Annotated in this window: 44 protein-coding genes and 10 pseudogenes (1 of these 54 running past the window's edge); 11 read left to right on the top strand and 43 right to left on the bottom strand. The window is 43.3% G+C overall.

The window, feature by feature from the left end; genetic code table 11:
- The 6 genes and pseudogenes from JCM14108_RS05590 to pth form a co-directional block, all read right to left on the bottom strand.
- Positions 1 to 66, bottom strand: partial view of an FtsB family cell division protein gene (locus JCM14108_RS05590; protein WP_035179070.1) — the 5' portion only. 342 nt of this gene lie to the left of the window's left edge; only the first 66 of its 408 coding nucleotides appear in the window; the start codon lies at positions 64 to 66; its stop codon lies beyond the left edge, outside the window.
- 95 nt (positions 67 to 161) lie between these two features.
- Positions 162 to 433: pseudogene (locus tag JCM14108_RS05585) on the bottom strand (RNA-binding S4 domain-containing protein).
- Positions 434 to 457: 24 nt separating this feature from the next.
- Positions 458 to 1,066: a polysaccharide biosynthesis C-terminal domain-containing protein gene (locus JCM14108_RS15155; protein WP_237745727.1), complete on the bottom strand. Its 609-nt coding sequence runs from the start codon at positions 1,064 to 1,066 to the stop codon at positions 458 to 460.
- Complete coding sequence (locus tag JCM14108_RS15150; protein ID WP_237745726.1) at positions 1,033 to 2,022, bottom strand: polysaccharide biosynthesis protein; 990 nt, start codon at positions 2,020 to 2,022, stop codon at positions 1,033 to 1,035. Before JCM14108_RS15150 ends, JCM14108_RS15155 begins: the two co-directional genes overlap by 34 nt.
- The gene (gene mfd / locus JCM14108_RS05575) at positions 2,012 to 5,545 is read right to left on the bottom strand and encodes a transcription-repair coupling factor (RefSeq protein ID WP_304607834.1); all 3,534 of its coding nucleotides are present in this window, start codon (positions 5,543 to 5,545) and stop codon (positions 2,012 to 2,014) included. Before mfd ends, JCM14108_RS15150 begins: the two co-directional genes overlap by 11 nt.
- Positions 5,546 to 5,561: 16 nt before the next feature.
- Positions 5,562 to 6,122: an aminoacyl-tRNA hydrolase gene (pth, locus tag JCM14108_RS05570; protein ID WP_035179068.1), complete on the bottom strand. Its 561-nt coding sequence runs from the start codon at positions 6,120 to 6,122 to the stop codon at positions 5,562 to 5,564.
- Positions 6,123 to 6,453: 331 nt separating this feature from the next.
- Between pth and JCM14108_RS05565 the strand changes: the two genes are divergently transcribed.
- Both JCM14108_RS05565 and cbpA read left to right on the top strand, forming a co-directional pair.
- Positions 6,454 to 7,410, top strand: a complete 957-nt coding sequence (locus tag JCM14108_RS05565; protein ID WP_035179065.1) for an L-lactate dehydrogenase — start codon at positions 6,454 to 6,456, stop codon at positions 7,408 to 7,410.
- 274 nt (positions 7,411 to 7,684) lie between these two features.
- The gene (gene cbpA / locus JCM14108_RS05560; RefSeq protein ID WP_035179063.1) at positions 7,685 to 8,329 is read left to right on the top strand and encodes a cyclic di-AMP binding protein CbpA; all 645 of its coding nucleotides are present in this window, start codon (positions 7,685 to 7,687) and stop codon (positions 8,327 to 8,329) included.
- A gap of 235 nt (positions 8,330 to 8,564) precedes the next feature.
- On the opposite strand, the gene JCM14108_RS05555 is transcribed toward cbpA, so the two are convergent.
- The 7 genes and pseudogenes from JCM14108_RS05555 to JCM14108_RS05525 all read right to left on the bottom strand — a co-directional run bounded on the left by JCM14108_RS05555 (position 8,565) and on the right by JCM14108_RS05525 (position 14,842).
- Complete coding sequence (locus JCM14108_RS05555) at positions 8,565 to 8,942, bottom strand: type II toxin-antitoxin system PemK/MazF family toxin (RefSeq protein WP_035179062.1); 378 nt, start codon at positions 8,940 to 8,942, stop codon at positions 8,565 to 8,567.
- Between the two features lie 166 nt (positions 8,943 to 9,108).
- A complete protein-coding gene (locus JCM14108_RS15145) occupies positions 9,109 to 9,246 on the bottom strand; it encodes a RepB family protein (protein WP_235807111.1) in 138 nt (45 codons plus the stop codon).
- Positions 9,247 to 9,318: 72 nt separating this feature from the next.
- On the bottom strand, positions 9,319 to 10,443 hold the full coding sequence (gene alr, locus JCM14108_RS05545) for an alanine racemase (protein WP_035179059.1): 1,125 nt from the start codon (positions 10,441 to 10,443) through the stop codon (positions 9,319 to 9,321).
- 11 nt (positions 10,444 to 10,454) lie between these two features.
- Positions 10,455 to 10,808 carry a holo-ACP synthase gene (gene acpS, locus JCM14108_RS05540; RefSeq protein ID WP_035179057.1) on the bottom strand — a complete coding sequence of 118 codons (354 nt, stop codon included), beginning with the start codon at positions 10,806 to 10,808 and terminating at the stop codon, positions 10,455 to 10,457.
- Positions 10,809 to 10,934: 126 nt separating this feature from the next.
- Positions 10,935 to 12,437: a degradosome RNA helicase CshA gene (cshA, locus tag JCM14108_RS05535; protein WP_035179056.1), complete on the bottom strand. Its 1,503-nt coding sequence runs from the start codon at positions 12,435 to 12,437 to the stop codon at positions 10,935 to 10,937.
- Positions 12,438 to 12,636: 199 nt separating this feature from the next.
- On the bottom strand, positions 12,637 to 14,019 hold the full coding sequence (locus JCM14108_RS05530) for a UDP-N-acetylmuramoyl-tripeptide--D-alanyl-D-alanine ligase (RefSeq protein WP_035179054.1): 1,383 nt from the start codon (positions 14,017 to 14,019) through the stop codon (positions 12,637 to 12,639).
- 56 nt (positions 14,020 to 14,075) lie between these two features.
- Positions 14,076 to 14,842, bottom strand: a pseudogene (locus tag JCM14108_RS05525) (hypothetical protein).
- A 147-nt stretch (positions 14,843 to 14,989) separates the two neighbouring features.
- Here JCM14108_RS05525 and JCM14108_RS05520 point away from each other — a divergent pair.
- A pseudogene (locus JCM14108_RS05520) lies at positions 14,990 to 15,456 on the top strand (low molecular weight protein-tyrosine-phosphatase).
- On the opposite strand, the gene JCM14108_RS05515 reads toward JCM14108_RS05520, so the two are convergent.
- Positions 15,453 to 16,178, bottom strand: coding sequence for a class A sortase (locus JCM14108_RS05515; RefSeq protein ID WP_035179053.1), 726 nt, complete (start codon positions 16,176 to 16,178; stop codon positions 15,453 to 15,455). The pseudogene JCM14108_RS05520 and the gene JCM14108_RS05515 overlap by 4 nt on opposite strands.
- A gap of 70 nt (positions 16,179 to 16,248) precedes the next feature.
- Here JCM14108_RS05515 and JCM14108_RS05510 point away from each other — a divergent pair, with 70 nt between their 5' ends.
- Positions 16,249 to 17,466 carry a multidrug efflux MFS transporter gene (locus JCM14108_RS05510; RefSeq protein ID WP_035179050.1) on the top strand — a complete coding sequence of 406 codons (1,218 nt, stop codon included), beginning with the start codon at positions 16,249 to 16,251 and terminating at the stop codon, positions 17,464 to 17,466.
- A gap of 116 nt (positions 17,467 to 17,582) precedes the next feature.
- Here JCM14108_RS05510 and JCM14108_RS05505 read toward each other — a convergent pair whose 3' ends face one another.
- From JCM14108_RS05505 to JCM14108_RS05485, 5 genes and pseudogenes are all read right to left on the bottom strand, one after another.
- Positions 17,583 to 17,834 carry a type B 50S ribosomal protein L31 gene (locus tag JCM14108_RS05505; protein ID WP_035179048.1) on the bottom strand — a complete coding sequence of 84 codons (252 nt, stop codon included), beginning with the start codon at positions 17,832 to 17,834 and terminating at the stop codon, positions 17,583 to 17,585.
- A gap of 103 nt (positions 17,835 to 17,937) precedes the next feature.
- Positions 17,938 to 19,222: pseudogene (gene murA / locus JCM14108_RS05500) on the bottom strand (UDP-N-acetylglucosamine 1-carboxyvinyltransferase).
- A gap of 266 nt (positions 19,223 to 19,488) precedes the next feature.
- Positions 19,489 to 21,108, bottom strand: coding sequence for a CTP synthase (gene pyrG / locus JCM14108_RS05495; RefSeq protein ID WP_035179046.1), 1,620 nt, complete (start codon positions 21,106 to 21,108; stop codon positions 19,489 to 19,491).
- A gap of 185 nt (positions 21,109 to 21,293) precedes the next feature.
- Positions 21,294 to 21,899: a DNA-directed RNA polymerase subunit delta gene (gene rpoE / locus JCM14108_RS05490; protein WP_035179043.1), complete on the bottom strand. Its 606-nt coding sequence runs from the start codon at positions 21,897 to 21,899 to the stop codon at positions 21,294 to 21,296.
- Between the two features lie 44 nt (positions 21,900 to 21,943).
- A complete protein-coding gene (locus JCM14108_RS05485) occupies positions 21,944 to 22,378 on the bottom strand; it encodes a YwiB family protein (protein ID WP_035179040.1) in 435 nt (144 codons plus the stop codon).
- A 172-nt stretch (positions 22,379 to 22,550) separates the two neighbouring features.
- Between JCM14108_RS05485 and JCM14108_RS15140 the strand changes: the two genes are divergently transcribed.
- The 4 genes and pseudogenes from JCM14108_RS15140 to yidA all read left to right on the top strand — a co-directional run bounded on the left by JCM14108_RS15140 (position 22,551) and on the right by yidA (position 25,559).
- Positions 22,551 to 23,051 (top strand): lipoate--protein ligase family protein, encoded by a 501-nt coding sequence (locus tag JCM14108_RS15140; RefSeq protein ID WP_237745724.1) that lies wholly within the window; start codon positions 22,551 to 22,553, stop codon positions 23,049 to 23,051.
- Entirely contained in the window at positions 23,051 to 23,377 is a 327-nt protein-coding gene (locus JCM14108_RS15135; protein WP_237745723.1) for a hypothetical protein, read from the top strand. Before JCM14108_RS15140 ends, JCM14108_RS15135 begins: the two co-directional genes overlap by 1 nt.
- Before the next feature lie 21 nt (positions 23,378 to 23,398).
- The gene (locus JCM14108_RS05475) at positions 23,399 to 24,733 is read left to right on the top strand and encodes an HD domain-containing protein (RefSeq protein WP_035179039.1); all 1,335 of its coding nucleotides are present in this window, start codon (positions 23,399 to 23,401) and stop codon (positions 24,731 to 24,733) included.
- Between the two features lie 20 nt (positions 24,734 to 24,753).
- Positions 24,754 to 25,559: pseudogene (gene yidA / locus JCM14108_RS05470) on the top strand (sugar-phosphatase).
- Positions 25,560 to 25,669: 110 nt separating this feature from the next.
- Here yidA and JCM14108_RS05465 read toward each other — a convergent pair.
- The 18 genes and pseudogenes from JCM14108_RS05465 to trpS all read right to left on the bottom strand — a co-directional run bounded on the left by JCM14108_RS05465 (position 25,670) and on the right by trpS (position 42,879).
- Positions 25,670 to 26,041 (bottom strand): DUF3899 domain-containing protein, encoded by a 372-nt coding sequence (locus JCM14108_RS05465; protein ID WP_035179037.1) that lies wholly within the window; start codon positions 26,039 to 26,041, stop codon positions 25,670 to 25,672.
- Positions 26,041 to 27,021 (bottom strand): ribose-phosphate diphosphokinase, encoded by a 981-nt coding sequence (locus tag JCM14108_RS05460; RefSeq protein WP_035179034.1) that lies wholly within the window; start codon positions 27,019 to 27,021, stop codon positions 26,041 to 26,043. The genes JCM14108_RS05465 and JCM14108_RS05460 overlap by 1 nt, the downstream gene beginning before the upstream one ends.
- Before the next feature lie 62 nt (positions 27,022 to 27,083).
- The gene (glmU, locus tag JCM14108_RS05455) at positions 27,084 to 28,460 is read right to left on the bottom strand and encodes a bifunctional UDP-N-acetylglucosamine diphosphorylase/glucosamine-1-phosphate N-acetyltransferase GlmU (protein WP_035179031.1); all 1,377 of its coding nucleotides are present in this window, start codon (positions 28,458 to 28,460) and stop codon (positions 27,084 to 27,086) included.
- Between the two features lie 26 nt (positions 28,461 to 28,486).
- Positions 28,487 to 29,305, bottom strand: coding sequence for a pur operon repressor (gene purR, locus JCM14108_RS05450; protein ID WP_081759858.1), 819 nt, complete (start codon positions 29,303 to 29,305; stop codon positions 28,487 to 28,489).
- Positions 29,306 to 29,413: 108 nt separating this feature from the next.
- Positions 29,414 to 30,215, bottom strand: a pseudogene (locus tag JCM14108_RS05445) (metal ABC transporter permease).
- A complete protein-coding gene (locus JCM14108_RS05440; RefSeq protein WP_035179030.1) occupies positions 30,208 to 30,891 on the bottom strand; it encodes a metal ABC transporter ATP-binding protein in 684 nt (227 codons plus the stop codon). Before JCM14108_RS05440 ends, JCM14108_RS05445 begins: the two are co-directional and overlap by 8 nt.
- Before the next feature lie 144 nt (positions 30,892 to 31,035).
- Positions 31,036 to 31,907 (bottom strand): annotated as a pseudogene (gene ispE / locus JCM14108_RS05435) (4-(cytidine 5'-diphospho)-2-C-methyl-D-erythritol kinase).
- Positions 31,908 to 32,127: 220 nt separating this feature from the next.
- A complete protein-coding gene (locus tag JCM14108_RS05430) occupies positions 32,128 to 32,376 on the bottom strand; it encodes a Veg family protein (protein WP_008210635.1) in 249 nt (82 codons plus the stop codon).
- 90 nt (positions 32,377 to 32,466) lie between these two features.
- Positions 32,467 to 33,357 (bottom strand): 16S rRNA (adenine(1518)-N(6)/adenine(1519)-N(6))-dimethyltransferase RsmA, encoded by an 891-nt coding sequence (gene rsmA / locus JCM14108_RS05425; RefSeq protein ID WP_035179029.1) that lies wholly within the window; start codon positions 33,355 to 33,357, stop codon positions 32,467 to 32,469.
- Positions 33,350 to 33,916, bottom strand: a complete 567-nt coding sequence (rnmV, locus tag JCM14108_RS05420; RefSeq protein ID WP_035179027.1) for a ribonuclease M5 — start codon at positions 33,914 to 33,916, stop codon at positions 33,350 to 33,352. The genes rsmA and rnmV overlap by 8 nt, the downstream gene beginning before the upstream one ends.
- The gene (locus tag JCM14108_RS05415; RefSeq protein ID WP_035179081.1) at positions 33,903 to 34,688 is read right to left on the bottom strand and encodes a TatD family hydrolase; all 786 of its coding nucleotides are present in this window, start codon (positions 34,686 to 34,688) and stop codon (positions 33,903 to 33,905) included. The genes rnmV and JCM14108_RS05415 overlap by 14 nt, the downstream gene beginning before the upstream one ends.
- Before the next feature lie 98 nt (positions 34,689 to 34,786).
- Positions 34,787 to 36,813: pseudogene (gene metG, locus JCM14108_RS05410) on the bottom strand (methionine--tRNA ligase).
- Positions 36,814 to 36,951: 138 nt separating this feature from the next.
- A complete protein-coding gene (locus JCM14108_RS05405; protein WP_035179025.1) occupies positions 36,952 to 37,800 on the bottom strand; it encodes a DUF72 domain-containing protein in 849 nt (282 codons plus the stop codon).
- 32 nt (positions 37,801 to 37,832) lie between these two features.
- Entirely contained in the window at positions 37,833 to 38,549 is a 717-nt protein-coding gene (locus JCM14108_RS05400) for an NAD-dependent protein deacylase (RefSeq protein WP_035179023.1), read from the bottom strand.
- 24 nt (positions 38,550 to 38,573) lie between these two features.
- Positions 38,574 to 39,545 (bottom strand): hypothetical protein, encoded by a 972-nt coding sequence (locus tag JCM14108_RS05395; RefSeq protein WP_035179021.1) that lies wholly within the window; start codon positions 39,543 to 39,545, stop codon positions 38,574 to 38,576.
- Positions 39,538 to 40,806: a hydroxymethylglutaryl-CoA reductase, degradative gene (locus JCM14108_RS05390; RefSeq protein WP_035179019.1), complete on the bottom strand. Its 1,269-nt coding sequence runs from the start codon at positions 40,804 to 40,806 to the stop codon at positions 39,538 to 39,540. Before JCM14108_RS05390 ends, JCM14108_RS05395 begins: the two co-directional genes overlap by 8 nt.
- A 109-nt stretch (positions 40,807 to 40,915) precedes the next feature.
- A complete protein-coding gene (locus JCM14108_RS05385; RefSeq protein ID WP_035179016.1) occupies positions 40,916 to 41,839 on the bottom strand; it encodes a Ppx/GppA family phosphatase in 924 nt (307 codons plus the stop codon).
- 23 nt (positions 41,840 to 41,862) lie between these two features.
- Entirely contained in the window at positions 41,863 to 42,879 is a 1,017-nt protein-coding gene (gene trpS, locus JCM14108_RS05380; protein ID WP_035179015.1) for a tryptophan--tRNA ligase, read from the bottom strand.
- A gap of 573 nt (positions 42,880 to 43,452) precedes the next feature.
- Here trpS and helD point away from each other — a divergent pair.
- Both helD and JCM14108_RS05370 read left to right on the top strand, forming a co-directional pair.
- Positions 43,453 to 45,771 (top strand): RNA polymerase recycling motor HelD, encoded by a 2,319-nt coding sequence (helD, locus tag JCM14108_RS05375; RefSeq protein WP_035179012.1) that lies wholly within the window; start codon positions 43,453 to 43,455, stop codon positions 45,769 to 45,771.
- Positions 45,772 to 46,029: 258 nt separating this feature from the next.
- A complete protein-coding gene (locus JCM14108_RS05370; RefSeq protein WP_035179010.1) occupies positions 46,030 to 47,007 on the top strand; it encodes a polyprenyl synthetase family protein in 978 nt (325 codons plus the stop codon).
- Between the two features lie 111 nt (positions 47,008 to 47,118).
- On the opposite strand, the pseudogene JCM14108_RS14810 reads toward JCM14108_RS05370, so the two are convergent.
- The 6 genes and pseudogenes from JCM14108_RS14810 to JCM14108_RS05340 all read right to left on the bottom strand — a co-directional run bounded on the left by JCM14108_RS14810 (position 47,119) and on the right by JCM14108_RS05340 (position 55,609).
- Positions 47,119 to 48,404: pseudogene (locus tag JCM14108_RS14810) on the bottom strand (NAD(P)H-dependent oxidoreductase).
- 15 nt (positions 48,405 to 48,419) lie between these two features.
- Positions 48,420 to 49,031 (bottom strand): NADPH-dependent FMN reductase, encoded by a 612-nt coding sequence (locus JCM14108_RS05360; RefSeq protein WP_035179008.1) that lies wholly within the window; start codon positions 49,029 to 49,031, stop codon positions 48,420 to 48,422.
- A 433-nt stretch (positions 49,032 to 49,464) separates the two neighbouring features.
- Positions 49,465 to 51,219, bottom strand: a complete 1,755-nt coding sequence (gene cydC, locus JCM14108_RS05355) for a thiol reductant ABC exporter subunit CydC (protein ID WP_035179005.1) — start codon at positions 51,217 to 51,219, stop codon at positions 49,465 to 49,467.
- On the bottom strand, positions 51,219 to 52,946 hold the full coding sequence (gene cydD / locus JCM14108_RS05350) for a thiol reductant ABC exporter subunit CydD (RefSeq protein WP_035179004.1): 1,728 nt from the start codon (positions 52,944 to 52,946) through the stop codon (positions 51,219 to 51,221). The genes cydC and cydD overlap by 1 nt, the downstream gene beginning before the upstream one ends.
- Before the next feature lie 190 nt (positions 52,947 to 53,136).
- A complete protein-coding gene (gene cydB / locus JCM14108_RS05345) occupies positions 53,137 to 54,150 on the bottom strand; it encodes a cytochrome d ubiquinol oxidase subunit II (protein ID WP_035179001.1) in 1,014 nt (337 codons plus the stop codon).
- Positions 54,143 to 55,609 (bottom strand): cytochrome ubiquinol oxidase subunit I, encoded by a 1,467-nt coding sequence (locus JCM14108_RS05340; RefSeq protein WP_035178999.1) that lies wholly within the window; start codon positions 55,607 to 55,609, stop codon positions 54,143 to 54,145. The genes cydB and JCM14108_RS05340 overlap by 8 nt, the downstream gene beginning before the upstream one ends.
- A gap of 357 nt (positions 55,610 to 55,966) precedes the next feature.
- Here JCM14108_RS05340 and JCM14108_RS05335 point away from each other — a divergent pair.
- Positions 55,967 to 57,606, top strand: a pseudogene (locus JCM14108_RS05335) (FAD-dependent oxidoreductase).
- The last annotated feature ends 65 nt before the right edge of the window (positions 57,607 to 57,671 follow it).

Below are 57,671 nucleotides of genomic sequence, written 5' to 3'. Positions count from 1 at the left end.
CTCAAGCTCACGCCGTCGGGTATAGTTGTTTTCTAATTTTCTGATTTTCTGCTGTTGTTGGGCCATGTTCAATCCCCCTGAATTAAAACACTTTCTAATGATAAATTATAACAATAAAAGCGCGTTTGTCCATACAATTCAAGGGTTCTTAATAATTTTATTTATTCGTTTCTGTAATCGTGTTCATAATCTTCAGAAACAATTTCATACATTTTCTGGGCGTCATCTTTTTTGGTAGTATCCAAAAGCGCTTTTACCAAGACTGTCAGCGTCTTATTGCCGAATTTAATAACAACTTTATCATTGGTACTAACGTCTGAAGAGGATTTGGCAACGCGACCATTAATCGTAATTCGACCTTGTCGGCAATTTCCTTGGCAACTGAACGCCGTTTGATAATTCTGGAAACTTTTAAAAATTTATCGATTCTCATTTTTTCACCCGTTACTTTCTTTAATTATTTCATTACTCTGAGTAATTTACTAATCAATGGTACCGCAAACCATTCCCGAAGTGTAAATACCCGCAATCGTTTACACCCATAGAGAAAGATTCCGGCACCAAGTGGCACGCCGATCATCACGATCAGCAGTGCCTGCAAGCGGCCATTTTCAACAATCAGCCAGTCCCCGATGATTGTGGCAGCCAATCCGACACCTGTCATCATCACCACTAGGACAACAACCAATTTTATTAATTGCCGCCCGTCTGTCAAACCGGCCAAAGACCGGCTGGCGGCCGTCCTCATTAACAGTACCATCACTGCAAGACTCATAAGTGTCGCAACACTGGCACCAATAATGCCCAAAGAAGCAACCAGCCATTTGTTGACAATAATCTTAACACCGAAGCCGCAAAGAATAGCGGCCATTGTTGGTCCGTATTGCCCGCGTGCCTGAAGAACCATATTATCCGTTAAAATCACGGTTGTTAGGACGATACTGAAACAATAAACGGCAATCGTCAGGTTTAAACCGGCCGTTGAAAAAAGCAGTTGATTAATTTGGGGCATTAAAACAAACAAGCCGGCACTCATTGCCAATGATAATGCCAGGTTGACCCGCATAGTGTCCGTGCCAAATGATCAAAAGTTGTTTCGTGAGATCTGGCATGGGCCAACGACAAGTTTGGCAGGACAGCGGTTGTCGAGGCAATTGTCACCACCATCCCCAATTGAACCAATGTCTGGGAACGGTCATAAATGCCCTTTATGTTTTGGGCTGTCGAAAATGATAGTCCAAAGTCCCGCAATCCTGAAACTACTGAAAACGAATCCACTAATTGCAGCAGCAGCATTACCGCAGAAACCAGGCAAAGGGTCCCACCTTCAAACAAAATTCTCGAAAGCAGCCGCGTGTATACCTGCCGATGACTGGACTTGGGCAAACGTGTCCGGCAAAGACTGACATAAAGAACCAGTAAGGCACACACCCCGGCAATCGGCGCGGAAAACATGGCCAACGTTCCGATTTGATAAGGATTCGCAAAGTGATGGACTGCCCAAGCAGCCGAAACCAGAATGAAAGTTACCCGAACAACCTGTTCAATGACCTGCGAATAAGCGGTTGGCCGCATATTCATCCTGCCTTGAAAATAGCCGCGCCAAGTTGCCAAAAAAGGTCCCAATAAAAACATCCAGCTAACTGCTTTAATTACCGGTGCCAAGCGCACATCGCTCATCGCGGCTGCAATCCAGGTTGCCCCAAACTGTAATCCCAAAAAGAAGGTCACCGACAGAATCGTTACTAATAATTGAATTCGATAAATTACGGCCATTTGATCCCGGGGGTCCTTAATATCAACAACCAGCTTGGAAATAAATAGGGGCAGACCGTTTAACGCAACCGTCATCCCGATACCATAAATCGGATAAATCTGCTGATACACATAAAAGCCAACGTTACCCACCATGTTTTGAAACGGCACCCGATAAACGGCGCTTAAAAACTTGGCGATAAATGCCGCGGCCGTTAGTAGAAACGTCCCCGCCAGAATCTGCTTTCGACGAGAATTACTTGTCATTTGAAGTTACCTTACGACTTTCGTGTTTTTTCCTGGTAAGCGCTAAAGCACGGTTAAACGCAATGATTTGGTCCAACCAGTCCTTCATATTGGGCTGAACGGTTAAAATCACCTGATATTTTTTGTCGGCATTGTTGATTGTGGCCCTAAACTTTGTTTGAGCGATGGCTGCCAGTAAATCTTTACTGCCGAAGGTATCACTGGCCTGCTTGGCAAAGGTTAACGTAACTCTCGGTCCATCCTGATGAATTTTTTCAACCATTGCCAAGTCCGAGTACATCTTCATCTCGGTAATCTTTAACAGGTTGGCAACCGGTTGGTTATAATCTCCAAACCGGTCAAGCAAATCGTCAGTTACCTCATCAAGTTGGTCCTTATTTCCTACTTGACGAATCCGCTTGTAAATCTCAATTTTTTGTTGATTATCCTGAATATAATCACTCGGCAGATAGGCTTCAAGATCAAGTTCAATCGTGGTATCCGTTTTAAAGGCCACGTTTTTGCCACGCTTCTTTGAGACAGCATCGGCCAGCATTTGGGTATATAAATCATAACCCACCGAATCAACAAAGCCGGACTGTTGTTTACCCAAAAGATTACCGGCGCCCCGAATCGAAAGGTCCCGCATCGCGATTTTAAAACCGGAACCCAGTTCCGTAAAATCACGAATCGCTTCCAAGCGTTTCTCACCTACTTCAGTCAGCACCTTATTTGGCTGATACATGAAATAAGCATAAGCTACCCGGCTGCTGCGGCCAATCCGCCCTCTCAGCTGATAAAGCTGTGAGAGACCCATATGGTCGGCATTTTCCACAAACAACGTGTTAACGTTTGGAATATCGACGCCGGTTTCAATAATTGTTGTTGTCACCAATACATCGTATTCACCGTTAACAAAGTCATATAGAATATCTTCCATTTGGTTTTCTGTCATCTGACCGTGAATATAAGCAATTCGGGCATCCGGCACCAAAGCACTTAATTGTTCAACCGTCTTTTCAATATCGGCAACCCGATTATGCAGATAAAAGACCTGCCCGCCACGAGCCATTTCCCGTTCAATTGCTTCCCGAATTGTCCCGGCATTTTGTTCAAGCACATAAGTCTGAATTGGATACCGGTTGGCAGGCGGTGTTTCGATTACCGATAAATCCCGAACTCCCATCATTGACATGTTCAGTGTTCTGGGAATCGGCGTGGCCGTCAACGTTAAAACGTCAACATCGGTCCGCATCTCTTTAATTCGTTCCTTGTGTTTAACGCCAAATCGCTGTTCTTCATCAATAATTAATAGTCCCAAATTATTAAATTTAACGTCTTTTGACAGTAACCGATGGGTGCCGACAACGATATCAACCGTCCCGTTCTTCAATCCAGCCAACGTTTCGCGGATTTGCGCGGCTGTTTGGAATCTGGAAAGTACGCGAACTTCAATTGGATAATCGTTAAAACGCTCCAGCATTGTTTCATAATGCTGCTGCGCCAAAATGGTTGTCGGAACCAAAAACGCAACCTGTTTGCCAACTTCCACCGCTTTAAACGCGGCCCGAAGCGCAACTTCCGTTTTCCCATAACCAACGTCACCAACCAACAAGCGGTCCATCGGTTTAGCCGTTTCCATATCATGTTTGATTTCGTCCGCACTTCGCAGCTGATCAGGGGTTTCGGTATACGGAAAACGGGCTTCAAACTCGTTTTGAAGAGAATCATCGGGCGGATAGGCATACCCTTTTTCAGCATCCCGCTTAGCGTAAAGCGCGATCAAATCATCGGCGATATCCTCAATTTTAGCAGCAACTTTTCGTTTGGTTTTCTGCCAATCGCTTCCACCCAATTTATTAATTCTGGGTTTCTTATCTTCGGAGGAAACATACTTTTGGATCATATTTAACTGGGTAACCGGAATAAACAGTTTGGCAGAGTCCTGATAGGCAATGGTCAGATAATCCTGATGTTTACCATCAACCGTCATCGTCTTCATACCCTCGTAGCGGCCAATTCCGTGGTTAACATGAACCACATAATCCCCGGGTTTTAAATCCGTATAACTTTTAATCCGTTCAGCGTTGTTAAACGTTGTCTGGCGAGGCCGTTTTTTAACAATTGTGCCAAACATTTCTTTTTCGGTAATCACCACCAAATCGGCAGCCGGCAATTCAAACCCGTTTTCAAGGTTGCCATGAACCAATTGAACCTGCCGGGTTAAAATCGTTGACGGGTCGGTTTGAACAGCCGCAATTTCGAAATCCGCCAAAGTTTGAGCAACTTTCTGCATGCGGTTTTGGTCCTGAACCAAAATCACGACCGTCTGGTTTTGTTTTTGCCAACGGCCAATTTCCGTTCGCAGCATCGGCATTTGCGAGAAGAATTGCTGCATTGGCCGAACGGTAATATTAATCACACTGTCCAGGCGCATTCGCCCGAGTCCCTTTTGAAAAAGTGATAGGATCAAAGTTGCCCGCTGGTTCTTTTTGAAAATGGTTTTAAAATCATTAGTGTAGTCGGTGGCCTTCAATAACTCATGATTTTTAATCTTATCCGTCAACCAAACACTGTCGTCGCTTTCAAGTTGACGCTGCGATTCGGTAATCCGCGAATAATCGTCAAAAACCACCAGCCCAGCTGAAGATAAATAATCAAGCAATGAATAAGCCCGATCGTAAAACAGGTTGGCGAACAGTAACCACCTTGGATCATTCAAACCATTTTTAAGATCCATCAGCTGGGGCTCAATTGTATTCGTCAGTTTTTTGGCAGTCTGGTCATCCAAATCGGCTTTTTCAGCGGCCAGCTGTTTCTTAAGGTTTTCAACAGCACTTTGCCGCTGTTCATCATTAATCAATAAATCGGTGGCCGGTAAAACCTGAACGGATTTAATAGTCCCGGTGCTTCGTTGATTTGAAACATCAAAGACCCTCATCGAATCAACTTCCGTATCAAAGAAATCAATTCGAACCGGATCCTGACTATTTAAGGGGAAAATATCCAGAATCGAACCCCGAATTGAAAAATCGCCGGGAGCCGCAACCATCTTTTGAAATGTGTACCCCATTTGATGCAGCTTCAGTTTTAGTTTTTCCAAATCATATTCCGAATCCATGTCGATCGTTAATTTAGCCTCGGCAAACTGATCGGGTGAAGGCAGTAATCGTTTTAATCCGGAGACTGAGGTAACCACAACTGCCGGCTCGCCACTAAGCAGCTTATTCATTGCCAACACCCGTTGAGCCTTATACTCCGGCGAGCTTGTCGCCAACTCGGCAGCTCCCATTTCCTCAACCGGAAATTCAAAGATCTGGTCATCAGGCAACAGATTACTAAAATCACTGACCAGTTGATCAGCATGAAAAAGGGTGTCGACTACCATAATTACCGGCCGATTAGTTTTTTTAAGCAGATTATTAATCAATAATGTCCGCGCCGAGCCGCCAATACCAGTGATCAATTGCCGACTGTTGGTTTTAAGATGTGATTCAATTTGCTTAAATTGAGGTATTTCGGAAAGTAGTTGATCCAATTGCAATTTTATCGTCCTCTCACTAATTGTAACGATTCTCCAATTCAGGAATCGTAACCCCGGCCAACCAATCTTCAAGCGCATTTACCGCGTTGTCAGCAGCAATTTTAAATTCTGGTAACTGGTCCTTCGAAAACCGCCCCAAAACATAGTTGACGACGGTATTATTTTTATCCGGATGCGCAATGCCTACTCGAATCCTGGAAAAGTGTTCCGTTCCTAAATTGCTGATTAAACTTTTAATGCCATTATGACCGCCCGCAGATCCCTTGTCTTTAATCCGGATTTTCCCAATTGGCAGATCCATGTCGTCGTGAACGACAATCACGTTTTCGGCTGATATATCAAAATAATCCATTAACGGTTTAACCGCAATCCCTGAATCATTCATGAACGTTGTCGGTTCAACAACCAACACTTTTTCGTTATTTACAAAGGCTGTCCCGATTTTGGCATTCATTTTTCGGGTTCTAATCGCCAAACCATGCTTTTGGGCAAAACTTTCAACAACCATAAACCCCGTATTGTGACGGGTGCCATCATATTGAGGGCCAATATTTCCCAAGCCAACAATCATTTTCATCTTTTTAAATTATCCTCACATTCTTGCAACACAAAAGGCTGAACCAAGTAGTTCAGCGGCTGTGATTGTTAGATTATAAATTATCAAGTTGCGTCATATCAACATCAAGCTTGTAAGTTAGATTATAGCATAGTTGGCCAAACATGCCGAAAGTTGGCAGGAATCAATTAAATAATCTGAATCAGCCAAATTGGTCTAGATACCAATTGAGCAATCCGAAGACGCCCTCACAGCATATGCTCATCCCTTCTAATCAAATTATTATGATGCGATTTGTGAAAATCAAAACGACCCTGTGGTATAATTTATACAGATAAAAAAAGATTGGGAGATGATTATTTTGACTCTAAAACGTCAAAAAGTAGCATTAATCGGTGACGGCGCGGTAGGTTCTTCATACGCCTTTGCAATGATGCAACAGGGACTTGGCGAAGAATTCGTTATCGTTGATGTTGTTAAGGAACGAACCGTTGGTGACGCCTTGGATCTTGAAGATGCTCAAGTATTTACATCACCAAAGCACGTTTATTCCGGTGACTATAAGGACTGCCAAGATGCTGACTTAGCTATCATTACGGCTGGCGCACCTCAAAAGCCGGGTGAAACCCGTCTGGATCTGGTTAACAAAAACCTAAAGATCATGAAGGCCATTATCACCCCATTAGTTGATTCCGGCTTTAAGGGAATCATCGTTGTCGCAGCCAACCCAGTTGATATCTTAACTTACGCTGCCCAGAAATTCTCAGGCTTCCCAAAGGACCGGGTTTTCGGCAGTGGGACATCTTTGGATTCCGCCCGTTTGAGAGTTGCATTGGGTAAGAAATTAAACCTTAACCCACAATCAATTGATGCCTATATTTTAGGTGAACACGGCGATTCTGAGTTTGCAGCTTATTCAGCTGCCCGGGTTGGCGGCGAACCATTCCTGGATGTTGCTAAACGAGCCGGCCTGTCAGATGATGATTTGGCAACCATTGAAGATCAGGTCCGTCACAAGGCATACGAAATTATTAATCGCAAAGGGGCAACTTTCTACGGTGTTGCAACCTGCTTAATGAGAATTTCTCGGGCTATCTTACACGATGAAAATACGATTTTGCCTGTCGGTGCGCCAATGAACGGTGAATACGGCTTAAACGATGTTTACATCGGCAGCCCAGCCGTTGTCAATGGTTCCGGTATCGCAAAAGTGATCGAAGTCCCACTTAACGACAAAGAAAAAGCCGCAATGAAAGCTTCTGCCGAAACGCTTCAAAAGACCACTAAAGACGGCATGGATCAACTTTAATGAATCATCTAAACAGATCAAAATTATTTTGACTGAAAAGTCCGGACAAAGAATTTTGCCCGGATTTTTTATTGGGCACAGCACATGAAACGTTCAACCAAATAATTATTAAAACGTTGAAAACCAGCAACCAATTTCAACACGTCTTCGATAATCATTAACAAAATATTATTTTGATTAACAATTCATGAGAAATTATCATTTTTATTTGTACTGTTCTGAATGCCGCTATGGTATTATGAACATATACAGCTTAAAGTTGGAGGAATTAGAAATGCTATTAAAAACACTTGTTAAGCCCAAGGAACGTCTGGTGACAGTTAAAGAAGACGCGACGCTTGAAGAAGCGCTTCAAATCCTTGAGGATTCCGGCTATCGATGTGTCCCGATTCTTGATGAAACCGGGACAATTTTCCGGGGCAACATTTATAAAATGCACATCTATCGTCATAAATCACGAGGTGGCGATATGTCCTTACCCGTTACAACACTTCTAAAAAACGCGACCAAATTCGTTAATGTTAACTCAGCGTTCTTTCAAGTGTTCTTCTCGATTAAGGATCTGCCGTATATTGCGGTCCTTGACGCCCAAAATCGATTCTATGGTATTTTAACCCATACCCGGCTGCTGGACATGCTGTCACAATCATGGAACGTCAATATCGGCAGCTACGTCCTAACCGTTGTTTCCAGTGGCGAACGTGGTGACCTCGAAGAAATTGCTAAAATTATCACTAAATATACCAACATCGCAAGTGTTATCTCATTGGATGCCCAGGAAGGCGAATTAGTTCACCGAATCATGTTTACCTTACCTGCAGACGTTGATGAGGACCGTTTAAACCGAATTATTGCCGCCTTGGAACGAAAAGAATTTCGAGTTCCGGAAGTTGAAAATCTCAAAGAAGAAAACAAGTAAGTTTGATAATTTACTACGTAAAAAAGCCGGTGCGTCCAAATACGCGCCGACTTTTTTAATACTTATTTTTTGCCCGTTTCAAATAAACTTGTTAAGGTTATTATTAATACTAAACCAAAAGTGATTGAATCATCGGTTTTACCGGCATCACACCCGATACCCGCTTCACGTTTCCGCATTTTCCCCTAGTTACATTCGATAAAAAATTGAACATCACTATATGTATTCTGGTCTCTCACGCGTTTTTGCCTAATCCCAAACTAATTCGAACCGCTTTATCAACTTTAGCCATTGTTGAATTGTTCAAATGGGTAACTTTATCCTTTAATCGCTGCTTGTCAATTGTTCTAATCTGCTCCAATAAGATAACCGAGTCCCGTTCGATCCCATTGCTGGCCGAGATGCCAACATGGGTGGGCATCTTGGGTTTTGAAATTCTTGCGGTTATGGCAGCGACAATAACTGTTGGACTATAATGATTACCGATGTCGTTTTGAATAATTAACACCGGCCTCATGCCACCCTGTTCAGAACCGACAACGGGTGATAGATCAGCGTAGAAAATGTCTCCACGTTTAAAAATAACGTCAGTCACCCTCACACCTCCCATCATCGCATCGTTTAATTTTCACTAATAAAAATTTCGTAATCTTCGCCGATACTGTGCCAGATGAATATCCGCATCCTCTTCACAACACGAAAAATCGTGACTAATCTCTCGATTTAAATTCGCCATTTCACAATAACCCTTCATCAAACCACTAATTAATTTAGGATCATCAAAAAAAATAGTTGATCGCAATTTCAACTGCCGCACTTTCCGAAACACCAACAGTCGTACAGAACTGATCCAACCTGTCTGCAACCCGATCGTTGATCATAACTGAAAATTGCTTGTGATTAGTTGCTTTTTTCATCGTAATGTCCCCTATTTTCCAAGATTACTTTACCTTCTAATATAACATGAAAGTTTCAATAAAGCAGTAGCATCAGACATATTTTCTCTGAAGTCGTTCACTAAAGCCACAAATAACCTCGTAATTAATTGTTTCCAGTTGATCGGCAATATCATCAACCGTAATTTGATTTGAACCGGATTGACCAATGATCGTCACAATTGTATCAACCGGGTAACGCTTCGGCAGCCTAATCATAAACTGATCCATGCAGACCCGGCCAACAACTGGGCAGAAATGACCGTCCACCAATACTGAAAAGCCCTGCATTTTTCTTGGAAAACCATCCGCATAACCAACCGGTACTGTGCCAATCCATTCATCATCTTTTGCTTGGTAAGTAGCGCCATACCCAATTGAACGGCCCTTTTGAATCTTCTTAACATGAATCAAGCCGGCCTCAAACCGCATAGCCGGAAACAAGGGATAAGGCGTCTCGGTAATTTCTCGGCCGGAAGGATTCAAACCATAAGTCGCAATACCATAACGGACCATATTGGCACCACAGACCTGATGCCACATACTCGTTGCGGTATTTGCAACGTGGACGTACTTTGGCCGCTGCTTAACCACCGCCATCATTTTTTGAAAGTTTTCATACTGATAGTTAAAGTAAGTGTCATCTTTACTATCTGCTGTTGAAAAATGCGTAAACAATCCTTCAAATTCAAACACCTTGTCAAAGCGGGTTAGGGTACTAATCGCCTGCTTTAATTCGGCCGGTTTTTGAAAGCCGATTCTCCCCATTCCGGTATCCATTGCTAAATGAATTGCCAGCTTGGCCTGACTGGGTTGTTGCGCCAAAATTGCTGCAACAGTTGTTAGCCACTCGTCTGAGGTAACTGTTAGTGAGATACGCTGATCCCGCGCAATTGCGGCAGCTGCAGGTTCTGTAATTCCCAAAACCAGAATTGGTTCGGTAAAGCCGGCATGGCGAAGTGCCAGCCCCTCTTCCAGTAAAGCAACACAAAATCCCTTGGCACCGGCTTTCTCAGCCATCCTGGCAACTTGAATTGCACCGTGACCATAGCCGTCTGCTTTGACAACCACAAAAAGGTCCGTTCCGGCCTGCGTCTTTTCAACGGCATTCCTGACATTATTAAAAATTGCTTCCTGATTGATGATTAATCTTGCGTTTCGCAAATTTCCAACAGTCATCTTTAACCCTCTTATCTTTCTAGAATAACTTCAGTCATGACAATCTCATCAGTATGCGAGATTGAAACAAACGCTTTTCCATCAAATGGATGGGCTAATACCACCGGCTTACCCTTTGCATCGTCAATAATCGTTAAGTCATGAAAACGGACAGCTGAGCCCAGTCCAGACCCGAACGCTTTTGAATACGATTCCTTGGCAGAAAATCGACCGGCAATATATTCAATCTTTCGTTTTTCAGAAAATCCGGCAATCTGCTCTATTTCTGCTGCCGTTAATATTCGAGCAACAAAGTGAGCGTTATGGGTAACAGCTGCCTTAATCCGATAAATGTCTGTAATATCAATTCCTAATCCGGCAATCATAAATAATTTCCTCACAAACTAGTTAGCAAAGTCACAATTAATAATACCATATTTTTCTATGTAAGTAACAAAAGCCGGAACAAATTGCTCCGACCTTTGCCATCATCGCTTAATGACCCAAGCGACCTATTTATTTTTAATCGTAAAACGGCGTTTACTGCTTGAATGATGATCATCTTTCCGATTGCGATCCCGACTGCCGCCATTACCACGACGATTTCGGTTTCTTGAAGAACCGCGATTATCATTCCGATGGTTATTCCAATGACCTCCGCCGCGATGATTATTATTTCGACGACCACTACCATGATGTCGTCTTGACAATGGTCGTTCCGGTGTGATTTTAACCTTAACATAATCTCTGGTAACATCATTAAGCAGGGCTGCAACCAAATCAGTTGCTTCGTACTCGTCCAGAAGTTTGTCAGCCATTTTTTCATACTTTTCGGTATTGGTGCGTTTGATCAATTCACCAATATCAGATTCAGCACTGTTTAATTGCCCAACAAAGGCTTCCTGTTCTGTAGGCGGCTTCAGTGGCAGCATCCGCACCTTAGTTAATTTTTCAATTTCATGAAGATAATCCATTTCATTTGGCGTTGTAAACGTGATGGAAACACCATGCTTACCGGCCCGGCCTGTCCGGCCAACCCGATGGACATAACTATCGGGATCCTGAGGAATATCATAATTGTACACATGAGTAACACCAGAAATATCGATTCCTCGAGCAGCAACATCGGTTGCCACTAAGATATCAACTTTTCCGCGCTTAAATTCATTCATGATCTGAGTCCGTCGAGCCTGGGTCAAATCACCATGCAAGCCGGCAGCGTTGTAACCCCGGGCTTCAAGACCTTTGGAGACTTCATCAACCCGCCGCTTGGTCCGGCAGAATACAATCGTTACTTCCGGGTCCTGAACATCAAAGAACCGCGTCATCGTATCAAACTTTTCGTATTCCTTTACCCGAACGTAATACTGGTCAATCAAGTCCGTTGTAAGTTCCTTAGCCTTGATCTTAACCTGTTTTGGATCTTTCATGAACTGAACACCGACCCGCTTAATTTGCGGGGGCATCGTTGCTGAAAAAAGCAAAGTCTGTCGATCAGACGGCACTTGTTTGATAATTGACTCGATATCATCCAAAAAGCCCATGTTTAGCATTTCGTCAGCTTCATCAAGCACCAGTGTTTTAACGTGATCCAGCTTCAATGTATGACGACTGATATGGTCCAGAATTCTTCCCGGAGTTCCAACAATAATCTGGGGATGGTTCTTTAAAGCGTTGATTTGACGCCGAATATCAGCGCCACCATACACAACCTGAACCTTGGCTTTTTCATCTTTTCCAAGTCGATAAACTTCTTCTTGGGTTTGGATAGCCAGTTCACGAGTTGGTGAAATAATCAATGCCTGAACGTTTGGATTGTCAAAATCCAAATGCTGCAAAATCGGCAGTGCAAACGCTGCAGTTTTTCCCGTTCCGGTTTGTGCCTGGCCAATAACGTCTTCTCCATTAAGAACCATTGGGATTGTTTCAGCCTGAATGGGCGTTGCTTCTTCAAAGCCGCTCTTTGAGATCGCTGAAAGTAAGCTGTCCGATAGTCCTAATTCACTAAACTTCAAATATGTTTCCTCCTAAATTGGAACAATAACAGTTCCGTAATTAACTGAAAAAAGTCCGTTTTTCGTACCGCGTTAATTACTTGACTAGATTTCTATAAATTAACGTAACTTCTTTTTTAAAATACATCTACTTTTCAAAAAGTAACTTATTAAGTTTACATCGTTTACATAAATTACGCAAGCCTAATCAACTTTTTCATTAAGCTGTTAATTTCGCGACAATCTTCTCAAGATGTATCCCATGGCTTGCCTTTAACATCACCTCGTCATTCGGCTGAAGGTCCCGCTTCAAATCCTCACTCAGCTGCTGTAGTTGATCGGCCTGATAATAATGGAGATTTTCCGGTGCAAAAAACGGTTTCAACTTCTCGTACAACGCCTGCATATCCTTACCGATCAGGTAAACAGCCGCAATTGCATTTGAATCAATATCCGCAGCCAGCGATGCATGCATTTGCGGCGATTGATTACCCAATTCCAGCATATCACCCAAAACAACAATTCTTCGCCCTACGACAGGCGTTTGACTAAAGGCCGTTAACACTTCCCTGGCAGCCGTTGGATTTGAATTATAAACGTCACTGAGAATTTTTTCACCCTTTGTGCCGGTTAACCATTCGGTCCGATTTTTAGTTAAATCAAAATGGGCCAATTTTTGCGTTATTTCAATTTCGGGAATTCGAAACAGCTTACCAACTGCGATTGCCGCCAAGGCATTATTGACATTATAATCACCCATCATTGGAATCGTTATTTTTTTATCCGGCCATAAATTAACCTCAAACGACGTCCTGAACTGACCGTCACTTGTGCTGACCGCGTACACATCATTGGTCTGATTTCTGCCAAACGTCATTTTGGCGAAATCGAGTGATTCGGCCCGCTCCCGCAGCAGTGGCTCATCCCCATCATAGATGAAATAGCCATCCGCTTTTAGACCATGGGTAATTTCCATTTTGGCATCGGCAATTTTATCACGGGTGCCAAAAAACTCAATATGCGCTTCGCCAATCATCGTAATAACAGCGACATCCGGTGAAACTAACTTGGAAAGAAAATCCAACTGTCCCGGGCGGTCCATTCCCATCTCGACTACCAAAAAGTCAGTATTGGACTCCATCTGTAAAATCGTATAGGGAACGCCGATCTCATTATTAAAATTATCATGAGTCTTGGTAACGTTGAATTCATCATCTAAAACCGATGCAATCATATCTTTGGTTGTCGTCTTGCCATTGCTCCCCGTTATTGCAATCACCCGGGGATTAATCTTGGTTAGATAATACCGGCTTAATTTTTGAAAGGCCTGCAGTGGATCATCAACAACCAGTGCAGGAATAGAAACCGGCAGCCGGTCTATATGGTCACGGCCCCATAGCGTTGCCCTTGCGCCCCCCTTAACAGCATTCTCAATAAAATCATGGCCGTCATGATCACCCTGCAGTGGAATAAAAAGCTGACCGGGTGTCAGCTTTCGCGTATCAAAACATACGCCGTTCACTTCAGTTTGTAAAACTTCATCACTTTGATCTTCAAGGCTGGCATTAATTGCTTTGACAATTTCGCCAATCGTCATTTTCATTTTTAGCGCTCCAATGTAAGAATATAATTAAATCCATTATAACAAAAAACAGCAGACTAAACATCCGCTGCCTGATCCTGCCATTGCAGTTGCCATTGTGAACGCTGAAGATCATAGGTTAAATCACCGATATAATCGGTATTGTTGGTGATAGCCTGGTTTTCAAAATGATTGAAACCTGATCCGGGTTCTTTAAAACTCTGAGGGGAATATGGTAAACCCGGTTTTTCTCGCGTAAATCCCCAAAAGTAATAAACAAACCATCATTTGCCTGGGTAATCAGCTTAATCAAAATCGAATTATCCACGTCTTTAATTGCCAACGGCCGCAAGAAAACCCGCAGTGTGTTATGAACTTCTCTCAAATGACGCTTAACCGCAATTTCCAAAACATGATTAAAATCCGAAAAGCGACGGTAATAAGAGCGGGTCGTGTCGTTTTCCAAGTCAAGATAAATATAGTGATTCAGTAGTTTGGAAGAAAACGGCCTTCCCATCGGCGTCCCCATATGACCCAGATACAACAGTTCGGCAATTTCAAACGGAGACAAGCTGTTAACATTGTCCTCATTGTTGAAATCAATGAACTTTTTGGGTTTAAGAGAAGCTCTTAAAAGATAACGACGAATTTCTCCCGCCCCATTGATCAGGTTAAATCTCGAATGGGAATTATAACCGTTGGCAGCATCGACATCATCGTTAAGTAAAATAATATTGTCCGGAAGTTCATCAAGACCGTTAACATAATCAGCTGCTGTAATCCCCGAAGACAAAATCATGTTTGAAATTGGATTTGTATTAATAAATATGAAATTTCCCTTCATCGTTCATTTCTCCATTTTAGCTTTTCAATTTCATTGTACTCCGGAATTTGATTTCTGTCTTGCGTAAGCGGCATTGATTTGTTTGCCCTTCAGACTAATAGTTGTTATGATTAATGTTAATATACTAGTAATCTGAGGTTGTTAATTATGACTAATGTTTTATTTGTTTGCTTGGGAAATATCTGTCGCTCCCCAATGGCGGAAGGGATTTTTAAAGAAATGGTTGCCAAACAGCATCTTCAAGACAAAATCCACATTGACTCTGCGGGAATCAGCAGTGAGGAAGAAGGCAACCAGCCGCACCCTGGTGCCCAGCCGAGATGGCCAAACACGGATTGGATATTTCGATGTTACGGTCCCGACCGATTACCCGGCAGGATTTTCAATGGGCGGATTTAATTATCGGTATGGATAGTCAAAATATTTACTACTTAAAACAAATGGCTGATTCATCAACCGAAAATAAAATTCACCTGTGCTTTGATATCGTCCCGGAAAAAGCCGGCCAAGATATTCCCGATCCATGGTATGACCATAAATTCGGTAGGACTTATCGCCAGCTGTCACTTGCGCTGCCCAAATGGTTGGACTACATTAAAGCAAATCAACACTAGCTGTTAACGGGCCTTAAAAAGGCTCGTTTTATTTTTGAATCAGTCCGCTTTAAAGGCGTTGTTTTAACCAGCCGGCCCCTGATCATCAACCGTCCCTTGCCGGTAGCATCACAGGTTATCAGCGTCACAATTGGCTGCTTTGTCTGATTAATAACATCCACCCGATCAGCTGCAATAAAGACCCGTTGATAGACTTGATATTGGTAAACGCTTTTCATATCTGTCAAATAAACGGACTGGCCAATCCGAGTTTTAAAATAAAGCGGGCCAAATAAAATTTTGGGATCCGTCATGTGATGACCAGCCAAAGGATAGTTGCCTCGCCCCATTTGCTGATCCGGTCTCATCGTTCCGGCGGCTAACGCTAAGGTGGTATTCGAAACACCGAGGCCAATCGGCAGGTGAATGCCTGATTGCGGGACCAGAATCTGGCCCGCCGGCGCAATTTGGCGGGAATGGATTCGTGAAGAGACGACTGTCCCAAAGTCAAGTGGTTTTACCTTCTTAAAATTATAACTGGCAGTTTTAAAACGCTGTCGATGTTTTTTGTTGGCAGTTTCCTTTTTTGAAGCGGCTACAACAGCTTGCCGGGTAACTTTAGGCTGATAAGTTGCCACAACTTTATTCTTAATCGGCTTATTAAAGATCATAATCAGTGCAATAATGGCGAGCAGGCCAAAGATAAAGCCCGTTACGCCTTTTTTTATAAATTGTTTTTTCATTGACAGCACTTCCTAGCAATTTGATAATAGACCGTTTTAGTCATTGGATATTCTGGTAAGGAGGATCCCTTTGTTAAAAATAAGTGGTCGACCCAATTCATGGCGTCAAAATTTAACCGTTCTCTGGTTTGGTACCTTCATGGCAGGAATCGGATTCAGCGAGGTAATGCCATTCTTATCACTTTATGTAGATACCCTGGGGCATTTTTCTCACGATCAGCTCAGCTTATACAGTGGGCTCGCATTTGCCGCGACATACCTGATAACCGCATTAGCTTCACCCATCTGGGGGAAATTGGCTGATCGAACCGGCCGGAAATTAATGCTGGTCCGAGCTTCAGCGGGGATGGCAGTCGTCTTCTTTTTAATGGGCATCGTAACAAACGTCTGGGAGTTAATTGGCTTGAGACTGCTTCAAGGTGTTTTTTCAGGATATATTAGTAATGCCAACGCTTTAATTGCTACTCAAGTCCCAAAGAACAAGAGCGGTCAGGCCTTGGGAACGTTGGTAACGGGAAATGTTTCCGGCACGCTGCTGGGACCGTTGCTTGGCGGTATTTTGGCCTCTTTTTTCAGTTACAGAGTTACTTTCTTCATTACAGGCTGCCTACTGTTATCGGTCTTTTTCTTAACATTCTTCTTTGTTCATGAGGATTTTAAACCAGTTGCCAAGGCATTAATGTTAAGCACCCGGGGTGTGATCAAACGATTAACAAATTCAAAGCTGGTTTTCGGCATGTTTATCACTACCATGATTATTCAGGCTGCCAACAACTCAATCGCACCAATTTTAGCACTATACGTCCGCCAGATTATGCATGGCAATGCTGCCACGACCTTCTATAGTGGCGTTGTAGCAGCTATTCCCGGCATTGCCACTTTAATTGCCGCACCGCTGCTTGGTAAACTCGGGGATCGGGTAGGAACTGACCGCATTATCATCATCGGTTTTTTCTTAGCCATCGGCGTTTACACACCAATGGCCTTTGTTACCAATGTTTGGCAGCTAATTGCCCTACGTTTCCTGATTGGCATTGCCAATGCATCAATGCTGCCGGCAGTTCAGGCAATTCTGGCTAAAAACACCCCCTTTGAAGTAACCGGTCGCGTTTTCAGCTGGAACCAGTCGTTTCAAGCAATGGGTAACGTCGCCGGCCCACTGATCGGCTCGTTTGTCTCATCAGAATTTGATTATGCCGGCGTTTTCATCTCGACGGCCGGGTTAGTCGTTATTAACTTGCTGCTAGTCTTCTTTAATACAAAAGAAATGCGCAATGCCCGTCGTTAATCCCCCCAATTAAATAATTCCCAAGATTAAGTTATCCCGCTGTTTTAGCAGGTTTTTGTGTTGGTTACTGAAAAGGGCACAAAAAAAGCGGGGCACAATGTGTCTCGCTAATAAATCTAGTTGTTTTTGAAACCGTATTTCTTGTTGAAACGATCCACAGCACCATCGGCTTGCGTAAACTTTTGCTTACCTGTGTAGAATGGATGAGAATCAGATGAAATTTCAACACGAATCAATGGATACGTCTTGCCATCTTCCCACTCAATCGTTTCGTCAGAAGTCTTGGTTGAACCTGACAAAAACTTAAAGCCGGTACTTGAATCTTGAAATACTACTTGATGATAATCTGGATGAATTCCTTTTTTCATAATTATATCGCTCCTTTGCCCTGAGCCAATATGATGGCCCAGAGATTATCGATTAGTCAACCTTGTTAGTTTAACACAATTAACAAGTCCAATCAATAATCTTTTAAACTCTTTCTTCGTCACCTATTTTTAATTTTACATCTGCGCCAAGCCGCTCAGCTTATCAACCAGACTGCCATAGCCCCTTAAAATATTTTCAGCGTGGAAAATTTCCGTCGTCCCCTTTGCCATTAACCCGGCAATTAAAAGGGCGGCTCCCGCTCGAATCTCACCGGCGTCAACTTTAGCGCCTTTAAGGTGTGGTGAACTATCTACAACGATAATGCCTTCTTCGGTATCTTTTGATTTGACATTACCGCCCAGCTTATTGAGTTGTGAAATGTGTTTCACCCGTTGCGGATAAATCGTATCAATAATAATGCTTTGTCCTTGGGCTTTAAATAACAGTGGTGTAATCGGCTGCTGCAAATCGGTTGCAAAACCGGGATACGGCATAACCTTGATTTGAATGGGCTTTAACTGACTTGATGGGCCAACGTAGATGCTGTCTTCATACACCGTCAAGTCACAGCCCATTTCTTCCAGTTTGGCCACAAACGATTCCAAATGCTCAGGAATCACGTTGGTAACCAGCACCCCGTTGCCAACCGCGGCAGCCAAAGATAGGTAGGTGCCTGCTTCAATTCGATCTGGAATAATGGTATGGGTATTTCGGGCTTGAAGGGTTGGCACACCTTCAATTCTGATAACATCTGTTCCGGCACCGCGAATATTTGCCCCCATGTTATTCAAAAAGGTAGCAATGTCAATAATTTCAGGTTCCTTGGCCGCGTTACCAATAATGGTTGTCCCAGGCGCTTTAACCGATGCCAGGATCGTGTTAATGGTCGCACCAACCGAAACAATATCCAAGAAAATCTGGGCGCCATGAAGCCTTCAGGCCCCGTCTTAATGGTGACCGTGCCATCGGTTTCGCTGACCTCGGCTCCCAACGCTTTAAAAGCTTTAATATGCTGATCAATCGGTCGGGGACCGATATTGTCACCACCGGGAAAGCTGACGACGGCCCGTTGAAATCTGCCAAGTAACGCCCCCATAAAATAATACGACGCTCGTAAACTCTTAATTGCCTTACTTGGTAACGGCGCTTCGACAATATTAGTTGGATCAATTGTTAATACGTCACCTTTAAAGGTCGACGTCACATTCATAGATTTTAAAATTAACATTAAATTGTGAACATCTAAAATATCGGGAACCGAATCAAACCTAACCGGCGTATCTGCCAAAATTGCTGCCGGAATTAACGCAACCGTACTGTTTTTCGCGCCACCAACTGATACTTCTCCGGACAGACGATTCCCGCCATTTACTATTAATTTGCTCATCGAAACTTTCCTCACTTTTTCCATTCGGACATTTTTCATGTCATGAAATATCTTATAGAATCTGAGGATAAAACACAACACTTTCAATTGAATTATCCAATTTGTAACATTTCAAGCAATTGCCGAACATTCAAATAGTCGTTAGGAATAGTTTACCATGTTTCAAATATAAATTTAAAACTTAAATGGCACGCCAACCAAAAAAGCCGGCTAAACAACAGGACATCCCCTTGTCAGCCGACTATCAACCGCATTGCTACTGGAAATTATTGATTATTCTTTGAAAGATATTGATCGTTTGCTGCCGCAACGAAATCTTTGAACAAGCCTTCCGGTCGGTTTGGCCGGGAAATGAACTCAGGATGATACTGAGACCCGACAAAAAACTTATTAGCCGGAATTTCAACGACTTCAACCAAATGATTGTCTGGTGAAGTGCCGGAAATAACCATCCCGTTTTCTTCCATCGGTTTTCGGTAGGCGTTGTTAAATTCATAACGATGACGATGACGTTCTGAAATAACATCTGCGTTATCGTAAGCAGCTGCTGCAACCGTGCCCGGCTTTAACTTGCAAGGATAGGCACCCAATCGTTGTGTGCCGCCCATGTCATGAACATCCTCCTGATCTGCCATCAAATCAATCACGTTGTGTTTGGTTCGCGGATTCATTTCCGTTGAATTGGCATCTTTATCACCCAAAACGTCTCGGGCAAACTCAACGCAGGCCATCTGCATACCAAGGCAAACGCCGAGGAATGGAACATCCTTCTCGCGGGCATATCGAATTGCAGTAATCATCCCTTCGATCCCACGATCACCAAAGCCGCCCGGGACAATCACCCCATCGGCCGGTGCCAGCAACTCAGCGACATTTTCAGGCGTGATTTTTTCGGAATCCAGCATTTCCAAGTCAATATCTGCATCCACTTTGTAGCCGGCATGTTTCAATGCTTCGGCAACCGAAATATAGGCATCGTGAAGGCCGACATACTTACCAACCAGCGTAATATGGATTTTGCGCTTCAGATGCTGAACGTGATGCTCCAATTCTTTCCACTCTTCCATGTCAGCAGCCGGTTTTGAAATGCCAAAGTGATCCAGAATCTGTTGATCCATCCCCTGCTTCTGCAGATTTAGCGGAATCGTGTACAATGTTGGTACATCCAATGATTCAACAACCGCCTGTGGCTTAACATCACAGAACAACGAAATTTTCTTTCGCATTGAATCCGTAATCGGCTTTTCTGACCGCACAACTAACAGGTTTGGTTGAATCCCCAAGCTGCGCAACTCTTTAACACTGTGTTGCGTTGGCTTGGTTTTCATTTCGTGGGCCGCGTGCAAATATGGGACCAGCGTCGTGTGAATATAAAAAGTATTCTCATCACCAACTTCAGTTTTCATTTGACGAATTGCTTCCAAAAATGGTAAGGATTCAATATCACCAACCGTCCCACCAATTTCCGTAATCACAATCTCCGCGTCGGAAACTTTGGCAGCCCGCATAATCTTTTCCTTAATCATTCCCGTAATGTGAGGAATTACTTGGACCGTTGCACCTAAATAATCCCCATGACGTTCTTTTCTCAGAACTTCGTCATAAATTTTTCCAGTCGTTACATTGGAGTATTTATTGAGGTTATTATCGATGAATCGTTCATAATGGCCAAGGTCTAAATCGGTTTCAGTTCCGTCATCAGTAACGAAGACCTCACCGTGTTGGTATGGATTCATGGTACCCGGATCCACGTTGATATATGGATCAAACTTTTGAATTGTGACATTCAATCCCCTATTCTTCAACAATCTACCCAAGGATGCGGCTACAATGCCTTTACCCAAGGATGAAACAACGCCACCAGTTACAAATATATATTTGGTCATTATATAATCCTCTCCTCTTAATAATTAGCCGGGGAATGAAAAAGAAAAAATTCCCTATTCCGGTATGAATAGGGAACTGTTTATCATCGTTCAGATGTCCTCGAAATTCATTGAAACCTCAAGGAGCCCAAAAAACATGATACATACATTAACGCTATTAGTCAAGAATAATTCTCAACCGCCAGTTATTTTTTCTCTGAATCGAAATCATCGTCGTCATCATCGCCAAGTTCATTCAACTGGCCTTCAATCCCGTCCGGCAGATCCGAATCATCCGGATCATCACTATCATCTTCAATATCTTGAAGATCCTTATTGTATTTACCAAGATCATCGGTTACGACGGCATCGTCTGCATCGTCATCGTCCGTATCTTCATCAAAATCGTCATCATCTTCAGGATCATCATCATCGTAATCAATGACATCGTCATCGTCCGACGCATCGGCCAAGAAAGCATTAACCTTCTTACGCTTTTTGCGCTTTGGCCGATCCTCATCCTCTTCTTCGGCGTGAACGGTTGCTTCGTCAATTGACTCGTATGGGTACCATGTTCGTAAGCCCCAAAGATTATCACCAAGTGAAATAAAGCTACCGTCAACGTTTAAATCAGTGTAGAATTGCGACAAGCGATCTCGAATTTCTTTGTTACTATCACCTAAATAAGCTTGTACCGCATTCGCAAGATCAGCAAATGGCATGGTATCGCCTCGTTTTGCTAAAATTGCGTGGGCAACTTCAATCATTGATAGTTCACTTTTGTTTTGGCCTTTAAAGACTTCTAATTCCAAACTGGTACACGTCCTTTCAACAGTCTAAAAACTACTATACCCGATTAAATTGTAAATTGCAATCTAATATTGTACTTTCCTAATAAATCACTGCCGGCATACAGTAGATAGTCAATTCCAACGTTGCCCCGTAAAGGTTGATTAAGAATTTCCATGTCGAGTGAAGACGTCACTGTCTGAACTTCCAACTGCCCATACGGTGTCCGATACCGTGCTGCTACCCGCTTACCGGCAGAAAAGATCAGCTGTAATCGATTTTCCGCTGAACGGGTTAATTTGACGTCCCCATTGGCCATCAGTTTAATGGTTACCGGAACCCGACCATTATCGGTTTCTTCCTGATAGCGAATATAAATCGATGTTCCGACACGAACTAATTGGCCAGTTGCGTCAAAAACAAAGTTTGAAGTTTCACCGTTTTGGAGAATATTTGTCTCGAGGTGAATTTGAACTGGAACGCCCGTTGCCAAATTATCCATAATACACCTTCTTTAGTTCTGTTTGATCCAACCAAACCATTATATAGCCATCGGCTGGTTGATGCATTTCTTTAGCTTGATTCTATTATATCAAGTTCTGGGCTAAAGCGAAAAAAAGCGTGTCTTCTGTTATAATTAGAAGAGTTGTTCCTTTGTAGAATGGAGGGAGAAAATGGGGTTTACCGATATACCGATTACCGTTATAAGAAAAACCTATACCGCAGCTGATAAATTAATAGCGTTTGCGGATACGAACGCTTTACTGGCAGATTGTGACCAATTCCAACGGCCGTTTATTCATTTTTGGACAACCAGTCAGCCAACCCTGATTTTGGGTATCAATGATCGTCATCTGCCAAAATTAACCGCCGGGTTACAATATCTGGTTCGGCAAAATTACGATTATTTCCTGAGAAATTCCGGCGGGCTTGCTGTCATCAGTGATCCGGGCGTTTTAAACATTTCACTGTTTGTCCCCGATCACCAGCAAAAACTTACCGTGGATGCTGCGTACGAAATTATTGCCGGCCTCATGCGGTCAACCTTTCCGACCTTTAACCTTGATACTTATGAAGTAATCAATTCTTATTGTCCCGGTAAATATGATCTCAGTGTCAATGGCCAAAAGATTGCCGGGATTGCCCAACGGCGGAGCAAAGGAGCGGTTGCCTGATGCTTTATTTAAGCGTTACGGGTAATCAGGACGAACGAAGTGAAATTGTTTCGGAATTTTATCACGCCGGTGCGGCCTACTCTCAAAATCAGTGGTCGTTTCCACAAGTTGATAAATCGGTTATGACAACTGTCAGCGACCTGGGCTTTGCCGCTCTTGACCTGTCAACGGTTGAGCGCGCATTTTTAACGGCTGTCAGCCACCGCGGTATGTCGCTGGATCTTGACGGATCCCATCAGCTTCTTCGTTCCGAAACCTATCTTGATTTACAAAAAAAGCAATTAAGAAAAATTCAGTTGAGAAATCAACAATTACCAATTATCTAGTTTTTCCATGGAGGTTTATTTTTGGATTACGCACGTCAACAGTTAAAACGGGAAAAAGTCTTTCGCGACCCCGTTCATAATTATGTTTATGTTAAATATCAGGTTATTTTGGATCTTATCAACACAACTGAATTTCAGCGGTTGAGACGCGTTCATCAGCTGGGCACCACGTCACTGATTTTCCACGGCGCTGAACACTCCAGATTTGCCCATTCTTTAGGTGTTTACGAAATTGCCCGACGAATTACCGAATCCTTTGAGAAAAACTTTCCGTCTACTCATCCGGGAGATGGCCTGTGGGATTGCTCCCAAGACCTGGTTGTTCTCTGTGCCGCTTTACTGCATGATATCGGGCACGGTGCCTACTCCCATACATTTGAACACATCTTCGGTACCAATCACGAACAAATCACCCAGGAAATCATTACATCTGATTCAACTGAAATCAATCACGTACTGCAACGGGTCAGTCCAGATTTTCCGCAACAGGTCGCCAGCGTTATCAACAAAACCTACCCCAATAAGCAAGTGGTTGAAATGATTTCCAGTCAACTTGATGCCGATCGAATGGATTACCTGTTGCGCGATGCCTATAATACCGGGGTCAAATACGGGACGTTTGATTTGGCCCGAATCTTGGAGGTTATGCGGCCTTATCGAGATGGGATTTGCTTTGAGATGAGTGGGATGCATGCCGTTGAAGATTACATCGTCAGCCGCTTTCAAATGTATCAACAAGTTTACTTTCATCCGGTTTCCCGGGCAATGGAAGTCGTTTTAAACCGGTTACTTAGACGGGCCCGAGTTTTATTTAGCGCCAACTCTCAAAACGAACCTTCGACGCCTTATCTACTGTTACCGTTTCTGCGCGGCGATTTCGATTTGGACGATTATCTGCAACTGGATGATGGCGTTTTGAATACCTACTTTATTCATTGGAAACGTTACCCGGACGATATTCTCAGTAACTTGGCCACCCGATTCATTGATCGAAAGCCACTGAAATCCGTTAAGTTCGATAAAGAAACGGCGGCTTTATTGCCCCGTCTACGAAAAATTATTGAACAGTCGGGATTTAATCCGGATTATTATACGGCAACGGATAACAGCTTTGATCTGCCCTACGATGCTTATCGACCGGGTAAAAAACAAATTGAATTAATGCAGGAAGACGGCAGCTTGGTTGATCTATCGTCTGTCAGCCCACTGGTCACCGCCATTTCCGATCGGCAGACGGGTGACAACCGGTTCTTCTTTCCTCGTGAAGTTCTCCGACCCGAAAAAAATGTCGATCTGTTTGAACCGGAATACGAGGAATTTAAAAGCCATATTCATAACGGAAAATTAACAAATTAATGTTTGAAGGAGCACAGTTTATGACTATCAAATTAATTGCTATTGACATTGACGGTACACTATTAAACGAAAAAAATCACTTGGCACCAGCCACAATTGAAGCAGTTGGCGCTGCCCGCCAAAAAGGCATTAAGGTCGTTCTCTGTACCGGCCGGCCGCTAAGCGGTGTCAAACCGTACTTGGACGCGTTAAAGATTACCGGTGCTGATGAATATGCCATTACATTTAACGGGGCAATGTCCCAAAGCTTGGATGGCCAGGTTATCACGCATCAGACTTTAACCCACGATGAATTTCTCGAAACTGAAATGTTAGCCAGAAAATTGGGTGTTCATTATCAATTTGAAACAATGGACGCGATCTACGCTTTTAACCGTGACCTAAGTCCATACAGTGTTGGTGAAAGTTATCTGGTTCGCTTACCGATCAAATATCGCACACCGGAGGAAATCAAACCCGACCTGGTAATTTCAAAGGCAATGTTTGTTGATTTTCCCAAACTAATTACCAAGGCCAATACTAATCTACCGCAAAGCTTACGGGATAAAATGTACGTGGTCCAAAGCGAACCGTTTTTCATTGAGATTATGAATCAAAAAGCCAGCAAAGGAAATGCGTTACAAGCACTTTCCAAAGATTTGGCTTAACTGCCGAAAATATTATGGCAATCGGTGATCAGGGCAATGATTTAACAATGATTGAATATGCCGGTACGGGAGTCGCAATGGGCAACGCAATTGATGAAGTAAAAGCCGCGGCGACCGTGATTACCAAGCCAAATTCAGAAGACGGCGTTGCTTATGCAATTAACAAATGGGCACTATAATCGGTTATCAATAACGCCATTTAAAAAGAGTCGAAGACAGATTTTTGGGGGCATCTCAGTATCACCCCTAAAATCTGTTTCGACTCTTTTTTATAAAATTGTACTTTTAACTAAGGTGCGATACTGGTAAGTACAATTCCCAGCACCAGCATAAAACCGCCCACTCTCAAACAAAATCGGGCATACTTATTCACCTTAATCGGCTGGTTCTTAATTGAAGCAACGTCTTTGGCTGCAGGATGTTTGGGCGCATTTTCCGCTTCCAAATCACTTTTCTTTTTAAAGGAAAAGCGCCAGCCGGTAAACAAATGACCCGAGCCAACAATAAAAATAGAGGCCAGCACCAGCAAAAATAACCCAACTAAAAAATCCAAGTTGCCAATTCCCATCAACGGCAGCCCCAAAACGATCATTATCAAGTTAACAATCGCAACCAGGACAATCCCGGTTAAGGCGGGTCTCTGTTTTATCAAATCACGCATTAATCATTATCACCACGGAATCGATTATTAAACAACGGGCTAACCGGCTTATTTTCGTTAATTCGCTTAATGGCATCACCGATAAGCGGGCCAACGGAAACCTGCTGAATTTTTTCGATTTGCTTTTCTGCAGGTAACTGAATTGTATCGGTTACAACCAATTGCTTGATTGGTGATTTTTTGATTCGTTCAATTGCCGGCCCGGACAAAACCGGGTGCGTGCAGCAGGCATAAACTTCTTTGGCGCCTGCGTCGATCAAAGCTTGGGCACCCAACGTAATTGTTCCTGCCGTATCGATCATATCATCAATCATCAGACAGCGTTTACCAGCTACATCACCGATAATATTCATAATTTCAGCAACGTTGGCTTTAGGCCGCCGCTTATCAATAATCGCGATTGGGGCCTTCAAGAATTCGGCCAATGCTCTAGCTCTTGAAACACCACCATGGTCAGGTGAAACAACCACATCGTCACTGCCAAAGCCCTCATTGATAAAATGGTCGGCTAACAGCGGTGCGCCCATTAAGTGGTCAACCGGAATATCGAAGAAGCCCTGAATTTGAGCAGCATGCAGGTCGAGTGTGACTACCCGATCCACGCCATCTTTTTGAATCATATTTGCGACTAACTTCGCAGTAATTGGTTCACGCGAACGGGCCTTCCGATCTTGACGTGCGTAACCGTAATACGGAATCACCAGGTTAATGGTTCCCGCACTGGCGCGTCTTAAGGCATCCACCATAATTAATAATTCCATCAAATTATCATTAACCGGTGCAGATGTAGATTGGATAATAAAGATATTATCGCCACGAATACTCTCTTCGATATTGATACGAATTTCGCCATCACTAAAGCGGTCTACCGATGTTTTCCCCAGTGGTACCCCAACGGTCTTAGCAATTTTTTCAGCCAACGGCCGGTTGGAATTCAACGCAAAGATTTTCAGTTTAGAATCAAAATATTGCCGAGCCATATGATCCTCCATAAATTTTTTTCTGATTTAATTATACAATGTTTTAAGCAGAAACATCAGTACTAATCCTTTTGATAAGGTAATTTTTTATAATATCCAGGTTTATTCGTCTGTCGGGAACGGGCAATTGCCATATCATATTTATTGATTGGCCGATTGATCGTCGAGCCCGCAGCGATAAATGAATGATCGGCAATTTCAAGCGGTGCAATTAGATTAGCATTGCTGCCAATGAAAGCATCGTCGCCAACGGTTGTTTCATGCTTTTTGGCACCGTCGTAATTCACAAAGATAACGCCGCAGCCAACATTAATATTTTTACCCAGTTTGGCATTACCAACATATGTTAAGTGGCCAACCTTGGTTCCCTCACCAATTGACGCTTTCTTAACTTCAACGAAGTTGCCCAAATGAACGTGTTTACCAATGTGGGCACCTGGACGCAGGTGGCTGTTTGGCCCAATATCGGAATAATCCAGCATCTCCGAGTCCTGAATCAGTGAGGAAGTAACCGTCACATGATCATGAATCGTAGAATTTCGAATTTCCGAATTTGCACCAATGTAGCAGTCATTGCCGATCGTAGTGGTCCCTTTCAACTGGACGCCTGGTTCAATGACTGTGTCTGCGCCAATCTTGACATCCACATCAATATACGTCCGTTCCGGATCGATCATTGAAATGCCATCCTGCATATGCTGACGATTAATTCGAGCCTGCATAATTTTGGTAGCTCTGGCCAGGGCCACCCGGTCATTAACCCCCATCGACTCGTCGTAATCGTCCATCCGGTAAGCCGCAATCGTTTCTCCCTGAGATTTTAGGACCTCAATGACGTCGGTTAAATAATATTCACCCTGCGCGTTATTATTATTAATCTTATGAAGGGCTTCAAAAAGCGCCTGGTTATCAAAAACATAAACGCCGGTATTGATCTCGTGAATGGCCTGTTCTTCCGTCGTTGCATCCTTTTGCTCAACAATTTTTTCAACGATTCCCAAATCATTTCGAACAATCCGGCCATAACCGGTTGGATCCGGCGCTTCAGAAGTTAAAATTGTCGCTTTGGCCTTTTTATTTTCATGATAGGTAAACAGGTTTTCAAACGTCTGGGCCGTCAGCAGCGGTGTATCCCCACTCACAACCATGGTGACGCCATCCAAATTGCCCAAAAGGCCTTCTGCCTGCAAAACTGCGTGACCGGTTCCCAACTGCTTTTCCTGAACAACGTATTGCGTGCGACCACCAAGATTATCCCGAACTGCTTCGGCACCGTAACCCACAACGGTGACAATGTTGGTCATATTAGCCTTCTCAACCTGAGTCAAAACATGATCCACCATTGTTTTGCCGCAAAGTCGGTGCAAGACCTTATAAAGTTTGGACTTCATTCGGGTCCCTTTACCAGCTGCTAATATGATTGTGTTTTTTGTTGCCATTCTAATTTCTCCTCAGTAAACTTTGTCTAATTAAAAATCTTTTCCAAATAGTTGCCCGCTTGGGAAACCACGGCATTGTTTTCCGCATCGACACGCATCAACGATGTATAGTCTTTTACTGCCCTACCGCTTGGCGCCGTGCTTTCGGCCACCACGCCAACACCAATCAGGTTGGCATCAAATTCCTCAACCATGGAAATCATCCCGCCGACAGTCCCACCGCCACGCATATAATCATCAACAATCAAAACGTTGGCATCCGGTTTCAGGCTCCGTTTTGACAGCGACATCTTTTCGATTCGCGTCGACGAACCGGAAACGTAATTCACGTTAACCGTCGATCCTTCTGTAATTTCGGTATCATGACGAACAATCACAAAGGGCACATTCAAAAAGTTGGCGACGCTTTGGGCAATCGGGACCCCCTTTGTTGCAATTGTCATAACGGCATTAACATCCTGATTTAAATACTGGGTCGCAAAGATTCGGCCAATTTGCCGTAAAGTGGCCGGATTTCCCAGTAAATCGGACATGTAAACATAACCGCCAGGCAGATAACGGGTATCTGAAGACATTTCGTCAATTAATTGACCAACTACCTGTTGCGCTTCCTCTTTCAAAATGTAAGGTAAAAACCGGGTGCCGCCGGCTGCCCCGGGAATTGTTTCCAACAGGCCGGTTCCCCGTGCCTGAAATGTTCGTTTTAAAATTGTTAAATCTTCACTGATTGATGATTTAGCTGAATCATAACGTTCAGCAAAAAAAGTTAAAGGAACTAGCGTATGCGGGCGCTCCAACAAATATCGAGTCATGTCAATCAGTCTGTCACTTCTTCGTACTTTCAATTCTCCCACCTCTGGTTTATGTAATATCTACTTGATTTTATCATAAATGTTCGGGTTTAGGGAAATTTAGTGAAATTATCATCAATTTCTTAGCATTTCGATAATAAACTACTCACTTCGACTTTGCAGATAATTATATCCCAACGAAACAGCATAGATTCCTGCTTCAATAGTGGCAATGAAGAACGTTACCGGCCAATTGGTGACATACCCCAGGTATAGGCCGAGCCAAACACCAAACAGGGCAAAGCCAACTCCCAGCGCCATCATCTTTAAAACCGTATGGGTGAAATATTTAGCACTGGCTGCCGGCAGGGTCAACAAGACAAAAATCAAAAGTGAGCCAACGATCTGGCTGCGACACTAACACTGAAAGCCAATAATACCAAGAAAATAATTGAAATTAACGCACTATGGACATGATTAGTTTGTGCCCCAACCGGATCAAAAGAATCATCTTTTAAATTTCGGTAAATTAAAAAAAGAACCAGCAAAACCAGGGTCGACAAACCAACCATCTGAAAAACGTCCTGTCGACTAATGCCGATGACACTGCCGAACAAAATGTTGGTCGCGTAGCTGGAATTTTTATTGGAAAGCGATAAAAAGAGAATCCCAAGACCAATAAAGAACCCCGAAATTGCACTGATGACGCTTCTCGCCGGGATTCCACCTTACCACTTAGTTCACCGACCAAAATCGAACTAATCGTCGTAAACGTCAGCATCCCATTCAATGGTGTCCAGCCGACAAAGATTCCAAACGCCGCACCCGCAAATCCGATTTCAGACAATGTGTGAGTCATAAACGGCATGTTTCGTGCCGTGACAAAGACGCCCATCATGCCGCTGACAATGGCAATCAGTGTCCCGGCAAGATAAGCATTCTGCATAAATTCAAAACTAAACATGTAATTCCCCTTTCGAATCTTCCCGCAGCTCTGAAACAGCCCCCATTCGGTAATGATCCCGTTGAAGCCATAAAAAGTAGTCCGGATACTTTTGGACCATTTGCATATCGTGGGAAACAAATAAAATTGTCAGGCCCATTTCCTGATTAAGTCTTTTGACAACGTCCAGTAATTCCTGTTTGGTATTGGGATCCAGGCTGGCCGTTGACTCATCCAAGATTAATAAATCCGGGTGTTTTAACAAAGCCTGTGCCAGATATGCTTTCTGCTTTTCACCACCAGAGGCCAAGCCAAGCGGTCGATCGGCAATCTGTGTCAGGCCCACTTTTCCCATCACCTCATCAACCCGCGCACGCTCTTTTTTGGATAGCCATGGTAACTTAATGCCGGTGTAGTTCAGTGAAACAAAGTCTTTAACTGACAACGGATACTCAACATCGATGTTGCGAAATTGCGGTACATAGCCAATCCTTAATCCCTTTTTCAAAACGATTTTCCCGGCAGAAGGCCGCAGCTGCCTTAAAATAAGCCGAACCAAGGTGGTCTTACCCACGCCGTTTTCACCAATCACGCCTAAGAAATCCCCTCTTTTAACGGTGAAACTTAAGTTTGAAAGTACTTGATGATTTGGAAACCGCAATGACAGGTTCTCCACTGAAATTAACACGTTATTCAAACGTTTTTACCTCCGTTTTTAAAAAGTAATTATTACTATCTACTTTAAAGTAAAAGCCATCAATTCTCAATCCTATGGCAAATAAAAATGAATTGCTTTAACAAATTTTATTTAATAAAGCAATTCATTGTTGAATTTTAATCATTAACGCCCTTGATTAATCTTTTCAGTCGTTACCTGTGTTAGATAAACTTCATTACAGAACCCGGAAAGACTATTATATACCGCTTGGCACGGGAGCTCGTTCGACAAACCCCAAAAACCGTCGGCCCGCTGCCGCTCATCTGTGAGCCGTCACAACCGTACTTAACCAGCCGTTCTTTTAACGTCAGGATTTGGGGATGCTCGGCAATCGTAATGGTTTCCAGAGCATTTCCCATATTGGCAACAATTGCCTGGTAATCATTAGTCGCAATACCATGTAATAAGGCATCCGTATTTGGATGCACAACCGGTATTTTAGTCAGTTTCTTCACAATCCGGGGGGTTGAAACACTTACGTGCGGTTTTGCCAAAACAAACCACATTTTAGGCAGCTTTGCCAACGGCGTAATAATGTCGCCACGCCCGCTGACCAATGCCGTATCGCCATAAATACAGTATGGTACGTCCGAATCAACCTGAAGGCCCATCTTTGCCAATTCTTTCAAGGACAGACCGACATCAAAAAGAATGTTTAACGCTTTAAAAACCGCCGCCGCATCGGATGAACCACCGCCTAAACCGGCAGCGACCGGAATATTTTTTTCAATCAGAATCTTAAGACCGGTTTTAATTTGAGTTTCCCTAAGAAAAATATGGGCGGCTTTATAGGCTAAATTCCGGTTATCATTGGGAAGAAAACCACTATTAGAATAAATTTCAATCGTATCACCCGGTGTCGTTTCTACTTGAACGTAATCGCTCAAGCCTATGGAGGTCATGACCATGCGCCACTCAATTGCCCCATCCGAATGAACAAATGGTGCGTCTAAGCTCAAATTTAATTTTGCCGGCGCGCGAACGATGATCTTCAACGACGACCCCTCTTTTCGAATTCAATTTATTAAACCGTCGATTATGCATTGAATGGCAACTTCAGCAGCAGTCTCAAAATCTTATAGTTAACAAGATTATACTAAATTATGACGACCTTGTCAGCGACCAATATCGATTTCCCGTTACCGGAAGAAGCCAGAAAAAAAGGCCAGCTGCAAATTTACGTTTGCGCTCGACCCCTAGACATAGGTAAACATATCAATCAACTTGTTCATCATCAAAATTCACTGCGATATTCTTAGTTAAAATATCTGTATAACTATACGACACCCTTTCAAAACTGGATTTTCCCGGATCCAGTTCCACAATGAAAACAGCAGGGAATGTTTCCCGTAATATTCCATGCCGTTTGGTTGTCTTGCGACGGCCAATTTGAGAAGTTACAAGCACATGCTGACCAATATGATCGTCCATTCTGTGTTTAATCACAGATAAAGTTATTGGCATGCAACTCACCTCACAGTAACGCATTTTAGCATAAAAGCGAAGAAATTGCAAATTATATCACAAAATTCTTTATCTGGCAACAAGAAATAATTATTTTAATAAATTAATTTTATGAAACGCATTCGTTAGTGAAACGAACTGAGAAACCGCCAGCTGTTCCGGTCGGTCTGCGGGATTAATCGCCAGCTGTTCAAGCACCGTTTTTATCTGATCTTTAATTGCCGGCTGCTTACCAAAGACACCCAGCAAATTATTCCACAGCGTTTTGCGCTGATGCATAAAGCATCCCCTGACAAAACCGATAAACCGCTTGTGGTTAAATGGCTGCTCGGCATCATCTTGACGCGGTGTGAGTTTCACAATCGCCGAGTCTACTTTAGGTTGGGGAATAAAAGCCGTTTTGGGCACAATAAATGAAAGCGCCACATCATTTTGCTGTTGAACAATCACAGACAGTGAGCCGTAAGGTTTGGTTCCCGGCTGGGCATTCAAACGATCCGCCACTTCTTTTTGCATCATCACCACAATCGCGTCAAACTGCACTGGATTAGCCAATAAATCCATCACAATCGGCGTTGTAATGTAGTAAGGCAGATTTGCGACCACCTTTAGCGGTGTGCCCTCGCCGAAACGCTCCCGCACGATTTCCGGTAGATTGGTTTTCAAAATATCCTGATAGATAATATCAATATTTTTATATGGTGCCAAAGTTTCAGCCAAGACCGGCAGCAAATTTTCATCTATTTCAAACGCCAATACCTGCTTGGCGGCCTTGGCAAGCTGTTCGGTTAAACTGCCGATACCGGGGCCAATTTCAATCACGTTATCCTGTTTAGTCAGCGCCGCAGTCGTAACGATATGCTTCAAAATATTTAAATCAACCAGAAAGTTCTGGCCCAAACTCTTCTTTGCAGAGAGCCGATAGCGGTTTAAAATTGCTTGGGTCCTGGCAGGAGAACCGATTTCCGGATAATTATTCATTTGCTTTGCCCCCATTTATTTTTTTGACAGCTTCACGAAATTGTTGGTTGGTAATGCCAAACATCCGCAGCCGATGCTGCAGTTGTTTACCATTAACATAACCAATCCCCAGAATTTCACCTAACGCTTCCCGGCGACTCTTAGCATCCGGATTTCCCATCAGCCCATTTTTCATTAACGTTTCACGACTAATCAATTCCTCGGCGCCAGTATCCTCCGTGTAAACGTGACGGAGCGCTTCGCGAATCGCTTCGGCACTGGCATGCTCAACGCCCAAAGAGCCGTCAGAGCGTTTGGGAACGCCCTGTGCCCTGGTAATAAAAGCGTGCTTGGCGTTGGGAACTTCTGCCGAGATTGTTTTTCGGATTTTCTCACCCGAAAAATCAGGGTCCGTAAAGACAATAATTCCCCGCGTTCGGGCAACCTTCTTAATCAGCGCCATGGTTTCTTCCGGGATTGCAGAACCCCTGGTTTCAATTGTATCGGCATCCACTGCTCTTAAAATCTGTTTAGTGTCGTCCTTTCCTTCGACGACGATGACTTCTTTAATTTTTTTCATTATCCTCAATCCTAAATAACCGTAACGTATTTTGATAGGTGTGGGCCGCAATTACATCCGGGTTCACATCGCAAAACCTGGCAATTGCTTCCACCGTATACAATGTATAAGCCGGCTCATTTTGCTTTCCTCGAAGCGGTTCCGGCGCCAAATATGGCGCATCGGTTTCAACCATCATTCGGTCAAACGGGGTTTGCCTAACCGCTTCATGAACGTCACGGGTCTTTTTAAAACTCGCCACCCCACTATAAGAAACCGACATTCCCAGATCCAGAAATTTTTTGAGCCATTCCGAATCGCCATTAAAACTATGCATCACCCCGCCAATTTCATGAACCGCCAATTCTTTTAAAATGCTGTAGGTATCCTCAAAGGCATCCCGATTATGCACGGAAATCGGCAAATGTAACTGCTTGGCAATCTCAATCTGTTCTTTAAAAACCCGCTTCTGAACGGCACGTGGTGAAATTGTTTGATGATAGTCCAAACCAATCTCGCCAACCGCCACTACTTTGGGGCTTTGCAACTGTTCAATCAGCAGGTCCCGCTGCGCATCATGAAAATGAATGGCGTCTTCCGGATGCCAGCCAATAATCGAATACATGTCAGGATACTTGGCACTTAGCGCCAGTGAACGGTCATTTAAAACCTGGTTTGAACCAACATTAGCCAGTTTAACAACGCCCAACGTTTTGGCATGGCGGGCATAATCCTCGGCTTGAGGATAAAGCTGATCATCATTCAAGTGGGTATGTGAATCAAAGATTTTCATCATAAATATAATTCCTCATTTTGCTTACATTTGTAAATCACAAAAACGGACCGTTTTCTTATCAAATGAAAAGATGAGAAAATCGGTCCATTTATAACTTATTCCAGCGTTAAACCATTTTCAAGATGTGAATCGACGGTTACCAATTCGACATTACCATCCTTATGTTCAACTGACAGTAACATACCTTGCTAACCTGGCCCCGCATCTTTCGTGGTTTCAAGTTCGAAACAATAATCACTTTTTTACCAATCAATTTTTGATAGTCCGGATACCACTGCGCAATTCCCGAGAGGATTTGGCGGTCGCCATCATCACCCGCATCCAATCGGAAAGCAAGCAGTTTGTCCGCGCCCGCAACCTTTTTGACATCCAGAATTTCCGCTACTTTAAGCTCAATTTTTTCAAAAGCATCAAAACGGACCGCTTTCTTGGTCAGTTTCAAGTCGGTTTCTTCCGGATTAAAACTCTTTTCAGCGGCGGCTTTCATTGCGGCTCGACCTTTCGCTTTGGTGTTGGTAGTCATTTGGTCTTTAATAAAGGCCACCTCTTCATCAACATCCACCCGTGGAAAAATCGGGGTCCCTTTTGAAACCGTCTTGGCACCTGCAGGTAAATCAGCCAACTTGAGATTCTTTAAATCAATGTCCTCATCCAAGCCCAGTTGTTGAAAAATCTCCTTTGGCGCGTGCGTCATAATCGGACTGATTAATTCAGCGATCACTCGTAAACTGGCCGCCAAATGAGCCATTACTGCGGCTAACTTTTCTTTATCGGCATCGTTTTTAGCCAAAACCCATGGCTCAGTCTGGTCAATATATTTGTTGGATTGAGAAACCAGCTTCCAAACTTCGGATAAGGCATCTGAAAAATGTAGCTCATCCATACATTCTTTAAAGCCGGCAATCGCCTGCTCACAGACCGTTTCCAATTCTGCATCAAAATCGGTCACACCCGGCTTAAAGGCTGGGATAACACCGTTTTCATACTTATTAATCATTGAAATGGTTCGATTCAACAAATTCCCAAGATCGTTGGCCAAATCAAAGTTTACCCGGTCGACAAAGTCTTCCGGCGTGAAAATCCCGTCATTAGCATATGGCATTGCCCGCAGCAAATAGTAGCGCAAAGCGTCCAAGCCATATCGATTCATCAATGTTTCCGGATAGATTACATTGCCCTTGGACTTGGACATCTTGCCGTCCTTCATTAATAACCAACCATGTCCATACACCGTCTTCGGTAGTGGTAACCCAAGCGCATGTAAAATAATCGGCCAGTAAATCGTGTGAAATCGAACAATTTCCTTACCAACCATTTGAACGTCGGCCGGCCAGTACTTCTTGAAGTTACTATCATCACTGCCGTCATACCCCAATGCCGTAATATAGTTTGAAAGAGCGTCTATCCAAACATAAACGACGTGCTTGGGGTCTGATTTAACCGGCACGCCCCAATGGAAAGTTGTTCGGGAAACAGCCAGGTCTTCAAGCCCCGGGTCAATAAAATTCTTAATCATTTCATTCATTCGGGTAGCCGGCTGAATGAAGTCAGGATGGTCTTGATAATATTGTCGCAGCCAATCTGCGTACTTACTCATTTTAAAGAAGTAGGATTGTTCGTGAACTAATTGGACTTCATGACCACTCGGTGCTTTACCACCGATTACCTTACCGTTATCGTCCCGATAAACTTCAGCAAGCTGACTTTCAGTGAAATACTCTTCATCCGAAACCGAGTACCAGCCGGTGTACTCACCAAGGTAAATGTCCCCCTGGTCCTGTAGTTTCTGAAAAATATCAGCAACGGCTTTTTCGTGATAATCATCCGTTGTCCGAATGAATTTTGTGTTGGAAATTTCCAACTTTTTCCATAACGCCTTAATCCCTTTTGCCATCTTATCAACGTAGGCTTGCGGCGTCATGTTTAGTTTATCTGCTTTTTGTTCAATCTTTAAACCATGTTCATCGGTACCGGTCAGGAAGAACACATCGTAACCCATTGCCCGTTTGTATCGGGCAACAGCATCACAAGCAATGGTGGTATAGGAGTTTCCGATATGTAACCTGCCGGAAGGATAATAAATTGGGGTTGTAATATAAAATGTTGGCTTACTTTCTGCCATGAAAGTACCTCTTTTCCAATCGTATTAATCTATGATTCTTTGATAATATTACCATCAAGTATAGCAAAAAAAAGTAGTGGGATGCGAGAATTGCCGGAAAACTTTGTGCCAAAAAAGCAGCCGTTTGCCAGCCATTTTTTAAAATAAGTCCATTTGCAGCGGTGACAGCCCAGTGAAGGAAATACCAAGCAGCTGCTTTAGTGTTAACGCGTTGTCAGCCGCATCCCGGCCGGCATTGTTATTGAAAATCACACAAACTTCATCGGTCTGCTTTTGAAGCTTGAGGATAACCGCCTTTAATTGGATTAGTTCTTCTGTCGAATACCGATACAGCGTGCGTTTACGACGCCAATCACCGGTAGTGTCCGTCCATCCCTTAATGTTTCGGCCGTGAAGCCGCAGCATGCAGAGCTGCTTGCTGGTAACCACCGGCTCGAAAGGCACCCCCATATTAGTGGTGTGCGGCTCGTCAGCAATGACCAGATCCAAACCAAGTTCCCTGAAATAATCGGCCACATCATTTGAAATTCCTGCCCCGTACCATGATGGATTCCGAAACTCTACCGAAATCGGATATCCCGCCATCAGTGTCCGAATCCGCCGAAGATACTCGATTGTTTCGACCTTCCTGGCAAAATATGGCGGAAACTGAAAGAGAATGGTTTTCAGCTGCCCTGCTGCCACAAGCGGTGCCACTGCCCGCTTGTAAGCTTTAAATTCAGACAACCGCTCTTCGCCGCCCACGGGATTATCCGTCCCCTGATCGTGCATTGTCATGACCCGATTTGCTTTCAAGATAAATTGAAAGTTATCCGGTACCTGCTGCTGCCAATGCTGAATGACTGTCGTTTTAGGAATGGCATAAAACGGCGTATCCAATTCAACAACCGGAAAATGGGCACTATATTCCGATAACCGAACTTTGCGTTTGGCATGATCAATCAACGCGGGATGCTCTGAAAAAGTGGTCAAGCCTATCGTGATCATTTTGTCACCTCACCCTCCAAACGGATTTCTGGTTAAGCGTTGACTTTTAGATCGTTAAAGAAGTCAACTGCGTTCTCTTTAATCATCGTAAACGGAAATGTGAAGCTCAGCTGTTCCTCATTAATTGCCAAAACATGGGCATTTTCGCTTCGATAGTCAATCAAACCGGCAAATGGATAAACGCGCATCGATGTGCCGACAATGACGATCAAATCGGCTTTCGAAACTGCTTGAATACTTTGAGAAATCGCACTTGGATTTAATCCTTCCCCGTAAAGCACGATGTCAGGTCTTAGGATCCCACCACAATTGCGATGATACATACTCTTCAGATACTCACGATAGTCCACTTTTTTTCGACATTTTTGACAATAAACGTTGTACAAATTCCCGTGAAATTCAACAAGATTTTCGGTATTTGCCTTTCGATAAAGGCTATCGATATTTTGCGTGACAACAACCGCATCCCGCTCCCGAGTGAAAGCAGCCTGTCGTTCATGAATGACATTGGGCTTGGCATCAGGATAATACATGTTGGACTTTTCATACTGATAAAAAACCTTGGGTTCGTCACGCAGACATTCAGCGCTTAAATAATATTCAGCCGGTTTATCCGATTTATCGTTTGTATATAACCCGTTTTTTGAACGGTAATCCGGGATTCCGGACGCGGTTGAAACACCGGCTCCCGTCAGGAAAACAATCTTTTTCGCGTTATCAAACAATGTTTGAATTTCTTGATCAATCATTGATTCCACTCCCTTATTAAAATTCTACTCACGTTCAATATAGGGCATTTTCAGGCTGTCGAACAGTTCTTTAACGGTTTTTCCATAAATTTCTTTAAAAAATTCGGGATTATCCTGTTCGCCCTTTGGATTTGCCAATACGAACGAATTTTGATCGTCCACCCGATTAAACCCGACATAGGCCCGGGTATTACTGTTGATTTCAATCAGTTCGGAATGAAAAACTTCAAATAACTGCTTTACTTGTAAATTAAGCTGTCGTTTTGAAAGAACACTGGTTAACGTTGTAAATTCGGTATTATGAAGTGGCGGCAATTCCCACTGTTTCAATTGTTCATCAAAGGCTTTGAACAATTTGATAACGTTTCGCCGCAAACCAAACGGTGAATCAGTCGGCTTTTTGGTAATCACCTGATAGAGCTTTTCGGCTGCCGCAAGCGAAACCGGAAAGTCCTTTTTTAATTTATCGGCAACCTGATCAAATTTATCGCCATAAAAGACCATTGCATCCAATAAAGTCATTAACCGAAGCGTCATTTGATCATCCAAGGGATCCGGTTCCGGTTTAATAGTCGCGTAAACCCCCTTTAAATACATTTCCTCAATATCGTCATCAATCAATCCATGCTTGCGCTGTTCAGAAACAACAACAAAGTGAGAGACGATATCATATAACTCGGTTCCCATCATTTTAAGCTGATCATCCAAATCGGCATTACCAGTTGTTAACGAGAAGAAGACCTGGGGAAAACCTCTCAAAACCATCAGCAGGTGCAGTAATTCATGGGAAGCCGTGTAATTAGGCGCGCTGAGGTCCGCAATCTGAACAATTACATTCTTGCCGTCTTGAACGACCTGGGATTGATCATGCCGAACGTATCCGGCTTGTAGCTTTCCTAAAAAGGTGACGGTGACAGTCCCTGGGAAAAAATGATTTACTGCATCAATTAGACTGTGAACCTGGTCATTTAATTCGATATTAATTTCGTTATCCATTACTGTTATCCTTCTTTCGTAATTCTTTAAGAATCTGCCGAACAGCTTGGGCACTTGGCCGCGGCATTTGCCGCAAGCGGGCAACCACTGCCGGCAATTCAGCTTCCACAGCACCGTTAGCCATTGCTAAAGAACGTAATTGTAAGTTCATATGCCCTTTTTGAATGCCGTCAGTAACCAACGCTTTTAGAGCTGCTAAATTCTGAGCCAGTCCAAGTGCCGCAGTCACCGCCATTAATGTCTGGACGTGATTGACCTGCATCATCTTTTTATTCACTGCCGCAAGCGGTAAAACGCTGGTAGCACCACCAACGATTCCCAAAGACAACGGTAGTGTCATTTGGCCGACCAGGTAATGGTCTTCAAGCTTCCAAGTACTTAACCCTTTATAACGGCCATTCCGTGCGGCAAAAGCATGAGCCGCGCTTTCAACAGCCCGCCAATCATTACCGGTAGCCATAACAACCGCGTCAACCCCATTCATAATGCCTTTATTATGAGTAACAGCCCGCTTTGGATCCAACTGGGCCACCGTAGCGGCATCGACAATTCTTTCGGCGGTTTTCTTTCCAATCACTGCTGATGCACCCAACTGGTCAAACGCAACTTTTCCCGTCACCGTCACCAAACTTTTATCAGCAATGTTGGAAAGAATAGCCATTGTTACCTGAAAAGCCAGCGATCGCAAATAATCAGCGACTGCTTCCAGCATTGTATTCATTAAATTGGCACCCATTGCTTCACCGGGATCAACAGTTAAATCAATCGAGAAAAACTGCTCATCCAGCTGCCGAAGCGAAAGCGACCTTGCACCGCCGCCGTGCTTTAAAATTTGGGGATGACTATCATTGGCAATTTTAATCAACTGAGATTGGTAATCCGTAATCAGTCTGGTTAGTTCATTTTTATCAGCCACGTCTTTAAGGATTATTTGACCGGTTAAAAGCCGCTGGTCGATTTTAGCTGCAATGCCGTCGCCAGCCGCCAACAACTTGCTGCCGTTACTGGCAGCCGCGATTACCGATGGCTCTTCCGTAACCATTGGTACCAGGTACCGGCGGCCGTTTACCTTGAGATTAGTGGCAATACCTTCCGGCAGTGCGTAGTCTGTTAAATAATTTTCGATCAAATGATTAAAGATCGGCTTGTTTTCGCTTTTCAAGGCCGCTGTTTCAGCCTGACTCAGGCCCGCAAATTCAGCGAGCATTTCTCGTCGCTGCTGATAGGTTTTTTGGTAGAAATGCGCCCACTGAGAATCCATTTAATCCCTCCGATTTTGCCCATATAGGCAACAAAAAGCTGGGCAGGAAGAAGTCCTGATGCCAGCCTTTTATCTTGTTTGCGTAACTTACAGTCTGTTTAAACTTACTTTATTTTTTGGCTTCCACAAATTCGGTAATGATGCCTTCACGAACGCCACTTTCAGAAAACAGAACTTTTCGCGTATCGACCTTTTCCATCAAGACCATCAGAGGCAATAAACCACCGACAATAATATCTGCGCGGTCACGTTCCAAGCCCTGAATTTGGCGGCGGCGCTTCACATCACCCCGCAGCAAATTGAGATAGGTCCGATTAACCTGTTCATAACTCAAATGATAGCCGTGAATCGCATCGACCCATTTCATCCCCTGACGCGTCCTGTTAATTCTGGCCAGTGTTCGATTAGCACCGCCCAATAAAACCAGTGGTTCACGCTGGGAGTGTTTTAACCATTTAATTCGGGAATAGACTTTTTGAATATGAAACTGGGCATTAAACAGATCCGCTCCTGAAACAGTATTAGTCAAATGAAACCGTTCTGAAATATTGACGGCCCCGATGGGAATGCTGGTCAGATTTTTACTTCGACCACCAACTACTCTGATTAATTCACAGCTGGCGCCACCAATGTCAAGAATCAGGCAATTTTTAATTCCTAACCGGTTAATCACCCCAAGATAATCATAGTACGCTTCCTGAACGCCCGAAAGAACCCGGATGGTGATTCCGATCCGGCTTTTGACTTTTTGCAGAAAAGCCGTCTGGTTTTTCGCCTGTCTAACAGCAGCAGTCGCAATCCCGATAACATAATCTGCCCGGTATTGCTGATAAATAGCTTTAAACTCGGCCAGTGCCCGGATTGTTCGTTCCATCGCCTGGGGCTGAAGAACCTTTGCCCGGCCCATTCCTTCCGATAGTCGACTGTCATTTTTGACCCGTTTTATTTCGCGATAAGTACCGTCTTCTAAGATTTGGTTAATGGCCATTCGAACCGAATTGGAGCCAATATCCAAAATTACAAGGTTTTGCATCCCTGCCATCCTTTCCGGCAGTTCTAGCCAAAGTAATTGATACCAATTGCATCGCGAACTTCTTTAAGGGTTTGGTTGGCAACCGTATTTGCATACTCGCTGCCCTTTTTAAGAATGTCATAAACACCGGCGATGTCTTTCTCATATTGATTCCGGCGTTCACGGATCGGCTTTAACTCAGCTTGAAGCACCTCATTTAAGTACCGCTTAATTTTAACATCACCCAGACCACCATGTTGATATTGGGCCTTTAGTTCGGCAACCTTTGACTTATCCGGGTCAAAAATATCTAAATAAGTAAAGACGGTGTTGCCTTCGATTTGTCCGGGATCCGCCACGTGGATGTGGTTGGGATCTGTGTACATTGACATCACCTTTTTAGTGATTGTATCTTCATCATCCGAAAGATAAATAGCGTTGCCCAACGACTTACTCATCTTGGCATTACCGTCTAATCCGGGAATTCGCCCCATTCCCTTTGGTGGAAAATAGCCTTCCGGTTCAACAAGAATATCTTGTTTATAAATCGAATTAAAAGAGCGCACAATTTCACGGGTTTGTTCAAGCATTGGCTCCTGATCGTCACCAACCGGAACCGTTGTTGCTTTGAACGCGGTAATATCGGCAGCTTGACTGATTGGATACATTTCAAAACCAACAGGAACACTTTGGCCAAAGTGTTTTTGCTTAATCTCGGTTTTAACTGTTGGATTTCGGTTTAATCGGGAAACGGTGACCAGGTTTGAATAATGCTGCGTCAATTCCGGTAAAGCAGGAATTTGGGATTGAACCAGAATCGTCGACTTCTTTGGATCAATGCCGACTGCCAGATAATCCAACGCAACTTGAATCAGACTGTGGCGAATTTTTTCCGGGTCACGGGCGTTATCGGTTAACGCCTGCATGTCCGCAATCATGATAAAAGTTTCGTAGTCACCTGAATTCTGTAATTCAACCCGATTCTTCAGTGAGCCAACGTAATGGCCGATATGAAGTTTGCCGGTTGGCCGATCTCCTGTTAAGATAACTTTCTTTGCCATTTTACAACTGTCCTTTCAATGTTCGAGTTTCAACCCACCCGTTTTTCGAAAAAACGCCCTATTGATTGCACAATAGGACGCTTAAACGTGGTACCACCTAAATTGTAACTAGTTGTAAGTGTAGTTACCTCTCTAAGCGATACGGGTGCTACCCTTTAAAAGTTTACCAATTCGTTTCGTCATGGTTATTTTCAGCAGGCATAACCTCTCTGTCAGCGACGATTCTACTCATCTATTAATAACATTTTAATTTTACTGATAAATGTAGGAAATGTCAAAGGACCCGGCCACATTTATCCCCTTATTTTAAGAATGAAACAATTCAGCAGTCTCTTTAACGCATTCAATTGACAGACGGCCAAAATCAAACTAAAATTGTGCAAGCGTTAAGATAAGATAATGTCAAAATTACGCCCGTTTTTGACGTTAAAAGAAAGCTGTCGAAAACATCTTCCGGCGACTCAATTTGATCGCTTTAAATTTGAAAATCATATTGAGATTTCATTCAATATGATTTTCATCAGACGGCTCGCATTCATTACACAGTGCAGTAACAGACTGGAGGAACCTTTTTTGGAAAATAACGAACAACAAAAAGAACAACAACGGGTTGACGAGGTTATTTCAAAGATCAGCACCAAAATAACCAGTACAGAAAACGAGTATAACCGAGCCCACACCGAAACCAAGAAGGTTCAGCAAACGTACTCTGACAATACCTCCGTCAACTATTTTGAAGTGGATGACCGAATTGAAACCAGTGCCGAACTGCAGCAGCAGCGGGGACTGGTCTCTCGATTAACTGAAAATGAAAGCATCCTAAAACGCCAGCTTGCCACAATGAAAGATTTGAAAAGATCACCTTATTTTGGCCGAATCGATATTCGTGATGATGACCAAACTCAAGACGAAAAGTTATATATCGGCATCGCCTCTTTCGAAAACGAAGATGGTGAATTTCTGGTCTACGACTGGCGGGCACCCATTTCAAGTATTTACTATAATGGTACCCTTGGTAAAGTTGCTTATGAAACGCCAATGGGCGAACAGCAGACCACGTTGACCAAGAAGCGCCAGTTCCAGATCGTCGATGGCCGGATTCGCAACATGTTTGACACCAACGAAACAGTTGGCGATGAAATGCTGCAGACGGCTTTGGGTGCCCAAAACGACGAATACATGCAAAATATCGTGGCAACTATTCAGCATGAACAAAACGACATTATCCGCGATACCAAGAGTCAATTACTGGTTGTCCAGGGCGTTGCCGGTTCCGGCAAAACCTCGGCTATTTTGCAGCGAATCGCCTTTCTGCTTTACCATAGCCGGGATACCTTGGAAGCGGATCAAATCATTCTTTTTTCTCCAAACAAACTATTCAGCCACTACATTTCGGAAGTTCTGCCAAGCTTGGGCGAGCGCAATATGCGACAGGTAACCTTTGACGAATTTATTGACAATCGGTTAAAGGGGCTAAACGTTCAGAGTTTATTTGAACGTTACGAAACCGATGGCAGCTTGACGTCCCAGCAAAAAGCCGTTCGTGAGTTTAAAGAATCGGCAGATTTCATGAACAAAGTTGAAAATTACTGTCAATCACTGACACCTTCCGAAATCAAGTTCAGTGACATTATTTTCAACGAAACGGTTTTCTTTAGCAAACACGAGATTGCCCAGATTTTCGCCTCTTTTCCGGCAGCGATGTCGGTTCCCGACCGCTTCTTAAAAACCAAGAATGCTTTGATTAAACGCTTGAAGCGCCGGATTATAACAGAAACCAAAGCAGATTGGGTCAATGAAGAAATCGACCAGTTAAGCGAAGAAAAATACCATGATTTACTGGGAACCAAACGATTACGGGACTTTCAAAACGAAGATGATGAACGCTTCTTCATTGCCAAAAAAATTGTAACTGCCAGACTACAGGTTGTTTACGATGCAATTTTTAACAACAATTTTTTAGATCCCTATGTTCAGTACGCGGCTTTTCTCAAACGGGTGCCACTGCCGGCTGATGTTAAACAAAGCGAATGGCAGCACACCATTGCCGATTTTAATCAAAATATCGAGTTTCATTCGATTAAACTGGATGATTGTGCACCACTCCTGTATCTGCGCGACTATATCTGTCAAAGCGGTCAAAATAATACGATGAAATATCTGTTTGTTGACGAAATGCAGGATTATTCGGTTGCGCAATTGAAGTATCTCAAATACGCCTTTCCCCAGACTAAATGGACATTACTGGGAGACAGTGAGCAGGCCCTCTTTAAAGATGTTGAACAGCCGCAGCAGATATTACACAAATTAAACGATGCTTTTCATGTCCGTCACTCACGACTGATCAGCTTGATGCGGTCCTATCGCTCAACCTACCCGATTACGACCTTTGCAAAATCAATCCTGCCAAACGGTGACGATATCGAAGCTTTTAACCGTGACGGCGACATTCCCGAACTAATTGTTTCACCGGATACCGACGACGCAACTGATCAAGTATTAAAAATCATCGCGGAGCAGCGGCAAAAATACGCGACCGTCGCGATTCTAACCAAGAATATGGCTGAAGCCAAACTGGTCTATCGGTTGATTCATAGTCAAACCGGAGCAGTTTTGCTGAAAGACGCGGATCGAACCTTGCCAAAAGGCATTCTGGTATTGCCGATCTACCTCGCAAAGGGATTGGAATTTGATTCGGTCATTGCTTGGGATACATCGGAAACCAATTATCCAGATAAGGGATTATTGGGAACCCTCTACACGATTATTACCAGGGCGATGCATCATCTAACCCTGATCAGCATCGGTGATGTAACACCATTAATTTCTGATGAGTCCCTTAAAAACAGTCAAATTAAAATTGAGCGAACACTAAAAAATAAAAATGTCTAGCATGATAAATCATTAAACGAGACTGAGCAAAAGTAATTTTGTTCAGCCTTTTTTGTGTAATCACGATTATTGCTAAGCAAAACCGTGCGCCGAAAGGCAACCTCCTGTCACGCTTGTTTGCAACAATTCAAATTTTATGATTGACGAGCCGCTGATTGCGATCGACTAAATTGTTACAACTTTAATTGACAAGTGCCGATGTAATTTGTATCTTAGTAAAGGTAGTTAAAATTTTCTTAAGACTTGAGGTTATAACCTATGGTTCATCGAATTTGGCGTCAATTTCCACGTATTCAATTAAAATTAATTCAACTCGAACCGTACCTGCTAAAAGCGGTTACGCTATCAAATCAGCCCGTACACGCAAAAATTCTGGCGTTGCTGAAATCTGGCGGAAAACTTTTACGGCCGGGATTCTTTTACATATATTCCGACTTTGGCGACCGAATTGCCGCCGATCGGCTTCGGGCCGGAGCTGCGGCAATTGAGTTGCTGCATGTAGCCACGCTGATCCACGATGACGTGATTGATCAATCTCCATTACGAAGAGGCGTTCAAACAATTCACACCCAATATGGGCAAAAAAATGCCATTTACGCCGGTGATTACTTATTCACCTGTTATTTTGACCAGGTCTTAAAATCAACCCATGATCCACTTGATCTCCAACGCCACATTGCTGCTATGCAAACAATTTTAAATGGCGAATTGGATCAGATGACGTTCAACTATCGGCAGGACATGTCCAAAAGTGATTATTTTCATGAAATTACAGGCAAGACAGCCGAGCTATTCAAGTTGAGTTTCGAACAGTCGGCAATTCTAACGCATGCGCCTGAGGAGATTGTTACATTGGGTGGCCAAATTGGGCTGGCAATCGGCCAGGCTTATCAGATTCTCGACGATATCCTGGATTATCAAGGCGATGCCAGCCAAACTAAAAAGCCGGTGCTCGAGGACCTGCAATCCGGTGTCTATACATTACCGCTTATCTTGGCACTTCAAACAGCTGATAAGCAACTATCGCCTTTATTAGCTAAAAAGCAGGCATTGACCGAAAATGATATTTTGCAAATTCAAAAAATCGTTATTGCCTCCGGCGGTCTGCGGCAGGCTCACGAGATTGCCAATGAATTAACCCAAAAGGCGTTGGGCTTGATTGAACAGCTCCCGGAGAAAGGGGCAAAAAAGACGTTAGCCAGTCTTACTAAACTGTTGCTGCAAAGAACACAATAACTGCAGGATGAATGTCCTTGGACAGTACTAAAAAAGCGTTTCATCAAGATTCCTAGTGAACTTGATGAAACGCTTTTTGTCAGCTGTCTTGAAATGACCAACTCGGTTTAATTAGCTTTCAGAAGCCCCCGTGGTTGCGTCACTACCGCCTTCAGTGGCGGTCGACGGTTCCTCGGGCTCGTCATTTGATGAAGCACCGGTCTGAGCGTCCGCTGAGCTGTCAGATTCGCTGTCATTGGCCGAAGCCCCGGTACTGGCATCTACTTTGGCATTCGGGTCAGAAACCAGTTTCTGGCCGGTTTTGCTAAGATACCACTTGATAGTCGGCATGAGATCCACGACAAACTCATTAATGCCGACATACTCCCCTTTTTCATTATGCATGGCTTTATAATAATGCATAATATACTTGTCCGGACCATTCCCGGGCACCGGCATTTTGACAATGTCCGTTTTACCGGTTCTTAAGGCGTGAATGACGTGCTTAACTCCCTTAATAGCCCGCTTGGATGAACGAGCGACAATGGGTCACCAACTTGTCCCGGACGTCTTGGCGCCAACATTTTTTTAGTATCCGTCATCTTATTGTAATAAATAAACTGGTTATTGCTATCAGCATACGTAAGTTCAATTGGCATCGAGTTAAGGAAATAATTCAATTGATCAACTGTTAGCAAGCCACGATCCAGTTTAACATAAGTGTTACCATCAACCGCGTGAACTTTTTCCGCTGCTTTTTCAACCCAGTCATCTGCTGCCATATCAACATCTTCAATCGTGGTTGAAATTTTTCCGGTTGCATTCAAATCTTCGCTGTCAGCAGCGTCGTCATTACCGCCACTCGCTTGGTCCATCGTGTTAATAACTTTTACAAATTTCAGGAATTTCTGAAGGGTCGATTCAAGAAACGCCGTTGTTTTGTCGTCCTTCAAATTGCCATTATCATCAAAGGCTTCCTTAACGTTGGCCAAGAGAAACTCGTTACCAGGAAAAACGATTGCGTTAACCCCGGGAGCCTCCAAAATTTGCCGTAAATTCAATTGCGCTCTTGATGACCCCTGTTCGTAATAAGAAGCGCCCACAATCATAACCGGCTTATTTGAAAACGGATGAACTTTAAATGACAACCATTCAATTACGCTTTTTAAGGCAGCAGTAATCGTGTGATTATGCTCCGGCGTTGCAATGATAACCCCATCCGCACCAGAAATTTTTCGATTTAAATATTGAATTGCCCCACTATTGGTTTGATCATTGTCCTGATCAAACATGGGAATATCCTCAATACCTAAAATTTCAATATCAACTAATCGACTGAAATGGTTGGCAATAAACTGCAATAAAATTTTATTATAAGACTTATCTTCGACCGTCCCGGCAATTCCTACTAATTTCATAAATGCGCACTCCCTTTACTTAAAATCTTCTGCATCAATCTTTTTTACTTCTTCTTTGTCTACCTTCAGCGTATGCCAAAGTTCCTTTGAAATTTCAACAAACTGTTGGTAATCCGCAAACAGTGCGTCTAATTGCTTCACTTTATCTTTATCCGTTAAGTTTCCCTGATCGTCAAAAGCTTCGAGAACGTGGCCAACCAAGTATTCGGAACTCGGCATAACCCGGGCACTAATCTCAGGCGAATCCAACATCTGCCGCAGATGCGCCTGCGCTCTGGAAGTTCCCAATGAGCCAAAAGAGGCCCCGATAATCATGACGGGTTTATCCAACAAGGGATGAATGCCGTACGAAAGCCATTCCAAAGCATTCATTAATACCGCCGGCACAGCGTGATCGTACTCAGGCGTACTAATAATAACGCCATCGCTGGCATCAATTTTTTTAGCAATCTCAATTGCCCGTGCCGGTACCTGCTTGTCCTGGGGTTTGTTAAACATCGGCAGGCCCGAAACTTCGATCAATTCAATTTCAGCCTGCTTTTTAAAATGCCGTTTCATAAACTGCAACAATTGTCGATTGGTTGACTGCTTGGTGTTTGTCCCAACCAAACCAATGTATTTTCTCATCAAAAATCATCCCTTCGCTGATGTTGATTGTATTTCTGAACTGCCAGGCAAACCTTGCCAATTCGCCATTATCATAACATAGTTGCCATTATAATTTGATCACCATTTAAATCATTTTTATAAATGATTTATTTATCGAATATCAAAATATAATATTATTATATATCATTTTGGGATAAATATCACTAATCTACGATAAATAAATTAAAAATCCGTTTGTTCTTAATTCAACTTTATCATTTAAATCATCTTCAACGGCCGTTTTCAAGCGTGTAGAATCGTTTTCTCACCTTAAATAAAGATCAAGCTTAAATCAACAATTGTTTTGAAAAAAGTTTCACAACTGTTAAAAATGAAAAACACCGGTCATCAGCTATTTAAAGTCGTTTAGAACCAGTGTTTTGTCCATCCCAAAATACAATTTTCTCATGAATTAATTATTGGAAACCGATTTTCCCCGATCCAAGTCATATAATTGTCTAAAACGCGCTTCGGTTTGATAGAGCGTTTCGGGCGTTCCCTGCATATCAAATCGGCCAGCTTCCAGGAATCGAACTTGATCGACGTGCTTAATCCCCGCCAAATGATGTGTGACCCAGATAATCGTTTTATCTTTTAGTAATGCGAAAACCTGGTCAAGTAACCGCCGTTCCGTAATCGGGTCCAAACTAACCGTCGGCTCGTCAAGAATAATAATCGGCGCGTCTTGTAAAAGAATTCTGGCCAGTGAAAGCCGTTGCCGCTCACCACCAGAGAATCGTCTACCGGCTTCCTGAACGTGCGTCTCGTATTGCTCCGGTAACGATTCGATTAGGGACTTTAACCCAACTGCTTCGATCGCTTTTTTTACATCATCGTCTGAAGCATTTATGTTTCCAAGCCGGACATTGTTCATAACTGTCGTGTCAAAAAGGTAGGGCTGCTGATCAAGAATGCCGAATAATTCGGCGCGGTTTTTCTGCAAAGCACTTACCGGCATACCGTTAATCATCACTTTTCCGGCCGTTGGTGTCAGATCCCCCACCATCAGCTTTAAGAGGGTGCTTTTACCGGTACCACTCGGCCCCAGTAAAGCCACCTTCTCACCCGAACGAACCGTCATCGAAATATCATTCACAACTTTTCGATCACCATCCGGGTATTTAAAAGTTAAATGATCGATTTTCAAGGCTTCAAAATTCCCCGATAATTTCTCCTGCGGGACCTCTCGGGGCTGGTTTTGATCCAACTGGTTAACCCGCTTGATAGACCGCTGATAAACCGGCCATTCGCTCATTCCCTGACTCATATTTAAAAACGGTGAGACTGCCGGAAAAATAGCCAGTGCAAACGCGGCTATCCAGTCAGCCGCGGCCTTGGAACCAGTTAATGATTGTCCGCTCCAAATAAGTAATACCAAGACCGATAACAATACCAAGACTTGAACGAAAAACGAGCGCCACCATTGATAAAAATGATCTTTCCGTCTCAATGCTGCAATTGCCTTGATCGGCTTTTCCTGCAGCTTCATAAAGTCATGATATCGACCGGAAATCAGCCAGTCCCCCAAGCCCAAAACTTCATCCGTCAGGTTTGTGTAAAATTCATGCTGAATTTGGTGCTGCCGAAATTCACGAACACCATTTGTGGCTACCGAAGCCAGTGGCATAATAATCACGATAATGCCCAATAAAAGCACAAGCAGCAAACTGACAACCCAGTTAAGACAACCAATTCCAATGACAACGAAAAGGTACAGCAGCCAGCCGATAACCATTGGAAAAACGGTCCGAAGATATAAATTTTCAATATGATCAATATCATCTGCCAAAATGCTTAGAATATCACCAGTTTGGTGAGAACGTTGAATGGTCGTCGCTTTTCGTTCGACTGTCTGATACAACTTTTTTCGAAAATCGGAAACAATCCGTAAAACCCAGTTGTGGCTGGTCAGCCGTTCAATGTATCGAAAGACCGGTCTGGCAATTCCAAAAGCCCGTGCCAAGACCACCGGCACATAAATGTAAATAATGCTGGAAGGCCGCCTGGCAGCTTCGCTAATTAAGTACCCGGAATTAAACATTAACGCGCCACCGGAAAAGAACGTCATAAATCCCAAAAAGAGAACCAAAATCAATAAGCCTTTATATTTTCGCAAATAAGGCATTACCCAAGTATCATGTGCGAATGTTTCTCTTAGCTGCTTCATTATTCTGTTGCCCCCATTTCCGAACGCAACTTCACATACTCACCATTTTTGGCCGTTAGTTCGGCAGGTGTCCCCTGTTCAACAATTCGGCCGTGATCAATAACCAGGACGTAATCCATTTCACCAATCCAATGAAGTCGATGCGTCGCAAAAAATACCAAATGATTGTCAAACACCGGTAAAATATCCTGCTTTAAGGCTGCCTCAGTTTCAATATCCAAATGCGCGGTCGGCTCATCGAATAACAAAACTCTACGATCCGGATCCAAAAACGCTCGAGCAAGGGCGATCCGTTGTGCCTGGCCACCACTGACAGTTCTGGCACCCTCACCAATCATTGTGTCCAAGCCATCCGGTAACGTCTTAACCCACGCTGCCAAACCGGCCCGCTTAACAGCATTATTAATAGCTTCGGGCGTCGCATGGTCAACATAAAAGGCAATATTTTCGGCCAGCGTTGCGTGAAACAAATACGGGTTTTGTGGAATGTAAAGAAAATTCTTTTGCCAAGCCTGCTGGTTCAAATGCGGCAGTTCGTTGCCATTAATTTTGATCCGATTCTTTTCATCCGGTGCCAGAAAGCCGCCAATTAAATTAATCAAAGTTGATTTTCCCGAACCGGAAGCACCGATAATCCCGATCTTCTTCATACCTTTAATCGTTACCGAGAGATCTTTTAAAGCCGGCTTTTCAGCTTTGGGATACGTATAAGACACTTTATCCAATTCAAGTGTAGTATCCGGTTGCCAAGTAAAGTCCTTTAAAACTTTGGTCTGCTTCATCTCCGGTTCACCCAAAATTTCCAAAACAGCCGACAAGGCATTTTTGCCGTTTAAAGTAGCGTGATAATCATTGGCAAAGTTTCGAATCGGTAAAAAATACTCGGGTGCCAGCACCAAAATCGTTAACGCCGGCAACAGCATTACCTTACCATCCAGCAAATCAAATCCAAGAAAAACGGCAACCACCGCAATCGACAGCGTGGTAAAGAAGTCGAGTGCAAAGGTTGATGTCAATGCAATTTTCAGTGTCGACATCGTTTCTTTCCGATAAGATTCACTGACTTTAAAGACGTTATCCGCATAACGCTTGGAAAGGCCCAGCTGCTTTAACGTCGATAATCCCCTTAGTGTATCCACAAAGTGGTTTGAAAGTCGCTGATAGCCCTCATATTGCCGGTCAGCTTTACTTTGTGCCGCCAACCCTAAGATAATCATAAATAAAATGATAACCGGAAAAATAATAAAAAGGAAAATAGCCTGTTCCCATCTTAGAAAAAGGACGTAGAGCAGAATTAACCAAGGTGTTATTGACATATCCAGAATTTTAATAATTACCAGCATTAAATAAGTTTGGACTTTATCAATTCCTTCCAACGCCATTGTGACAATATTACCGGTCCCCTGCTTTTCAATTTCAGCCGGCCCCAGATGGAAAATTTTAGCCATTAGCTGTTCCCGCAAGTGACCACTGGTCTTTTCGACAAACGGAAAAAAGACCCGATTTTCCGCAACGGTTAAAAGATGTCGACTTAAAAAAGCTGCCGCAAAAATGACGGTCGGCCAAAAAATTGTTTTTAAAGGTTCCAGATTCCAAAGATTAACAATGGCAACTGATAAGGACCTTGCCTGAAAAATGATTGACACGGCTTGGATAAATACCAAAATCCCCAGGATTCCAAGATAGCGCCTCATTCCCGGCATCGCCAACAAACGTTTATCGATCAATTGATTCACTCCCCCAATTTCATTAATTACATTCTCTAGTATAGTGAATAGTTGCACACAATGGAACCGCTCAAATTAGATTTCTATATTTTCTGATTAATGGTCTCACAAAAAAAGCGACTGAAGCGGAAGAATAAATCCCCTGCTTCAGCCGCAGTTTAACTAATTCAAAAACAATTTAAACGCAAATTTATGAAGCTGTTTGTTTTGGCGAACGCAACCGCTTGTAGAATATCCAGTAACTCCAGATAAAGTAAACCAGCACAATCGGTAGGATCGAGAATGTAATAATTGTCATTAAGTGCAACGTATACGGCGTACTCGAAGCGTTCTTGATTAAAATCGAGTTAACGTTGTTCTGACCAATCATGACCCGTGGGAACAAACCATTAAAGATCAAAACAACCACGCTAATCAGTGATAGGCCACTGGCTAAAAATGATGCCCAGTCGTGGGAAGCACTGGCGCCCCACCATGCAATCAGCGTAAAGATAACCAACGCGATTAAAATGCCCCAAGTGCTTACTGGTTTCCTATCAAAGAAATCAGTTGTCAAATACAGTAAGATTACGAAAACAACTTCACCGGCCAGTAAAACCGGGTAAAGTAATTTACTCCAACTCTCGGCCCGTTTCCGTAAACCACCGCTGGTCTTCAAACGCAGGAAGTTTAATCCATGAATGAAGCAAAGCAATGAGACGGCAACACCGCCAACCAATGAGAACCAGTTGACATAAGTAGTGAATTTACCGTAAATGTTGCCTTGCGCATCCAATGGCACGCCTTGAATCATGCTGGTGAACATCATGCCGAAAAGAAATGCCGCACAAAAACTGCTGATCGAAGCCGTCCATTCCCAAAAATTACGCCAATTTTCAGTCTGCATATTTGCCCGAAATTCAAAGGAAACCCCTCTAAAGATAAGGGCAACTAAAATCAAAAACAGAACAATGTAATAACCCGAAAACAGTGACGCATACCACATTGGAAATGACGCAAACATGGCACCACCGGCAGTAATCAGCCAAACTTCATTACCGTCCCAATGAGGACCAATCGTTTGGATTACCACGTCACGCTCATCACGATTTTTCGCGAAGAACCGAATTGACATGCCGATACCAAAGTCAAATCCTTCGAGGAAGAAGAAGCCGCTGAACAAAACACCAATCAATAAAAACCAAAGTAACTGTAGATTAGTCATTATGAGCCGCCCCCATTTCGTAAGGATCTACATCGGAAGACTTTTCCGGCTTACTTGAGTAGCCATCAGTCAATACCGAATCAGGCCCGGCTTTGAGAACCCGGTGACTCAAAATGACCATAACGGCGCCCAATGAAGCAAAGATCAAGAAGTAAACGATATTGGTGAATAAAAGTCCGACAACCGTCGACGTTGGTGAAACCGCATCGGCAATCGTTAAGAGCCCATAAACAACCCATGGATAACGACCAAATTCCGTTACGAACCAACCGGCAGTATTTACGATAAACGGCAGCCACAGGCAAATTCCCATAACGTACAGGAACCAGCGCTGCCGCATAATCGCATTGGATTTTTCTCGATTCAGCCACAAACCGATAATTGCAAGCAATCCGAATAAGCCGGCAGAAACCGCCATAATTCTAAAGCTCCAAAATAGGGTTCTGGTTGGTACATAGTAATCCTTGATCTTTCGACCTTGGGTTGTCCCATCATATTTAGCCTTTAATTCTTTATTAACCTGATTTTGACCCTTAATCGTGCCACTCAGTTTATGGTAGCTTAAAATATTCAGGACATATGGAATATCAACCGACCACTTAGTCTGATGATTCTTTGTGTCAAAGCCGGCAATCGGCGCCCAGTTACCTTTATTTGTGGAATTTTTATAAAGGCCTTCCATTGCGGCAAACTTCATTGGCTGGCTATTAATCAGGTAACGGGTCTGCGTATCACCAGACCAAACGGAACCCAAGCAGGCACATAGGCCCACAATCAAGCCAACCTTTAATGACTTTCGATAGAAGTGCTCATGATCCTTCTTAAGTAATCGCCAAGCCGAAGAACCCGCTACTACAAAAGCCGCTGTTAGAAAAGCACCAAAGATAACGTGTGGAAATTCATTCCATAACTGGCGATTGGTAACAACCGCCGAAAAACTCGTCATGTTAACCCGGTGCGTCTGTGAATTAATCACGTAGCCAACCGGATTCTGCATAAAACTATTTGCGGCCAAAATCCAAAGAGCCGATAGTGTTGATCCAAAAGCGGTCAACCAAATAAATAAACAATGAACAACTTTGTTGAATCGATCCCAGGTAAACATCCAAAGGCCGATAAACGTTGACTCCATAAAGAATGCTGCCAACGCTTCAATTGCCAATGGTGCACCAAAGATATCACCCATGAAACGTGAATATTCCGACCAATTCATCCCGAATTGGAATTCTTGAATGATACCGGTAACAACACCTACAGCAAAACTAAACAGGAAAATTTTTCCCCAAAATTTTGCCATATTCTTGTAAGTCTCATCCTTCTTAACAACGTAAACCGTCTCCATAATCGCGACAATAAATGCTAACCCAATTGAAAACGGCACAAAGAAGAAGTGAAACACCGTGGTCATCGCAAATTGAAACCGTGACAACCCTAGTACTGACAAACCAACATTCAACATTGCTGTATCCCCCCTCAACTAATAGTTTATGAGTACTCCCCATATACGTCTATTGTATCTATTGCGCATTGATTATTCAAATAAAAATAACAAATAAGCATGAATATTTATTTATGTCTTGTGAAACAAAATTGCTGATGACCTAATTAGTCTAGAAAACGCTTAGATTACCAACTTATGAGCGCTTGTGAAAAGCAAACGCTCATTTTTTTGATGTTTTGAAATGGCATTCATTAGACAATCAGCCGCTGTACTTTTATAATATGAGTGATAAGAATAGGTTATGCTATTATTCATTTGCTTATATATTTTTAATTGCTTAACTTATCGTCAAAACTTTTTAAGGGGGAATTAATGATGGCCAAAAATATCGTTATTATTGGGGCTGGCTTTTCTGGGGTGTATGCCACCAAAAAATTGGCTAAACGATTCAAAGGAAATCCAGAGGTGCACATTACGTTAATCGATCGTCATTCTTACTTTACGTATATGACCCGATTACACGAAGTGGCAACCGAGCGGGTAGAACCCGACAGTATTCAGTATGACCTGCAGCGAATTTTTCATAAGCAAAAAAACGTGCAATTAATTACTGATAATGTCAGCGAGATTGACAAAGAAAATAAAAAAGTGATTGGTGAAAACGGCACCTATCCGTTTGACAGCCTACTGATCAGTATGGGTGGCGAGCCCAATGACTTCGGGACACCCGGTGTTAAAGAGAATGGCTTTACGCTCTGGTCAATGGAAGATGCAATTACACTGCGGGATCATATCAATCTGATCATCCGAAAGGGTGCTTTGGAACGCGATCCGAAAAAGCGTCAAGCCATGCTGACATTGGTCGTTTGTGGTTCCGGATTTACCGGTGCCGAAACCGTTGGTGAATTAATTGACTACAAGAAAGTCTTGGCTCGGGAAAACAAAATCGACCCAAGTGAAATTAAAATCATGCTGGTCGAAGCCGCACCCACTATTATTAACATGCTTGACCGAACCAATGCTGCGCATGCCGAAGCCTACTTCAAGAAAAACAACGTGAGATTCGAACAAAATCCATGATCACCAAAGTTAACCCTGATTCCGTAGAAATTAAGGATCAGGATCCGATCGCAACAAACACGTTGATTTGGACAGCCGGTGTTAAAACCAATCACATTGCCGATAGTTTTGGTATTGAAACCGGTCGGGGTGGCAGGTTGGTCACTAACCAATATCTGCAGGCTAAAGGTTATGAAGACAAGAGTATCTATGTTGCTGGTGATGACGCCAACGCAACTGAGGAAGGTGCCGAAAGAGCCGTTCCACAAACCGCGCAGGAAGCTGAAAACGAAGCAATTGTCGTTTCAACGAACATGGCAGCCGATATTGAAGGCAGTCAAAATTACATGCCGTTTAAAGATAAGAATATGGGCTTCACCGTTTCTTTTGGTGCTTACTATGGGATTGCCCAAGTCTTTGGCGGCAAGCGGGTTCGTGGCTGGATTGCTACCATCATGAAACACTTCACCAATATTATGTACTTTATGCGGATTCACTCCGGTTACTTCATGTTTAAATATATTTTAGAGGAATTCTTCCGGGTTAAGAATGGCCGAACCGTCTTCGGTTACAACACGTCCAAAAGAAGCAACGTTCTGTGGAGTGTTCCGTTAAGGCTGTTCTTCGGTTTGGCACTCTTCCTTGACGGGATGGCCAACATAAATAATTATGTCAGCTTTCTGGTTACCGACCATCCCGGATTGGGGATTGTTGAAGTAATTCTTGGTGGCTTGATCTTCTTTGGCTTATTTACCTGGCTGGCCAATCTGGCTGTCATTTGCCTCTTCTTCTTTGGGATGCTCACTTGGACAACAACGTGGACCTTATTTGTTGCCATTGCCTTAATGAATGGCGCTGGTCGTTCCTTTGGATTGGATTACTGGTTCGTTCCGTGGTTGCAAAGAACTTGGGGCAAAGCCCGTTATGGGGTCCCACAATCAATTTATAAAAAATAATTAATCTATCGCAGTATAAATTAAAAAGGGTCGATCCTCATTATCAGGATCAACCCTTTTTGGTT

The sequence above is a fragment of the Lentilactobacillus farraginis DSM 18382 = JCM 14108 genome (assembly GCF_000583655.1).
In the GTDB taxonomy this organism is placed as follows: domain Bacteria; phylum Bacillota; class Bacilli; order Lactobacillales; family Lactobacillaceae; genus Lentilactobacillus; species Lentilactobacillus farraginis.
Note: the sequence above shows the minus strand (reverse complement) of the source record. Positions and strands in the feature narration are given on the sequence as shown.

Coding starts and splice junctions, on each gene's coding strand:
- pyrG (WP_035179046.1), bottom strand. CDS start 21,108: ATGACCAAATATATATTTGTAACTGGTGGCGTTGTTTCATCCTTGGGT.
- JCM14108_RS15155 (WP_237745727.1), bottom strand. CDS start 1,066: ATGCGGGTCAACCTGGCATTATCATTGGCAATGAGTGCCGGCTTGTTT.
- JCM14108_RS05390 (WP_035179019.1), bottom strand. CDS start 40,806: ATGGATTCTCAGTGGGCGCATTTCTACCAAAAAACCTATCAGCAGCGA.
- JCM14108_RS05340 (WP_035178999.1), bottom strand. CDS start 55,609: ATGTTGAATGTTGGTTTGTCAGTACTAGGGTTGTCACGGTTTCAATTT.
- JCM14108_RS15140 (WP_237745724.1), top strand. CDS start 22,551: ATGGGGTTTACCGATATACCGATTACCGTTATAAGAAAAACCTATACC.
- pth (WP_035179068.1), bottom strand. CDS start 6,122: ATGAAAATGATTGTTGGCTTGGGAAATATTGGCCCTCAATATGATGGC.
- JCM14108_RS15135 (WP_237745723.1), top strand. CDS start 23,051: ATGCTTTATTTAAGCGTTACGGGTAATCAGGACGAACGAAGTGAAATT.
- JCM14108_RS05485 (WP_035179040.1), bottom strand. CDS start 22,378: ATGGATAATTTGGCAACGGGCGTTCCAGTTCAAATTCACCTCGAGACA.
- cydC (WP_035179005.1), bottom strand. CDS start 51,219: ATGAAGCAGCTAAGAGAAACATTCGCACATGATACTTGGGTAATGCCT.
- JCM14108_RS15150 (WP_237745726.1), bottom strand. CDS start 2,022: ATGACAAGTAATTCTCGTCGAAAGCAGATTCTGGCGGGGACGTTTCTA.
- JCM14108_RS05385 (WP_035179016.1), bottom strand. CDS start 41,839: ATGCAAAACCTTGTAATTTTGGATATTGGCTCCAATTCGGTTCGAATG.
- glmU (WP_035179031.1), bottom strand. CDS start 28,460: ATGGCAACAAAAAACACAATCATATTAGCAGCTGGTAAAGGGACCCGA.
- JCM14108_RS05505 (WP_035179048.1), bottom strand. CDS start 17,834: ATGAAAAAAGGAATTCATCCAGATTATCATCAAGTAGTATTTCAAGAT.
- JCM14108_RS05360 (WP_035179008.1), bottom strand. CDS start 49,031: ATGAGAAAATACATTGGTTTGGTTGGGACAAACACCAAGCAGTCAACC.
- JCM14108_RS05395 (WP_035179021.1), bottom strand. CDS start 39,545: ATGGATAACGAAATTAATATCGAATTAAATGACCAGGTTCACAGTCTA.
- JCM14108_RS05530 (WP_035179054.1), bottom strand. CDS start 14,019: ATGAAAATGACGATTGGCGAAATTGTCAAAGCAATTAATGCCAGCCTT.
- alr (WP_035179059.1), bottom strand. CDS start 10,443: ATGACTGTTGGAAATTTGCGAAACGCAAGATTAATCATCAATCAGGAA.
- JCM14108_RS05400 (WP_035179023.1), bottom strand. CDS start 38,549: ATGATTGATCAAGAAATTCAAACATTGTTTGATAACGCGAAAAAGATT.
- JCM14108_RS05430 (WP_008210635.1), bottom strand. CDS start 32,376: ATGCCAATAACTTTATCTGTGATTAAACACAGAATGGACGATCATATT.
- JCM14108_RS05565 (WP_035179065.1), top strand. CDS start 6,454: ATGATTATTTTGACTCTAAAACGTCAAAAAGTAGCATTAATCGGTGAC.
- rsmA (WP_035179029.1), bottom strand. CDS start 33,357: ATGAATAATTATCCGGAAATCGGTTCTCCTGCCAGGACCCAAGCAATT.
- JCM14108_RS05515 (WP_035179053.1), bottom strand. CDS start 16,178: ATGAAAAAACAATTTATAAAAAAAGGCGTAACGGGCTTTATCTTTGGC.
- cydB (WP_035179001.1), bottom strand. CDS start 54,150: ATGACTAATCTACAGTTACTTTGGTTTTTATTGATTGGTGTTTTGTTC.
- JCM14108_RS05460 (WP_035179034.1), bottom strand. CDS start 27,021: ATGGCTCGGCAATATTTTGATTCTAAACTGAAAATCTTTGCGTTGAAT.
- JCM14108_RS05465 (WP_035179037.1), bottom strand. CDS start 26,041: ATGCGTGATTTGATAAAACAGAGACCCGCCTTAACCGGGATTGTCCTG.
- acpS (WP_035179057.1), bottom strand. CDS start 10,808: ATGATTGCCGGATTAGGAATTGATATTACAGACATTTATCGGATTAAG.
- trpS (WP_035179015.1), bottom strand. CDS start 42,879: ATGGCAAAGAAAGTTATCTTAACAGGAGATCGGCCAACCGGCAAACTT.
- cbpA (WP_035179063.1), top strand. CDS start 7,685: ATGCTATTAAAAACACTTGTTAAGCCCAAGGAACGTCTGGTGACAGTT.
- JCM14108_RS15145 (WP_235807111.1), bottom strand. CDS start 9,246: ATGAAAAAAGCAACTAATCACAAGCAATTTTCAGTTATGATCAACGAT.
- JCM14108_RS05555 (WP_035179062.1), bottom strand. CDS start 8,942: ATGATGGGAGGTGTGAGGGTGACTGACGTTATTTTTAAACGTGGAGAC.
- rnmV (WP_035179027.1), bottom strand. CDS start 33,916: ATGAAAAAAATTAAAGAAGTCATCGTCGTCGAAGGAAAGGACGACACT.
- JCM14108_RS05415 (WP_035179081.1), bottom strand. CDS start 34,688: ATGAAAATCTTTGATTCACATACCCACTTGAATGATGATCAGCTTTAT.
- JCM14108_RS05370 (WP_035179010.1), top strand. CDS start 46,030: ATGGTTCATCGAATTTGGCGTCAATTTCCACGTATTCAATTAAAATTA.
- JCM14108_RS05405 (WP_035179025.1), bottom strand. CDS start 37,800: ATGATCACGATAGGCTTGACCACTTTTTCAGAGCATCCCGCGTTGATT.